The sequence below is a fragment of the Photobacterium rosenbergii genome (genome assembly GCF_003026455.1).
In the GTDB taxonomy this organism is placed as follows: domain Bacteria; phylum Pseudomonadota; class Gammaproteobacteria; order Enterobacterales; family Vibrionaceae; genus Photobacterium; species Photobacterium rosenbergii.
Genome location: NZ_PYMB01000031.1, coordinates 1 through 44,232 on the forward strand (window position 1 = coordinate 1; position 44,232 = coordinate 44,232).

40 protein-coding genes and 1 tRNA gene are annotated in these 44,232 nt (G+C 46.2%); 19 read left to right on the forward strand and 22 right to left on the reverse strand.

Annotated elements, in window-relative coordinates; all coding sequences use genetic code 11:
- Positions 1–302: 302 nt before the first annotated feature.
- A tRNA-Ser gene (locus tag C9J01_RS26585) sits at positions 303–393 on the reverse strand.
- A 390-nt stretch (positions 394–783) separates the two neighbouring features.
- Here C9J01_RS26585 and C9J01_RS26590 point away from each other — a divergent pair.
- Together C9J01_RS26590 and trxC are read left to right on the forward strand one after the other, a co-directional pair.
- Positions 784–981 (forward strand): hypothetical protein, encoded by a 198-nt coding sequence (locus C9J01_RS26590; RefSeq protein WP_107301102.1) that lies wholly within the window; start codon positions 784–786, stop codon positions 979–981.
- 165 nt (positions 982–1,146) lie between these two features.
- Positions 1,147–1,581 (forward strand): thioredoxin TrxC, encoded by a 435-nt coding sequence (gene trxC, locus C9J01_RS26595; protein ID WP_107301103.1) that lies wholly within the window; start codon positions 1,147–1,149, stop codon positions 1,579–1,581.
- Positions 1,582–1,658: 77 nt separating this feature from the next.
- Here the strand turns inward: trxC and C9J01_RS26600 are convergent, their stop codons facing one another.
- On the reverse strand, positions 1,659–3,275 hold the full coding sequence (locus tag C9J01_RS26600; RefSeq protein WP_107301104.1) for a methyl-accepting chemotaxis protein: 1,617 nt from the start codon (positions 3,273–3,275) through the stop codon (positions 1,659–1,661).
- Positions 3,276–3,549: 274 nt separating this feature from the next.
- Between C9J01_RS26600 and C9J01_RS26605 the strand changes: the two genes are divergently transcribed.
- Positions 3,550–5,379 carry a hybrid-cluster NAD(P)-dependent oxidoreductase gene (locus C9J01_RS26605; RefSeq protein WP_107301105.1) on the forward strand — a complete coding sequence of 610 codons (1,830 nt, stop codon included), beginning with the start codon at positions 3,550–3,552 and terminating at the stop codon, positions 5,377–5,379.
- Between the two features lie 51 nt (positions 5,380–5,430).
- On the opposite strand, the gene C9J01_RS26610 is transcribed toward C9J01_RS26605, so the two are convergent.
- The 3 genes from C9J01_RS26610 to C9J01_RS26620 form a co-directional block, all read right to left on the reverse strand.
- Positions 5,431–5,997 carry a copper resistance protein NlpE gene (locus tag C9J01_RS26610; protein ID WP_107301106.1) on the reverse strand — a complete coding sequence of 189 codons (567 nt, stop codon included), beginning with the start codon at positions 5,995–5,997 and terminating at the stop codon, positions 5,431–5,433.
- A gap of 161 nt (positions 5,998–6,158) precedes the next feature.
- Positions 6,159–7,562, reverse strand: a complete 1,404-nt coding sequence (locus tag C9J01_RS26615; RefSeq protein ID WP_107301107.1) for a tryptophanase — start codon at positions 7,560–7,562, stop codon at positions 6,159–6,161.
- A 371-nt stretch (positions 7,563–7,933) separates the two neighbouring features.
- Positions 7,934–8,407, reverse strand: coding sequence for a YHS domain-containing (seleno)protein (locus C9J01_RS26620; RefSeq protein ID WP_107301108.1), 474 nt, complete (start codon positions 8,405–8,407; stop codon positions 7,934–7,936).
- A 136-nt stretch (positions 8,408–8,543) separates the two neighbouring features.
- On the opposite strand from C9J01_RS26620, the gene C9J01_RS26625 reads away from it, so the two are divergent.
- The 3 genes from C9J01_RS26625 to C9J01_RS26635 all read left to right on the forward strand — a co-directional run bounded on the left by C9J01_RS26625 (position 8,544) and on the right by C9J01_RS26635 (position 11,095).
- A complete protein-coding gene (locus C9J01_RS26625; RefSeq protein WP_107301109.1) occupies positions 8,544–9,404 on the forward strand; it encodes a helix-turn-helix transcriptional regulator in 861 nt (286 codons plus the stop codon).
- Between the two features lie 137 nt (positions 9,405–9,541).
- Complete coding sequence (locus C9J01_RS26630; protein ID WP_107301110.1) at positions 9,542–10,468, forward strand: LysR family transcriptional regulator; 927 nt, start codon at positions 9,542–9,544, stop codon at positions 10,466–10,468.
- A 207-nt stretch (positions 10,469–10,675) separates the two neighbouring features.
- Positions 10,676–11,095: a universal stress protein gene (locus tag C9J01_RS26635; RefSeq protein WP_107301111.1), complete on the forward strand. Its 420-nt coding sequence runs from the start codon at positions 10,676–10,678 to the stop codon at positions 11,093–11,095.
- An 84-nt stretch (positions 11,096–11,179) separates the two neighbouring features.
- Here C9J01_RS26635 and C9J01_RS26640 read toward each other — a convergent pair whose 3' ends face one another.
- The gene (locus C9J01_RS26640) at positions 11,180–11,455 is read right to left on the reverse strand and encodes a nitrogenase-stabilizing/protective protein NifW (RefSeq protein ID WP_107301112.1); all 276 of its coding nucleotides are present in this window, start codon (positions 11,453–11,455) and stop codon (positions 11,180–11,182) included.
- Between the two features lie 301 nt (positions 11,456–11,756).
- On the opposite strand from C9J01_RS26640, the gene C9J01_RS26645 reads away from it, so the two are divergent.
- The 5 genes from C9J01_RS26645 to C9J01_RS26665 all read left to right on the forward strand — a co-directional run bounded on the left by C9J01_RS26645 (position 11,757) and on the right by C9J01_RS26665 (position 19,982).
- Positions 11,757–12,608, forward strand: coding sequence for an enoyl-CoA hydratase/isomerase family protein (locus tag C9J01_RS26645; protein WP_107301113.1), 852 nt, complete (start codon positions 11,757–11,759; stop codon positions 12,606–12,608).
- 601 nt (positions 12,609–13,209) lie between these two features.
- Positions 13,210–14,301 (forward strand): efflux RND transporter periplasmic adaptor subunit, encoded by a 1,092-nt coding sequence (locus C9J01_RS26650; RefSeq protein WP_107301114.1) that lies wholly within the window; start codon positions 13,210–13,212, stop codon positions 14,299–14,301.
- Positions 14,301–17,354 carry an efflux RND transporter permease subunit gene (locus C9J01_RS26655; RefSeq protein ID WP_107301115.1) on the forward strand — a complete coding sequence of 1,018 codons (3,054 nt, stop codon included), beginning with the start codon at positions 14,301–14,303 and terminating at the stop codon, positions 17,352–17,354. The genes C9J01_RS26650 and C9J01_RS26655 overlap by 1 nt, the downstream gene beginning before the upstream one ends.
- Positions 17,355–17,648: 294 nt before the next feature.
- Positions 17,649–18,944, forward strand: coding sequence for a MipA/OmpV family protein (locus C9J01_RS26660; RefSeq protein ID WP_107301116.1), 1,296 nt, complete (start codon positions 17,649–17,651; stop codon positions 18,942–18,944).
- Positions 18,945–19,142: 198 nt separating this feature from the next.
- Complete coding sequence (locus tag C9J01_RS26665) at positions 19,143–19,982, forward strand: class I SAM-dependent methyltransferase (protein ID WP_107301117.1); 840 nt, start codon at positions 19,143–19,145, stop codon at positions 19,980–19,982.
- Between the two features lie 71 nt (positions 19,983–20,053).
- On the opposite strand, the gene C9J01_RS26670 is transcribed toward C9J01_RS26665, so the two are convergent.
- From C9J01_RS26670 to gltS, 4 genes are all read right to left on the reverse strand, one after another.
- Positions 20,054–20,443: a VOC family protein gene (locus C9J01_RS26670; RefSeq protein WP_107301118.1), complete on the reverse strand. Its 390-nt coding sequence runs from the start codon at positions 20,441–20,443 to the stop codon at positions 20,054–20,056.
- A gap of 76 nt (positions 20,444–20,519) precedes the next feature.
- Positions 20,520–20,921, reverse strand: a complete 402-nt coding sequence (locus C9J01_RS29970; RefSeq protein ID WP_107301119.1) for a helix-turn-helix transcriptional regulator — start codon at positions 20,919–20,921, stop codon at positions 20,520–20,522.
- A gap of 166 nt (positions 20,922–21,087) precedes the next feature.
- On the reverse strand, positions 21,088–22,239 hold the full coding sequence (locus C9J01_RS26680; RefSeq protein WP_107301120.1) for a dipeptidase: 1,152 nt from the start codon (positions 22,237–22,239) through the stop codon (positions 21,088–21,090).
- Between the two features lie 210 nt (positions 22,240–22,449).
- A complete protein-coding gene (gene gltS, locus C9J01_RS26685) occupies positions 22,450–23,649 on the reverse strand; it encodes a sodium/glutamate symporter (protein ID WP_107301121.1) in 1,200 nt (399 codons plus the stop codon).
- 203 nt (positions 23,650–23,852) lie between these two features.
- Between gltS and C9J01_RS26690 the strand changes: the two genes are divergently transcribed.
- Positions 23,853–24,791, forward strand: a complete 939-nt coding sequence (locus C9J01_RS26690; protein WP_107301122.1) for a LysR family transcriptional regulator — start codon at positions 23,853–23,855, stop codon at positions 24,789–24,791.
- Between the two features lie 65 nt (positions 24,792–24,856).
- On the opposite strand, the gene C9J01_RS26695 is transcribed toward C9J01_RS26690, so the two are convergent.
- Positions 24,857–25,813, reverse strand: coding sequence for a DUF2860 domain-containing protein (locus tag C9J01_RS26695; protein ID WP_107301123.1), 957 nt, complete (start codon positions 25,811–25,813; stop codon positions 24,857–24,859).
- Between the two features lie 238 nt (positions 25,814–26,051).
- On the opposite strand from C9J01_RS26695, the gene C9J01_RS26700 reads away from it, so the two are divergent.
- Together C9J01_RS26700 and C9J01_RS26705 are read left to right on the forward strand one after the other, a co-directional pair.
- The gene (locus C9J01_RS26700; protein WP_107301124.1) at positions 26,052–26,438 is read left to right on the forward strand and encodes a hypothetical protein; all 387 of its coding nucleotides are present in this window, start codon (positions 26,052–26,054) and stop codon (positions 26,436–26,438) included.
- Positions 26,439–26,744: 306 nt separating this feature from the next.
- Positions 26,745–27,317: a DUF2913 family protein gene (locus C9J01_RS26705; protein WP_107301125.1), complete on the forward strand. Its 573-nt coding sequence runs from the start codon at positions 26,745–26,747 to the stop codon at positions 27,315–27,317.
- Positions 27,318–27,391: 74 nt separating this feature from the next.
- Here the strand turns inward: C9J01_RS26705 and C9J01_RS26710 are convergent, their stop codons facing one another.
- The 5 genes from C9J01_RS26710 to C9J01_RS30110 all read right to left on the reverse strand — a co-directional run bounded on the left by C9J01_RS26710 (position 27,392) and on the right by C9J01_RS30110 (position 33,526).
- A complete protein-coding gene (locus C9J01_RS26710; RefSeq protein WP_107301126.1) occupies positions 27,392–28,867 on the reverse strand; it encodes a glutathione synthase in 1,476 nt (491 codons plus the stop codon).
- 92 nt (positions 28,868–28,959) lie between these two features.
- Positions 28,960–30,753, reverse strand: coding sequence for an ABC transporter ATP-binding protein (locus tag C9J01_RS26715; RefSeq protein WP_107301127.1), 1,794 nt, complete (start codon positions 30,751–30,753; stop codon positions 28,960–28,962).
- A complete protein-coding gene (locus C9J01_RS26720) occupies positions 30,746–32,581 on the reverse strand; it encodes an ABC transporter ATP-binding protein (RefSeq protein ID WP_107301128.1) in 1,836 nt (611 codons plus the stop codon). The genes C9J01_RS26715 and C9J01_RS26720 overlap by 8 nt, the downstream gene beginning before the upstream one ends.
- A gap of 292 nt (positions 32,582–32,873) precedes the next feature.
- Positions 32,874–33,215 carry a hypothetical protein gene (locus C9J01_RS26725; RefSeq protein WP_107301129.1) on the reverse strand — a complete coding sequence of 114 codons (342 nt, stop codon included), beginning with the start codon at positions 33,213–33,215 and terminating at the stop codon, positions 32,874–32,876.
- A 176-nt stretch (positions 33,216–33,391) separates the two neighbouring features.
- Positions 33,392–33,526 (reverse strand): hypothetical protein, encoded by a 135-nt coding sequence (locus C9J01_RS30110; RefSeq protein ID WP_255526787.1) that lies wholly within the window; start codon positions 33,524–33,526, stop codon positions 33,392–33,394.
- Between the two features lie 235 nt (positions 33,527–33,761).
- Here C9J01_RS30110 and C9J01_RS26730 point away from each other — a divergent pair, with 235 nt between their 5' ends.
- The 3 genes from C9J01_RS26730 (at position 33,762) to C9J01_RS26740 (ending at position 36,803) form a co-directional block, all read left to right on the forward strand.
- On the forward strand, positions 33,762–34,298 hold the full coding sequence (locus tag C9J01_RS26730; protein WP_107301130.1) for a GNAT family N-acetyltransferase: 537 nt from the start codon (positions 33,762–33,764) through the stop codon (positions 34,296–34,298).
- A 505-nt stretch (positions 34,299–34,803) separates the two neighbouring features.
- The gene (locus tag C9J01_RS26735) at positions 34,804–35,004 is read left to right on the forward strand and encodes a hypothetical protein (RefSeq protein ID WP_107301131.1); all 201 of its coding nucleotides are present in this window, start codon (positions 34,804–34,806) and stop codon (positions 35,002–35,004) included.
- Between the two features lie 485 nt (positions 35,005–35,489).
- Positions 35,490–36,803: a peptidoglycan DD-metalloendopeptidase family protein gene (locus C9J01_RS26740; protein WP_107301132.1), complete on the forward strand. Its 1,314-nt coding sequence runs from the start codon at positions 35,490–35,492 to the stop codon at positions 36,801–36,803.
- Positions 36,804–36,885: 82 nt separating this feature from the next.
- Here C9J01_RS26740 and C9J01_RS26745 read toward each other — a convergent pair whose 3' ends face one another.
- The 3 genes from C9J01_RS26745 to C9J01_RS26755 all read right to left on the reverse strand — a co-directional run bounded on the left by C9J01_RS26745 (position 36,886) and on the right by C9J01_RS26755 (position 40,216).
- Positions 36,886–37,377, reverse strand: a complete 492-nt coding sequence (locus tag C9J01_RS26745) for a GreA/GreB family elongation factor (RefSeq protein WP_107301140.1) — start codon at positions 37,375–37,377, stop codon at positions 36,886–36,888.
- 99 nt (positions 37,378–37,476) lie between these two features.
- Positions 37,477–38,430, reverse strand: a complete 954-nt coding sequence (gene melR, locus C9J01_RS26750) for a transcriptional regulator MelR (RefSeq protein ID WP_107301133.1) — start codon at positions 38,428–38,430, stop codon at positions 37,477–37,479.
- A 370-nt stretch (positions 38,431–38,800) separates the two neighbouring features.
- Positions 38,801–40,216 carry a DUF3943 domain-containing protein gene (locus tag C9J01_RS26755; RefSeq protein WP_107301134.1) on the reverse strand — a complete coding sequence of 472 codons (1,416 nt, stop codon included), beginning with the start codon at positions 40,214–40,216 and terminating at the stop codon, positions 38,801–38,803.
- A 294-nt stretch (positions 40,217–40,510) separates the two neighbouring features.
- Between C9J01_RS26755 and C9J01_RS26760 the strand changes: the two genes are divergently transcribed.
- Together C9J01_RS26760 and trpS are read left to right on the forward strand one after the other, a co-directional pair.
- Positions 40,511–41,251, forward strand: a complete 741-nt coding sequence (locus C9J01_RS26760) for a hypothetical protein (RefSeq protein ID WP_170114939.1) — start codon at positions 40,511–40,513, stop codon at positions 41,249–41,251.
- 381 nt (positions 41,252–41,632) lie between these two features.
- Positions 41,633–42,700, forward strand: a complete 1,068-nt coding sequence (gene trpS / locus C9J01_RS26765) for a tryptophan--tRNA ligase (RefSeq protein ID WP_107301136.1) — start codon at positions 41,633–41,635, stop codon at positions 42,698–42,700.
- 56 nt (positions 42,701–42,756) lie between these two features.
- On the opposite strand, the gene C9J01_RS26770 is transcribed toward trpS, so the two are convergent.
- The 3 genes from C9J01_RS26770 to C9J01_RS26780 all read right to left on the reverse strand — a co-directional run bounded on the left by C9J01_RS26770 (position 42,757) and on the right by C9J01_RS26780 (position 44,071).
- The gene (locus C9J01_RS26770; protein ID WP_107301137.1) at positions 42,757–42,975 is read right to left on the reverse strand and encodes a hypothetical protein; all 219 of its coding nucleotides are present in this window, start codon (positions 42,973–42,975) and stop codon (positions 42,757–42,759) included.
- Between the two features lie 165 nt (positions 42,976–43,140).
- Entirely contained in the window at positions 43,141–43,743 is a 603-nt protein-coding gene (locus tag C9J01_RS26775; RefSeq protein WP_107301138.1) for a 2OG-Fe(II) oxygenase, read from the reverse strand.
- A gap of 112 nt (positions 43,744–43,855) precedes the next feature.
- Positions 43,856–44,071, reverse strand: coding sequence for a TIGR02450 family Trp-rich protein (locus tag C9J01_RS26780; protein WP_107301139.1), 216 nt, complete (start codon positions 44,069–44,071; stop codon positions 43,856–43,858).
- Between the last annotated feature and the right edge of the window lie 161 nt (positions 44,072–44,232).

The window sequence follows — 44,232 nt, forward strand, 5'->3', positions numbered from 1 at the left end:
CATAATCAGCAAAGAGCGATGTAAAACAGGTAAGACCGACCAGTAAAAGCTAGAGAGGGCCTAAGGTGCTTAGATACCGCTTCCTAGAGTTAGCTTACTGGTGCGACTACATTTTAGGGCGGGGTAGTTCCCCAAAAAAGCCCGTATATAAGTGCGCATCTATACCTTGTTTTAGTTTTGTTTCTTTGTTGATTTCCCAAGGGAGTCCATATAAGGCCCTCGTTCCCTCTTTTCCCAGAACCTCGCGTTTTCCGAAGGCCAAAACGCGAAAAGGGCTCGCAAAAATGCGAGCCCTTCGAATGTGGCGGAGAGATAGGGATTTGAACCCTAGATACGCTATTAACGTATGCCGGTTTTCAAGACCGGTGCTTTCAACCACTCAGCCATCTCTCCGTAAGTGCGGTGAATATTATGGGATATTCCGACCGCTGTAAACCCTTGGTAAAACCAATTGACCAAGTTATCAACGATTCATGCAATCTATCGACAAAGCTAATAATAAACAACCACTTGAGTGATTAATTATCACTCTGCCAATAGGCATAAAATTGCTGTGTCAAAGAGGGAATATTAGGTCTGTGAAAAAGTGATCTGACAACGTGATTTTTCACTAGGGTGGAACCTTCAACATTACCCCTGTTTGGGTGTGGAGAAAAGCAAGTTTTCATAGTTTTTGCACAATTTTGGGATGTGTCACAAAGTCGATTTTAACGTCTTAACGTCAGCAAAATCGTTTGATAAAGATAAGTTGATTTCGACGCAGGGGTTCTTTAGGAGGTTAATGTGTCTATCAATTCTATCGATCACAATGAAATTTCTGATGTGTCTTCAAAGTGGGATTTCAAAGACGAAACGGCTTCACACATCTCCCAAAACAAACGCCAACAGGCAGAAGCGCGCCGTCGCATTGAGATGCTTCGAGATATTCGTGCCAGCGGCCTAACTATCGAGGAAGCAAAAGAACTTGGGCTAATCCACTAGGGGATATACCCATTGATTAATAACCGATAACGATAATCGACCATCAAATTAGAGGTAAACCTAATCGATAGATTATTTCTATCAATAGAATCTGTTAATCCGGCTTTGCTATTACTTGGGTAGTCGTTAAATTAGTAAGAAATAATACTTACTGGAACCCAAATCATGACAACAATGACTACCCGCTGTCCTCACTGCAAAGCGATGAACCGTATTCCTACGGAGCGAGTGAACGAGATCGCAACCTGCGGTGCCTGTAAAGATCGCTTGCTAGACGGTATGCCAATTGAAGGTACTGCTGACAATTTCCTCTCTCTTATCCAAAGTGATAAGCCTGTTGTCGTCGACTTCTGGGCCCCGTGGTGTAACCCTTGTATTGGTTTCGCACCTATTTTCGAAGATGTTGCCAAAGAAAGAAATGGCGAAGTTCGCTTTGTCAAAATTGATACTGAAGCCCAGCAGGCATTAGCAGGCCAATACCGTATCCGCAGTATCCCAACAGTGATGGTATTCAAAAATGGCCAGATGGTCGATACCATCAATGGTGCCTTACCAAAAGGCCAGTTTGATCAGTGGTTAAATCAAGCCTTAACCAAGTAACTCCGACCTGCCGTTCAAAAAAAACCACAAGCTAAGCTTGTGGTTTTATGTTTGAAGCCATTTCGAACCTGAGAAATTTACACTTTAAACTGCTTAAGCTGATCCCCCAGTGTCGCAGCAGCTTCACTTAATGACTGGCTTTCAGAAGCCAAGTGCTGGGCAGCCTTGTTGATATCATCGGTCGCGGTATGGATCAGGTTAACCGTATTGTTCACCTCTTCAGTTACCGTGCCTTGTTGCTCTGCAGCGGTAGCAACCTGCATGATCATGTCATTAGCGCTTGTCACCAAGCCGGCAATGCGATTAAGTTCATTTTGAACTTGCTCGGTATGCTGAACACTGTATTGTGTTTGCTCGGTGCTTTCCGCCATGGATTGCACGGTATTAAGTGTACTTTCGGTCAGCTTATCAATGGTTTCCTGGATCTCGATGGTTGACTGCTGGGTTCGGCTGGCAAGGTTGCGCACCTCATCAGCTACAACAGCGAAACCACGCCCCTGCTCACCGGCTCTAGCCGCTTCAATCGCCGCATTGAGCGCCAGCAGGTTTGTTTGCTCTGAGACGCCTTGGATAACTTGGGTGACATTGCCAATCTCTTCCACACCGTGCTTCAGTTCGCCCACACGCAGATCGGAATTTGCGATACCCTCGGAAACATTGTGAATCGCTGACATTGCCTGCAGCATACGCTGGTTGCTCGCTTCAACTTGGGAATTAATTTCCGCGGTAGAGCTCGATACTGTTTCAGCATTCTGTGCAACATCACTGATCGTGGCGCTCATCTCTTCCATTGCAGTCGCCAACTGGGCAAGTTGCTGATTCTGCTCTGTAATTGATTGAGCACACTGCTCACTTGCAGCGGCAATCGTGCCAGCCATACTCACTGATTGCTGGGCATTGTGGCTAGCGGCTTGCAATGTAGTACGCATAGAGGACGAAGCCTGATGCAAGGCATCGGCAATCTGACCGATTTCATCCTGGCGATCCATGGAGAAATTTTGAGTGAGATCCCCCTGCTCCAGTTTGCGAACCCGTTCTGTCAATAGCTGGATCGGCTGACTGATGTCAGTACTTATCCAAAAGCCTAACCCAATCAAAAGTGCAATGAACACCACACTTACCCCTAACTGGAAAACAATCCCGTCAAAGAAACGCTCTTCGATATCCAGCAGGTGCACGCCCGTGCCAACAACCCAACCCCACTTGGCAAAGTTCTCGACATAGGAAATTTTTTCAGAAACCTCACCGCTCGGTGCTATCCAAGCATAATCCAAAAAGCCAGCACCAGAGCGACGAGCAATAGTCGTCATTTCCAGCCAATGCTGTTTACCCGATGCATCCGTTACGGCTTGCATCGATTGCCCCTCTTGCTGTCGACGAAGCGGGTGCATCACGAGAGAATTATCGGTCGCAATTACCCAAAAATAGTTATCGCCATCAAAACGCATCGCGGACAACGCCGACTTGGCTTCCTGTTGTGCTAATTCCTGATCTAATGGGTATTTATCCGAATAATATTGCACTAAGGAAATAGCGGCTTTCACTTGTTCCTGCATTGACGCTTTGCGGTCTGCAATATCGCTCTGAAAGCTTTCATTAGCCTGAAAAACAGTATTAAAAAGCATTAATATGGCTGCAATGGCAATTAATGCCAATAATTTGGCTCTTACCCCATAATGCCGAAGTAGGTTCATAGCTCCCTCTTTGGTTAGATTATTATTTTCCAGATATTATGAACGACCAAACATGTCTATTTCTTACAAATATTCATAAAGTTCATAATCTTAGTCATCAATATTGTAAAAAAGTATAAATTTACAAAGCAGTATTTTGAGGTAAGCCGATCTTTTCAACATTATCACTCAGATATTATAGGAATGACCGTTAACGAATTTTGCACCGTGACAAAAAACTATTTGGTAGAATGAAGGCATCCATAGAACTAATAACGATACAAGGATGAAAATAGTGAGCAAACCAGCCAAAAATCCGACGTTGAGCCAAATCAACGTATTTCCCGTTAAGTCAATTGCAGGTATTAGCCAATCGCATGCCTGGGTTGAGCAACAAGGCTTGAGTTTTGACCGACGCTTCATGGTCGCAAGACCTGATGGCAGCATGATCACGGCACGGAAACACCCCCAGTTGGTCAAAGTGTCGGCAGCACTATTACCCCATGGCTTGGTGCTTAACTATCCTGAGCAGTCATCATTGAAACTTCAATACAGCGACTTTGCGATGACGGAGTCAGAAGCGACCGTATGGAGCGACACTTTCAATGCTTACCTCACCACCGAAGAAGCGAATAAGTGGTTCAGCCAAATTATCGGAGAACCCGTACATCTTCTGTTTACTGGCGAGCAATCTCAACGCCTGAGAGCCAAGATCAGCCAAAATGTCAGCTTTGCCGACGGCTACCCAATGCTCATCATCAGTGAGGCGTCATTGGATGCACTCAATGAAAGAAGCTCACAACGCCACACTATGGATCAGTTCCGCACCAACCTCGTGGTATCAGGCACCGAACCCTTTGCGGAAGATGGCTGGAAACGGATTCGAATTGGAGAAGTAGAGTTTGAATCCGTGAAGCCTTGCTCCCGCTGTATTCTGACGACGGTTGATCCTAACACAGGCGAGTTCAGCCAGTTGAAAGAGCCACTCAATACGCTGTCTTCTTTCCGTTCAGACGGCAGTGGCGAGGTGTACTTCGGCCAGAATCTCGTTGCCCTTAATGAAGGCCTGATCAGAGCCGGAGATAAAGTCGAAGTGCTCGAAACCAAACCCAAAGAGATTTACCCTGATAGCGGCACTCAGTCCCTTACCTTGACTTGTGTCGAGCGTGAAGAGATTGCCCGAGACTTCTCTACGTTTTGGTTAGAACCCGCAAAACAGCAAGCATTGCCAACTTACCAACCGGGACAACACCTTCCTATTCAGGTAGAAATCAACGGTGAATATGTTGCCCGTCGCTATACCCTATCCTCTAGTCCTTCTCGTCCCGGCCGATTTGGGATCTCGGTAAAGCGGGTTGACGACGGTCGGATTTCCAATTGGCTACATGACCATTTCCAAGTTGGTGACACCTTAGTGGCCCAACAGCCAGATGGTAGCTTCCATTTAGGCCACCACACCGACAAGCTATTGTTGCTTTCTGCCGGAAGTGGTGTCACGCCAATGATTTCGATGTTGCGCTACCTTGCCGACCATGATCTGGTGCGGGATATCATTTTCTATCACCAATGCCGTACCCAAGCTGATATTCCTTATCTTGAGGAATTGAAGACGTTAGAGAAGCAATTCCCTCAACTTAAAGTAATGATTGCCCTTAGCCGACCTGACAAAAAATGGAAAGGCTTATCTGGCCGTCTTGAAGCATCGCATCTTGAAAAGCTTGAAGCATTGGGCGAACGTCAGGTCTTTGTCTGCGGGCCAAACCGCTTCATGGATGATGCCAAAACATTGTTGTTGAATGCCGGTCTTGATGCAGCGCAGTACCACCAAGAGGCGTTTGGACCACTGACTCGCGAGGTCAATAAGACCAAAGAGGTTACTATCAGCATCAACGGTAACTTATTCAGTGGCGATAACCAAAAGACGTTGCTTGAACAAGCTGAAGCTGCTGGGCTCAATGTCTCCAACAGTTGCCGGGCCGGATTCTGCGGGGCGTGCAAAATGACGTTGGAGTCTGGTGAGGTGGATCAACCTGATGTACCAGCCCTGCTTCCGGGCGAGAAGGAATCAGGTAAGGTGCTGGCCTGTTGCTGTGTGCCAAAAACAGATGTAGAGCTTGTCGACTAGGCTTTCAATACGTACAAAACAGCCACCTTTCGGTGGCTGTTTTTCTATCAATTACTGCTTACGCAATACGTAGTGGCTCGCCAGATCACCCTCTACGCGGTTGCCTTCTTTGTCGAGGCGGAACAACTGGTTCTCACCAACGAAGTATTGAACAACATCAGCGCCAGCACCCGGTAGGGCGATAGTGTTACCTGCGTTGTTCCAGTTGAAGGAACCTTCATATTCAAAGGTGCCGTCTTCCTTGCCCAGATACACCTCGGTCAGGTTAAAGGTGCCATCTTTTTTGACCACCAGCTCAGTCTTGATACCTTCACAGTCAGCACAAGGCAGGATACCGGTGTACGTTCCATTCCAATCAAGCGCATTGCGGGCGCTGTGGGCCGAGTCAGCAATAGGCTGTGTGATTTCTGGCAGTTGTGTAGGGACCGCTCCCGATTGTTCAACCTCTGGCAAAGTCACCGGTGTCTCTGTGGTTGAAGCGCCACCAGTTTCGGTTGGGTTTTCAACAACCACTGCAGCTTCAGTCTCTGTTTGAGATGGGGATTCCGGTGTGGCTTTTTGATCACATCCCGCCAGTACGAAGCCAGCCACAACCAGTGCAAGTAAGGTCTTTTTCATCTTGATTTCCTTAGTTAGCATTCTCACTTAACTTGGTAGCTATTGTAGTGCGCGGATTGTGGGCGCAACGTCATCGCTAGGTTAGAGATACGTCAAAACCACCGTAAGCCAATGACTCACGGTGGTTATCACACCTAATTGATGCTTTTTTAGTTGTTTATTTAGTCGGATACAGGCTTGAGCCTTGCGGTAAAGTGGCGCAGTACCGGCGGCTCATACTCGAATTCCAACCCACGAATTTCACTTGCCCGCTGGTAAACGGCAATAAGCGCATCAGCGACATAATCCATGTGATCATTGGTATAAACCCGGCGTGGGATCGTCAGCCTCATCAGCTCCAATGCAGTCTCTTTCTGTTTACCCGTTTGCGGATCACGTCCCATTAGCAGCGAGCCGATTTCCACAGCTCGAACACCAGACTCTAAATAAAGCTCATTACACAAAGCATGAGCCGGGAATTGATGAGGGGGAATATGAGGTAGCATTTTCTTGGCATCGACAAACACTGCATGCCCACCGGTTGGGTATTGGATAGGCACTCCCCCCTCACGCAACCTATCGCCCAAGTATTTCACTTGGCTAATACGGTAATGGAGGAAGTCTTCATCTGCCGCCTCATAGAGACCTCGCGCCAAGGCTTCCATATCCCGCCCAGCCATACCACCGTAGGTAACAAAGCCTTCCATCGGCACACAGCGGGTTCTAACTGCTTGGAACAAGTCCTCATGATCTTTGATACAGCAAAGCCCCCCAATATTAACCATGGGATCTTTTTTCGCAGACATCGTCAGGATATCGCCGTACTGATACATCTCGCGGATGATCTCGAGAATAGATTTATCCGCATAGCCTGCTTCGCGCTGTTTGATGAAATATGCATTTTCACAGTAGCGGGCGGAATCAATCACCACCGGAATATCATTCTTCTGCGCCAACTCATACACCGCCCGCATGTTTTCCATTGCAACAGGCTGACCTCCCGAACTATTGCAAGTCACCGTAGTGATGATGGCGGCAATGTTTGTCGAACCGTATTTTTCAATCGCAGCTTCCAGCTTTTCAAGGTCAAAGTTACCTTTCCAATCATCGTACGTAGAGGTATGGAAGGCACTTTCAGCCAGCAAGTTAATGGCTTTCCCACCGCTCATTTCAATATGGCCTGCCGTCGTATCGAAGTGGAAGTTGGACAAGAAAATCGCCTCTGATCCCCCCCTTATGCTGCGCATTCTTTCAATCAGGCAAGGGAATAGTATTTGCTCGGCACCCCTCCCCTGGTGGGCTGGCACGGTAAGTTCGTAACGGAAGAAATGCTTAACCGCCTGACAGAGGTTGTAATAGTTGCGGCTTCCGGCGTAAGACTCGTCCCCCATCATTAGCCCAGCCCACTGGTTGTCACTCATCGCCCCAGTGCCCGAGTCAGTTAACAGGTCAATATAGACATCTTCGCTGCGCAACATAAAGGGGTTATAACCCGCTTCGATTAAAGCCTGACGACGGTCTTCTTCATCCGTCATTCGAATACGTTCTACCATCTTGATACGGAATGGTTCAGGGATCCTTTTCATCTCTTTACTCCAAATTACCACCAACATTCGGCTGTCAGCGGCGAAATACAAATAACTCAACGGTGTGGAAGCCACACTGATGTCATCGGTTTACATGGATTAAATGGCCCGGTATGCCGAGCAAAGAGACTACACAGGGAAGTCGTTAGAGAGGCGGAAGTCTTGGTTAAACCATGCCGACATCATCAAGGTGATGTCAGGCGTCACCACAGCAGATTGGCAGGTCATATTTGCTTTCCTTCACAAATAAACAAGGGTAAGTATTGCCTATAACTCTACTTGATTATAGACAATACCTAGCTTACCTAAACTCTTGCTACTGATGCTGTGACAGAGGTAATAATTAATAAAAATCACAGGTTATAAGTTCGCTATAACTTATCAGCTTCAACCAGCTTGATATTGGTCCAGTTACTATCTGCACTGGCAATATAACCTGCAGTATCTTCTAGCCAGCGCTTTTGAACCGATTTATCCAAATTGAGATACAACTTGCCATCTACCACTTTCCAGGCTTCAGGATCGGTATCAAACTTCTTGTTCATAGCCACACCGAAAGCACAGTAGCCACCGTATTGAGGGGCGTATTCCGTAGGATTGGCTTCGAAGCGCTCCTGGTTATCTTTACTCGCGAAATGATAGGTCGCCCCTTTGTAAGTCGCACTGTAATCACTCTTTCCGAGCTTGGCCTGCTGCTCGGTGAAATAAGCCACGGGATCATAGCCTTTAATTGCCAGATCATTCTCATCAGCATTGATATCGATATCGGCTGCCAACGCTGTCATCGAAAAACTCAGCAATGCAACGGCTGAAAGGCTTCGTAGTGTTGAGGTATATGTTGTCATGGTAACTCTCCGCATGATTTGAGGACGTAAGGTAAATCTAGCGGGAACTACCGACCTACAGGGGTACATTAGTCCTATACTTAATACCAATAGTACGGATTATAGTTTTAACCCAGCGCGTAAATAAGGAAATACCATGGATCACCTCTCCCAACTGATGCAGCACTTCTCGGTAAAAGCAGGGGTTTTCTACACGGGTACGCTTTGCGGTATTTCACGCTTTGATGACCCAGCCATCTCTACGGGCCACCTCCACCTACTAAAACGCGGGGGGCTAACGATAATCGACGCCCACAACACGCATCACCAGTTCGACAAACCGATCCTAGTCTTCATCCCTCGGCCATCGGCACATTCGCTCCATCCATATGGTCTCCCTGCAAGCAAACTTCCTGCAACTCTCCCCGGTGAAGCAATCAGCACTGAGCTCGTGTGTGCCACGGTAGATTACGGCGCAGGGACGGATAACCTATTTACTACAGCCCTCCCCTCATTGATGGCAGTCTCACTGGATCAAGCCAGCCCCCTATCCGCGATTGTTGAACAGCTTTTCTCTGAGGCATTTTCCCAAAGCGCGGGTAAAAAACTGATTATCGACAGGTTGTGTGAAATATTGCTGATCCTGCTCATCCGCCAAAGTATCGAACAAAAGACGCTTGATGAGGGCATGCTTGCTGGCTTATCCCACCCCAAATTGGCAAAAGTACTCGAGTTAATCCATAACGAGCCTGAAAAGACATACTCAATGACACAACTTGCCAGTGAAGCTGCCATGTCGCGCACCGTTTTTATGGCGTCTTTCAAATCTATTGTCGGTACTACACCAGGTGACTACCAAATGCGATGGCGAGTGGAGTTGGCACAGAGCTTACTCAAAAAAGGGAAAAACCTAGCTTATGTCGCCGAAGCGGTGGGATACAGTAACCGCTCAGGCTTTGCCCGTGCTTTTCGCAAAGTGACAGGCGTGTCACCCACCAGTTGGCTCGCAGAGCAATAAGCCTTAGCTTGGGTTGAGTGGATATTAGAACTGATAACATCTACTCCAACAGAACCGCCTAAACTCAACAGAAAAGTGCCTATCATCAGGTACTTTTCTATTGAGGCTATTTGTGACTTTTTACTTTGCGAGGGTGTATGGATATTGAAGGTATTCGGTTGTTTGTCCTTGCTGCCGACATACTCAATATCAGTGCAGCGGGAAGGCAACTCGGCCTCGCTCCAGCCGTCGCTTCGGCAAAGTTGGCAAAACTCGAACACCAAATCGGAGCCGATCTTTTACACCGCTCTACTCGCAAAGTAGCTCTCTCGGCTGAAGGGGCTAAGTTCCTGCCTTTTGCCAGGGAAATCATTGCACAAGAAGATGCAGCCCGAGCCATACTGAGCAACAGTACCAAGGAGATATCAGGTACATTGCGCTTTGCTGCCACCAGCACATTTAGCCAACTGTATATCGCCCCGATTTTGCCTGAGTTTCTTGCCCGCTATCCTGGTATCAACCTTGAGTTAAAAATGTCGGATACTAAAGTCAATCTAATTGAAGGAGGGTTCGATCTCGCTTTGCGTAACTATGCCATCGAAGACAGTAACCTCAAGGCCAGAAAACTGGCTGATGATAGACGGATACTGTGCGCCTCACCGGAGTATCTTGCCCAATTCGGCACACCTCAAACTCCCGATGATCTCACCAAGCATCAGTTATTAGTGTTTATGCGTGACAGTGCAAGGGAACTAACGGCCACAGAGTTGTCGACCACAGAACTCGAACACTCCTCGTGTTCATTCCCTCCCAAGCAAGCCAAGAGCCGGGTCATTTGCGACGATGGTTCCACCATGCGGGTAGCAACCATGGCAGGCGTAGGCATTTCCATGAATGCCTATTGGAGCGTCCACAATGAGCTGAAAGACGGTACATTAGTCCATGTCCTGCCCAATTATGAAGTAACAGACCAATCAGCTATTTGGTTGGTTTATCCAAAATCGAATGTGTTACCAGCAAAAGTACGGGTCTTTATTGACTACATACTGGAAAAAATAGGTGATCCGCCTATTTGGGAAAGGTAGGAAAGTCTGTCAAATTAGTCATTTATACAGAACACTTATCGCACATCACAAGGCAGCATTATTGTATTACATATCAATAAATTATATGCCTTTTAGCTATTCTGAGACATCTTCGACAATATTTTTTTCTGTCTCGAACTATGCTGGGTTTATAGCCAATGACCTTGAAGTGAATTGGGTATTTCTATTCAGCAGGAGGGCGTCGTGATGAAATACAAACATATCCTAGTGGCACTGGAACTATCCGAAGAAACCAATGTGCTAATTGATAGAGCTGTTTTTCTAGCCAAACTGCTCAATGCAGAGGTCTCTTTTGTCCACATTGACGGTACTCATGGGGAAATCTACCCAGAGCTGATTGATATCAAAAAATCCCCAGGCGAAACACCTCTGGGTGAGCCTAAAATGGAACAACTCAGGGCCTTTGATACCAATACCGATTATCCAATCAAGCACTTCCTGATCGGTACCGGTGACTTGAGTAGTAAGCTACAAGATATTATCCAAGAGAATGGTGTAGAGCTCATCATCTGCGGTCACCACCATGACTTCTGGAGTAAAATCATCTCCTACTCCAAACACCTAATTAATAAATCCCCTGTTGATATCCTTGTCGTGCCAATCTAAATCTGGCAACAGGGTATTAATCACCCAGAGCCGGATCAGTATTCCCCTGCTGATTCGGCTTTTTCACACCTTGAGCGCCTAAGGTTACCGCCGCTGGCAAGAGGTACAGCCTCGACAAGCAGACCGGGTATGCGGATCCAGCCGCCCCCTTTGCACCTTACAGTAGGCGTTTTTCAATGCCCGGCGGGCAGAGAACCAATCATCCGGCTTTGAAATCAATAAGTAGCCGTTGAATCGCTTGACCAATTGGGTGCGGTACTCATTGATAAACTTACTGTCGAAGTCAATTTCAAAGTACTCCAACGCCTGTTCAATCGACGTGAAGGTGGCTATTTTTTGCAGGATATCGTTCTGGCTCATCAATAATTACGGCTATGGGCTATGGGCTATGGGCCAAAGAAAAAGTCAGTGTACGTTAACAGCAACCAATATTTATTGATACAACACGGCGTTTGCCTGCATTAGCCTGTGTTGTTGCGGTTGATTATATAGAAAACCAATATTCTCTTTTCCATTATCTCTAATTTACTGAGAGTCATTCCTCTCCTAATTTTTAATTTGTGCAGGAAACTTCTTTCAACACACTTGGCTGCACGATTCTGATATTCATTCGATTCAAACACTTACTGCAACATTGGATGCTGAGATGAGGAGTAACACGATGGAATATAAGAATTTCACGACGTTTACCGTCAACGTCGAGGAAGGTATCGCTTGGGTAACCATAGATTTTCCGCCTGTTAATGTTCAGGGGCAGGAAATGCTCGCTGACCTTAACAGCCTGGCATTGCGGCTAGAACGTGACCGAGAAGTCAAAGTCGTTGTGTTCCAATCCGCCCATCCTGAAATCTGGGTTTGCCACTACGATACCAACCTTCTACGTGATATGTCGAAAGATGCTGTCGCCCGTAACGACGCCAAACTCCTCGATTTGCAATCCGTGTTGGAGCGCATAAGCAAACTGCCTCAAGCAACTATCGCCAAGCTTGAAGGTTTTGCCCGAGGTGGCGGCCATGAGTTTGCACTGGCCTGCGATATGCGCTTTGCCGCTCGCGGTAAATACAAATTTATGCAAATGGAAGTGGCTATGGGTATCTTGCCTTGCGGTGGCGGTGCCTCACGTATGGCGCGACAGGCGGGATTAGGCCGGGCTCTGGAAATTATCCTCAGTGCCCGTGACTTCGATGCCGATGAAGCTGAAGCCTACGGCACTATCAACAAAGCCCTCGAGCCTGATGAAATCGGCGAATATGTTGAAAACCTCGCCAAGCGTATCGCCAAGTTCCCGGCTGAATCTATCAATGCCTGTAAACAAACCGTCTATGAGTCTATCGACAGGCCGATAGATGATGCACTTAAAGCCGAAGCCTACTGGTTGTATCAAGCCACCAGCAAAACCGCTGCTATTAAGCGCTTCACCTGGGCCGATGAACAAGGCGCCCAGTTTGATATTGAAAACCAGCGCAACTGGGAGAAGTTGGTGATTGATATTCAGGATATTAATGAGGATTAACAATCTCTAGTTCGCTTTTTGGCTGCGGGCATTTATTTTTTGCTGCGCAGCCATTACTTCTCTGAGTAATACCCAAACCTCAAAACATCATCAAATATGAATAACTCATATCCATAGTTGTTGCTTATTATTTCAAATATACTCTTCTCTAAAATGACCAATATACATTCATTGAAACAAAAACAACCCGCAATATTAGTTAAACATCTCTGCTAGATAATGCCGCTCTGATGTTAAGTCTTGAAATAAGGGAGTATTCAGCATGGCTAAGCTAACTTTCATCTTTGAATTTCTTTTCTGGGCCTTGCTCATCATAACCCTCTACAAAATCGATTTAAGCTCTTACCTTCTCAACTTACTGATCAATCTATAGTAACTACTCGCCCATACCACAATGGTAAATCTTGGCATACCAAGGCTGCCATACAAAGCCTAATTTAATCAATAGCATACAACCCTTCAAAAATGAATATCTCTTAAACATAGTTTTATCACAAGGTGCTATTTACCATAAGCCCCATCAAAACAGTCGTATTTCACACGCAGCGGCTAAAAGAAAACAACCTCTATATAAATAAAGTTAATTCCGGAGACAGCAGCAATGAAGTTAACACTTCCAACCTTGCCCAATTACAAACTATTGAAAGTCGCGATTAGCCTAACGCTATCCGTCGTAATTTTAACAGGTTGTAACGCAGAGCCAGAATCTGAAATAAAGGCAACTGTTGTCCGCCCGGCAATGACAGAAATTGTCACCTTTTCCAATACTTCAGAATTGAGCTTAAGCGGCACGGTTCAATCTGCGCAACGAGCTGACCTTTCTTTTCGTTCATCAGGCCGCTTGGTCGAGATATTGGTTAAAGAAGGCGATGAGGTTAAAAAAGGCGATCTACTGGCTAAATTGGATCCCAAAGACGCTGAAACCAACCTAAACTCAGCTCGTGTTGAAATGCGCAACACCCAAACCGAATACCAGCGTGCCAAATCAATTTTTGAATCTAGCCAAGCTATCTCGAAAAGCCAACTTGAAGAAATCGAGGTCCGTTTCCGTTTAGCAAACCACCGTCTAGATGAAGCTGAGCGTAGGTTGGAAGAAACGCGTCTGCTTGCACCGTTCGACGGCATGATCAGCCGTAAGCACCGCAACACCCATGTGTTGGTACAGGCAAATGAAGCGGTTTTGTCTCTCCATAACCTATCCAATATGGAGGTGGTCATCGATGTCCCAGAAAGGCTGATGCTTAACGGCGATCAGCAGCAAACCAACGTAATGGCACAAGTGCCAGCATTATCGGGCAAGCAGTTTGAACTGGCTTTAAAAACCTACTCAACCAAGCCAGATCCTGTTACCCAAACCTACGAGGTAACAATGGGTTTTGTTGATCTAAAAGACACGACGGTTCTGCCTGGCATGACGGTTCGAGTTATCCCGGGTGAAAGCAATCAAACACTATCGTCTTCTATTTCGGTCCCACTATCAGCCGTGATCCCTGATAACCAAGGCCAACAATATTTATGGGTAGTAAACAGTGATAACCAACTAGAAAAGCGCTTCATTACAACAGGTACGCTGAAAGGAAGCCGAGTAGAAGTCACTGCCAACTTACAAGTTGGTGAGCAAATTGTAGTGGCAGGCACAGCAAATCTATCTGAAAACATGACGGTAAGACCCACTCTGATGGAGGCTAAATAATGAATATCGCTCGCTACACATTAGCGAAACGCACCAGTGTTTGGGTCTTGATTGCCCTGACCTTGATCGGGGGCTACCTCAGCTACCTCAAGCTTGGCCGCTTTGAAGACCCTGAGTTTGTGATCAGGCAAGCCGTCATCGTGACGCCGTACGCAGGTGCCACTGCACAAGAAGTCGCAGATGAAGTCACTGATGTTATAGAGGGAGCAGTACAGTCATTACAGGAATTGGATGAAGTGACATCGGTCTCCAAGCAAGGTATGTCCGAAGTCACTGTTGAAATCAAACGCAGCTTCTCTAAAACCGATGCCGAGTTGCAGCAAGTTTGGGATAAGCTGCGCAGGAAAATCAATGATGCCCAGCGTTCACTGCCACCGGGAGCCGGACCATCTATCGTCAACGATGATTTTGCTGATGTTTTTGCCCAGTTCTATGCGGTAACCGGTGAAGGCTACTCCGACAAGCAATTGCAGGACTATGTTGATGAGCTAAGGCGAGAGCTGGTACTGGTGCCAGGGGTATCGAAAACCACCACTATGGCAGAAAAGCAGGAAGCGATTTTTGTCGAAATCGCCAGTGCGCGCCTAGAGCAGTTTGGCCTCTCTGCTGAGCAGGTCTATCAGGTGCTGCAAAAGCAAAATATGGTCACAGTGGCAGGTACGCTGGAAACTGAATCTATGCGCGTTGCTGTTGTGCCGACCTCAAGCGTGCGTACCTTTGATGATCTGAAAAACCTACAGATCGGTATCGGTGAAAACAACACCATTATGCGCCTTGGTGATATTGCAACGGTTACCCGTGGCTACCAAGAGCCAACATCCGTGCTGATGCGTTACAACGGTATGCGAGCCATTGGCCTTGGGATCTCAAATGTTGCTGGCGGTAATGTGGTCGAAATGGGTGATGCAGTTACTGCTCGTATTGCCGAACTGGAAAGCCAACGACCTGTGGGCATTGAACTGCATGATGTGTCGATTCAGTCTGAATCGGTAAAAGCATCTGTCGCCGATTTCATCAATAACCTGATTGCTGCAGTTGTCATTGTCTTTGTTGTCTTACTGCTCTTTATGGGTGTGCGCACCGGTATTATCATCGGCTTTGTTTTGGTACTGACAGTGGCTGGCACACTGATCGTCATGCTGATTGATGACATCGCTATGCAGCGCATTTCGCTGGGCGCTTTGATCATCGCCTTGGGTATGTTGGTTGATAATGCCATCGTAGTGACCGACGGCATTCTGACTCGCTTGCAGAAAAACCCAAATGCGAATCGCGAGGAGATTTCAGCCGAAATCGTTGAGGAAACCAAGTGGCCGCTACTCGGTGGTACCATCGTGGGGATCTGTGCCTTCAGTGCTATTGGCTTGTCGCCTTCAAACATGGGAGAGTACGCAGGTTCACTGTTCTGGGTGATCCTCTACTCGATGTTCTTGAGTTGGGTGTTGGCCATTACCGTTACCCCGTTACTGTGCCATGACTTTATCAAGGTCAATGCAAAGAAGAGCAATGCCAAGCCGGGACGAGTCAGTAAGCTTTACCATCAGGTACTGGTTAAAGTACTCAACAACCAGAAAACCAGCATCATGGTGGTGATTGCGGTTTTCGTTATGGGTGTAAAAGCATTCGGCTATGTCCCTCCTGGTTTTATGCCAGAGTCACAGCGGGCACAGTTTGCGATTGATGTCTTCCTGCCGCAAGGCTCAGATATCTCGCGCACCGAAAGCATCCTGCTAAACATTGAAAAAGATGTAAGGGCCAAAGATGGCGTCACAAACACCATCAGCTTTATCGGCTCTGGCGGCCTACGCTTTATGCTGACCTACTCAGCCGAGCCTGAGAACCCGAGTTATGGCCAACTGTTGGTTGATGTCGATGACCACAACATTATCGAAGCACTTGTAGCCGACCTACAGGTTGAACTTGGGGAACGCTACCAAGATGCCTCGATCAATGTGTGGAAGTTCATGTTGGGCCCAGGTGGCGGCAAGAAAATTGAAGCGGCATTCAAAGGCCCTGATAGTGAAGTGCTTCGCCAGTTGGCTGAGCAGGCAAAAACCTTGATGAACGACAACCCAAACCTAATTGCTGTACAAGATGACTGGCGACAGCAAGTGCCAGTGTTGAGCCCAGTGTTTTCAGCAGAAAAAACGCAGCAGTTCGGTTTAACGACTCAGGAGCTGAACAGCGCAATTGAACAGACCTTATCGGGCAGGCAGGTCGGTGTCTACCGCGAAGGCAACGACTTGGTACCCATTGTTGTACGTGCGCCAAAAGATGAGCGCAACCATGAGCGTGCGATTGAAAATACGCAGGTCTTTAGTTCAAATGCTGGTAGCTTCATCCACTTAAGCCAACTGATCGAATCAAACGATCTAGTATGGCAAGATGCCATGCTAAGACGTGTGGACCGCATTCCGACTATTATGGCGCAGGCTGATCCTGCTCCAGGTGTGCTGACAGCAACTGCGTTCGAGTCAATCAAGGCAGAAATTGAAAACATGCCATTACCGGTAGGCTACCAGCTTGAATGGCACGGAGAATACAAAGAGGCTAAAGAAGCTGATGAAGGCCTGATGATTTCGGCACCTTACGGTTTCGCGGCGATGGTGTTAGCAGTGGTATTCATGTTTAACGGTATCCGTCAGGCACTGGTCATCTGGTTGACAGTCCCGTTAGCGGTCGTTGGCGTAGCCGTTGGCTTGATCATCTTCCAGACGCCGTTTGAATTCATGGCCACATTAGGCTTCCTGAGCTTGGTCGGTATGATGGTGAAAAATGCGATTGTACTGGTTGATCAGGCTGACAATGAAGTACGTGCGGGTAAGGCGCCTTACAATGCCATCATTGATGCAGCGATGAGCCGAGCTAGGCCGGTGATCTTGGGTGCGACCACCACCATTCTTGGTGTTGCGCCATTGCTAATTGACCCGTTCTTCAAGAGCATGGCAGTGACTATAATGTTTGGCCTGCTGTTTGCGACGGTTCTGACCTTGGTTGTTATTCCGTTGAACTATGCGCTGTTCTTCAAGATTAAGCCAATGACAGCAGAGTAAACTTCTAACGAGAAAAGATGAAATATAAAGCCTGAGCAGTGCTCAGGCTTTTTTATTTATCCGATTAGCACCACTAACCTTAATTTAATGAATCCAGCTAAAAAGTGAATATCTGATAGTCATTCACTTAATTAACCCTCTCTATAAAATACCAAGTAAGGCAACCCCCAATATAAAATACCTTTAATTAGGGGTTACGAAGGCAATGGATATGTCCCCAAAAATAAATAATGAGTGTTAATCCATATTAACGCTCGGATTACCTATCTATTCATATATGCGCGAGCGTTAACGATGAAATATTATTATTTACTTCCATTGTTATTTACTTCAATGGCTATAGCCACTTCTCATCCTCCTTCAGTCCCGTACTCCGACAAGGAAAACTGGGGGGTGGGTATGGGCATGCGCAGCGCAAACATTATCTTCGATACCAGCGACAATGTGGTTCACGATGTCATGCCGTTGCTATTTTACCAAGGCGACAACTTCTACCTTGATGGCGCTTCCGGCGGATATCGGTTTTACCAAAGCGATAATGTCTCTGTCGGAGCACTTGGCAGGATCCGTTTTTTTGATATCCCCAAGCGCTACCAGAATGATGTACAAGGCACCCAGTTTGATCTTGGCGGTAATATCACTTGGCACTACTCCCCGCAGCTTGATTTCAGCGCGGAGGTACTGAGTGATAAAGATGGTCGGGTCTATTCCAACTTCACTGGCGAATATACCTTTGACCACCCTTCTTGGCGTATCAGTCCTTACGCTACCGTAACGGGTAAAACCTCGAGATTCAATAATACCTACTATGGTCTCAATACCGAGGACATTGGCAGCGGGTTCAGCTATAGCGCCGGTGTCAGAGGTCGCTACCAGCTCTATGAAAACCTTTATGCAGTCGGCCAAACTAGCGCCACTTTACTGGATAACAAGACCTACAACAGCGATCTCGTCAACTCTAGGGCACAATGGGAAACCTACCTTGGCCTAGCGCTATTCAATACCCCAGGGCAAAGGACGCACTCACAACTCCCGACCAACTCGTACCTGCGGGTTGCCAGCGGTGTCGCCACTACCTCCGGCGTGTCAGACCTTTTGATACTCGACAATAAAACCGACCCATACCGCAACACCATGACCTCGGTATTTTATGGTCACCCGATTGCTGACACCGTGTTTGGCTGGCCATTGGACTTCTACCTCACACCGGGTTTTGTCCAACACCATAAATCCGACGTACAGGGCAGTTTTGGCGAATATGTCATGGCTATAAAGGCTTACTATACCTTCAATTGGCCCACAACATGGCGCTTCGGCTTTGCAGAGGGGATCTCATACAGCACCCAAATCAGCCATATAGAAAGGGAGCGGTTGGCCGAGAAAGGATACAAACCCAGCAAGCTGATGAACTACTTGGATTTCTCTTTTGATGTCAATGTTGGGGATATGCTCAACAACAAATCACTGTCGAACATGTGGTTAGGCTATAGCCTGCATCACCGTTCGGGGATCTTCACCCAGACTTCAGCTTTTGGCAGGATCAAAGGAGGCAGTGATTACAATAGTCTTTATATACAATGGGACTTTTAATACCTGTAACATGCGTTGCCAATCTCCTTATTTACTGATAAATTCCGCACGTTTTTTATCAATTTCAGCAAGGAGGTTTCCGATGATTATTTCTCAACAAACTCAATGTAACGAGCGTCCTTACGTCATTTTAGGCTGATTGAAACTCCTAAAGAATATGTAAGGACGACAAACAAATTTATTGTCGGAATTACAAACATGTACAACAAACTCAATGAAACAACAGCCAAGCCAGTTGTTTGGTCTGCATACACCGCCGATGTCCTGTGGGCAGATAGCCATATCGCCAAACATATGTTGGCCTACCACCTTAACCCAGAGATCGAGGCGGCGTCCCGTTCGTTTGATTTTATCGATGAGTCGGTAAACTGGTTGGTTTCAACCTTCGACCTAGGTCAATCATCCAAAACCATCGATTTTGGCTGTGGTCCGGGCTTGTATACCCAGCGCCTGAAGAAACAGGGAATAGGGACCGTCATAGGGCTCGATTTCTCGCAAAACTCCCTCGCTTACGCAACGGAGCAAGCCAAACTATCGAACTTAGAAATCGAGTACCATCTGGGGAATTACCTGGATTACCGTGATTCGCGCCGGTTTGACATGATCACCATGGTGATGTGCGACTTGTGTGCACTAAGCCCAACGCAGCGAGCGGTCTTACTCGGCAAGTTCAAGTCCATGCTGGCTCCAAACGGGGTGATTGCCTTGGATGTCTATACCGCGACGAGGTTTGAGAAACAAACCGAATCTCAGACCCTTGCCAAAAACGCAATGGGTGGGTTTTGGAGTGCCGAAGACTACTGGTGTATCCAGTCCTCCTTCACTTACGATGATGACCTTGTCACACTGGACAAATATGTCATTAGTGAAGCGCAAAGAGAGTGGACGGTTTACAACTGGCTGCAGCACTTCACGCTCGACATGCTAAAAGCAGAGCTTGAACCTCATGGGTTGGAAGTTAAGTCCACCTACAGTGACTTGTGCGGCAAGCCTTTCGCCAAGAGCGATGAGATGGCAGTGATTATCGGCCACAAGTAACTACGATATAAACAGATTAGGGGCGATTGCATCGCCCCTTTTTCGCATTTTTAACTCACAATTGCTTGGCTTTATAGCTCCTGCATCAACTGGATATAGTTTCCGCAGGTATCGTCTAACACCGCAATCATGACTGGCCCCGCTTCTCTTGGAGAAATCGAGAATTGAACGCCTAGCCCTGTCAGCCGTTCGTATTCTTTGTTGATGTCGTCGACAGCGAAGGATGTCCAAGGGATCCCTGCTTCTTTCAAGGAACTTTGGTATTGCCTGGCTGGCTCAAAGGCCATGGGCTCAAGCAATAACTCTACCCCAGATTGCTCTTGTGGAGAGACAACGGTTAACCACTTGTGCTCGCCTAGGGGGACTTCTGCTTTCTTAATAAACCCTAAAATATTGGTATAGAAGTTCAATGCTTTGTCTTGATCTTCAACCGGAACGCTAGTGAGGCAGATTTTGATCACTGATATTCGCCTTTGCTGATTTGGAATACCTCAAAGATAGCCAAACCATCGCCCAAAAACTTATTCCAGATTGCTTTTATCCCACTTTTGTCTGTCGTTTTTGAAACTCTCTTGGCGAATACCCCGTGCACTTTTTAAAGACTGAGGAGAAAGTCGTTAAGCTTTCATAGCCCACGTCATAGCAAGTTTGGGTTATGGGATTTCCTTTCCTTAACAGTGCCTTGGCTTTTGAAATACGCATATCTCGCAGGTAGTTTCTCGGCGTGACCCCATACATCTGCTTGAAGATTCGCACATAGTGGAAGCGAGACATAAAAGCAGCTTCAGCTAAGTCGTTTAACTCAACCCTTTCCGAGTGGTGCTTCTCCATAAACGCTTTGGACTGCCTAATAAGGGCGTTCTGTTTTGGCCGTAGTGGTATCTCGCTGTATAAGCGATCAATCTCTTGCTCATAGTATGTCTTAGGGGGAGATGGCATCTGGCTTCTGCTGTTATGAAGAGGTATGGTTTATTTTAACATGTTTAAATCCAACAATGGCTTCTCCATCATCGCATGAAGGTGAGTAACTACTTTTACTTTCAAGCGTTATGTTATACGACACATAATGAGTATTTTGAGTTACCGTAGAACAATGGATTTAACTTTAATCAGGCAGGTTTAGTTTCAATACCCTAAGGACATTTCCGCCCAACACTTTTTGGGTATCTTCCTGAGATAAACCTTGAGCTAGAAGTGCTGCTGTAATCATGGGTACCCCGGTTGTATCAAACGGGGTGATAACATTACCATCAAAGTCAGAACCTAACCCCACGTGATCAATCCCGGCCACTTCGATGGTATACAGGATAGCTTTAACTATCCCTTCTATGCTGGTGTCACAAACTGCACTTTTCCAGTAACCGATCCCAATAACACCACCGTTTTGAGCAACCGCATGAATTTGTTCATCAGTAAGATTACGCTTTCCCGGACAGGTGCCTTGCACGCCACCATGAGACACAACAACAGGTTTTGTTGCCAATTCGAGTGTTTCTTTAAAGGCTAACGGGGATGCATGAGCCAGATCGATGGTAATTCCGAGAGACTCCAGTTGTGGAATTAAATCCTGACCCAATGTAGTGAGGCCGCCTTTTTCTATTCCATGCGCTGAGCCAGCAAATTGGTTATCAAAATGGTGAGTTAACCCCATCATCCTGTATCCAGCTAGATAAAACTCATTCAGAGCATCACTTCCCCCCTGCAACGCGTGCATACCTTCCAGTGAAAGCAAACCTTTTACACCACCAACAGACAAGTCTTTTTTCCTAAGTACTAACGTCAGCTCCGACTGTTTCGCCAGTTGGTTCAACTCAGCAGCCTGAACTAAGGCACGCTGCTTCGGGCTAAACCAAGTGATAGGAGAACGCCATGAACTAATAAACAGCAGAGGCAAGATATCTGAATCATTGCGTGTTGAGGAATAATTTCGAACCTTAGGTACCTTAGTCACAACCCCAAACACCTGAAGATCAATCCCTCCCTCAATTAGACGAGGTATATCAATATGCCCAAGCTTGTTCTTTTTCCTAAGATCTCTGCCCCAAAGCAACGGATCCGCATGTAGATCAGCAACGAAAGCTTGCAGGTGGAATCGGCGATTTTCATCAGACACCGAATAGGGAGGAGACTCAAGTACATTGTTATTCTTGCCATCCACACTCTTTAAGATGATAAACCGAAGCACCAAAAGTACGATTACAACCAGTGCAATCAAACTAATGGAAGCAGTAGTCAATAAATGGCGTTTCATCTGCATCTACTTTGGCCTTCAATCGTTAAGTGGATATTCACATAGGTTGCTCGCCATAAATAGTCACCAATGCTGTTCTGAAATACTGCTATTTGTTGTCTTAAATAACTTTTTGCTCAGCAAATTGCCTGAGACGACAACTTTTTGGCAGATATTATTTGTATAGTTCAACTACGGCCAATCATCCCTTATAAGTTGGTTCTTATAAAGAAACACTCAGAAGAAACTATTAACAAAACCATTAATAATCAGCGCATTGGCAATATCAATAAAGAATCCGCACACCAACGGGACAATGATGAAAGCCTTGTGCGCAGCGCCATGCTGCTGGGTTACCGCGGTCATGTTCACAATCGCCGTGGCCGTTGAACCCAAAGTGATCCCGCCAAAGCCCGAACTGATCACTGCGGCCTCGTAATTCTTACCCATCGCACGGAATACCACCAATAGGGTGAACCCAACAGATAGAATCACCTGACTGATTATCACAACGCTCAAGAACAAGAGTGAACTCTGCAATTGCCATAACTGAAGCCCCATCAGGGCCATAGTCAAAAACATTCCCAGGCAAATGTCTGAAATCAGTGTTTGTCCCAACTGGGCATTCTGGCTGGTCTTTTTCTTAAGCACCACCGATTGGAAATTACCGATAATGATCCCCGCCAATAGACAGGCTACGAACATAGGCAACTGAAGGCCCAGCGACGCCATCGCGATATCGACAAAGTAGCCGAGCATCAAACTCAAATTGAGCATCAACCACGCATAAAGATAGCCAAAGTGATCCAACTTAACGGTTTCATTATGGCAAACACCAATATCCAACTGATGGTCAGTGTTAGCTTCTAACCGGTACTTTTTAATCAGGTAGTTAGCGATAGGCCCGCCCACTAGACACGCCGAGATAAGCCCGAGGGTATTGCTGGCAATGCCAATCTCAGCAGCGCCTTCTAACCCCATCTCCGCAAAGGATGGCGACCATGCCATGGTTGTCCCAACACCACCAATCAAGGAAATAGAGCCCGCCATTAAGCCCAATAAAGGCTCGAAACCAAATATAGAGGCAACACTTACACCGACAATATTCTGCAAGCCGATATAAATCACAGCGAGTAGTGTTAGTACCAACAGCGGCTTACCACCAGATAAGAGTGTTTTGATATTGGCACTTAGTCCAATACCGGCAAAGAAGTACAGTAATAAGGCATCCCTTGCCTCGAGTTCAAATTCAATCGTGGTATTAAAGAAGTAATAAATAACAGCAACAGCAATGGCACAAGTAAAGCCACCGATGACTGGCTCAGGAATACTGTATTTTCTTAGTAACTCAAAGCGCATGGTGGCAAACTTACCAATGAATAACAGGCAAATTGCGAGCGTAAAAGAAACAAAACCATCAATCACAATAGTCTGCATAATTTCCTAACCTAAATAATTTTCTAACCAAAATATTTTTCTTACCAAAACAGTTTTCTAACTTAAATTAATAAGCGAGATTGAATGCCCCGCTCTAGGTAATATTCACTAACACGTTGAATACTCATCTTTTAAATCAATCAGGTTGTGCTATGTTAGTAACAGATTCATATTGGAAAATGGCCATGGAGTAGACAGCGCAGATGAAAACCAATCTTGAGGATCTTGACCTTAATCTCCTAAAGCTACTTCGCGTGGTGGTAGAAACTCGCAACACATCGATTGCTGCAGAAAAACTCGGTATTTCTCAAACCAGTGTCAGCCGAGGATTGGCAAAACTACGTGAAACATTCGGAGACCAGTTATTTATTCGCAAGGCCCATGGTGTCGAACCCTCAGAACTGGCCGAGCGACTCGCAGAAGCCGCAGAGAACATGCTGACTCCCTTCGCCAATGTGCTTGACTCCTACCAAAGCTTTAATCCGCTTGAATATAGTGGCAAAGTCGTTATTGCCCTCGAGTTAAGTCTCCTCGAGACGTTTGGCCAAGGTATTTACCGGGCACTCAATGACGCGCTACCCAATGCGAGCCTCGAGCTCATTTATTGGCAAGAAGGCTCACTGCAAGACATTCTCGATCGAAAAATCGATTATATGGTCCACTATTCACCTTATCCTCTGCCTCAAGACCTTTATGCCCATCATCTCAGTAGCCTGAAAATCAGCTTGGTTGCAAGGAAGGATCATTCTATCCTCAGTCAAACCAGCGACCTAGAATCTATCGCTCATCTTCCGGTAGTAAAGCTCGTTTCCGATGCTGTTAACGTAAAGCGTGACGCCTTTGATGAACTTTATTTAGAAAAAGGGTTTACGCCGAAAATTGCACTCAGAACGCACAGTATTCCTGTTGCTATCACAAAACTTGAGAGTTCCGATGCCATCAAGTTCAGTAGCAGTTACCTCATGAACCTGAGCGATAAGTTAGCCTGCTATCCATTACCTAAAATGCCAGCGCATTTGACGGAGTTCAGCATTTCAGGCAGCTATCTTCAGTCCAAACGAGGTTACCCACTCAACCAGCACCTGCACCAAACCATGCAAACCTTCTTCGATAGCGTGGTGCAGCCAGATATGACCCAATAACTTCTCATTCAGCAGGTAACCAGCGTTATTGAGTAGTTACCTGCTTTTTAATAGAGCCTCAATGTTCAAAATTGATAGCTCATACCCACTGTCATCAGGTATTCCTCACTCTCATAGAAATCAATGTTTGAGGTGTTGAAATTTGCCCCAGCCAATGAAACCAAACTCCAGTTTTCCCAGCCGGCAAAATCAGCATACTCATAGGCTAAAAAGACTTTGTAGCGGTTGTCCGTGCGTTCTTTGTTGAAAATAGGGTTGTTACCCTCGTAATCTCGATACGCATAACCGCCCGTTAGCGCTAAGCTGTGTGCATCGACAGACGTAAAATACGTCACCTCTGCTTTGTATTGATCAAATGTCTCCGCTTTACCCTTGGCATCGCGGTGGGTATACGACACGGAAGAGACTAAGCCTGAGCGGTTACTGAGCATCGTTTTGTGTGAGCCTTTGATATAGTAAGTATCATGGTCACGGCGTAACGCCTGTTCTGTCACTTGCTCGTCATCCACCTCTGCGGTGGCATACGCCATATCGAGCGACATACCCGAGTTATTAATATTATTAAGCTTCACACGAAACGCATGGCCTTCAATATCTGTTTTTTGTCGATTACTTCCTGTTTGATATGGGTTAGCCCACACCTCACCCGAGACGACCGTTGGCAAGAAGGCTGCATCCAGTTGGGTTCCATTGGCAAAATCGTATTGGTAGCCGACCTCAAAAGCCAAGTCACCCACCGCTAGGTCATCCCTTGAGGTACCCAGGTAAACTCGCTGGTTATTATCATCACCCAATCGATAAGTCAGGCTTCCGAGGGGAGCGGCAATAAAATCATCGGTATGGGAACCTTTGCTATTCAAGTCATTTAAACGAGCATTACCATCAGTACTCAAGTTCGAGTTCGTCGACATATACCCCGAAGTCACTATAATTTCACCACTCAACCGAGAAGGCTCATTAGCAAAAGTCATTGCCGAGAAACCTGTAAGCGCACCTGCTGTATATAGAAGGTAATTTTTCATCATCATCTCTATTTATATTAATTTTCAATAGACGGAAATAATTTCTGGTGGCAATATTAAGCAACCAGCATGAGATGACTACGTTTAACAGATATTCATTTCTGGTCACTACATAAAAAAGCCAGATAAGAACTGTCATTTACATCGATAACAATTTTGAATTTCTCTTATTCATGGTAGATGTATACAGGTAATGCTAGCTTTATTTCAACAACATACTGACAGTAGAGAATAAAAAATGTCATTCTATGGTTCACTTGAAAAAGATAACAGCATTAACATTTACATCAACGACCGCCTTTATAATATTGATGATAAAGGCCAAGGTAAGTGTGAAATAATATTGGTTGACAAGTCCCACTCAAAATTCCAACAAACTAATGATGAGATTTCATCGAAGAGAATCATTACAATGGATATTACGCCAGCTTGGGGAATGAATATAAATGACTTATCCATTTCCAGTTTATTTGAGCTTGCCAAAGATATACACCTCCTCGCAGATATTTATTGGATTGATAAACTTAAAATTAATGACTTGAGTAATAACGTTCAATTGAGTGAAATTTTGGAGTCAATTTTTCACAAACGACTACAAGATGAATTAGCGCTTGATTACTATTAATCAATCTAACGTATTCACTCCTCGCAACTCTTTCCCCTTAATGCCAACTTACCCTCATTCGTTACGTTGGCATTATCCTCGCGAAATCTTCCCCAAACACGGCTTCTCCCCAAGCTAAATTGCTTAATTATTGTACATTATTAGCGACGTAGCGCAGGGGATACCTTTTCATGGAGCCATTCAATCAAGCTCTAAAAAGTCCCTTATTCCTTTAAGGACTATTTTATCTGAGAAAATGTAAAAAAATTTTTTCAAAGTTCGATATAATGGTACCGATAATCTTGTAGAGATTTGGATAGTACGTTAATGAACCAAACCCAGCAGTTGCTAGATGTTAGTACCAACGCTTTATTGCACCTCGAATTTCAGAAACTGGACAAGCACCTTACCTTAGCTGAAAGAAATAATATTTTAGTTAAGTACTTCAAACGTATAGCTAAATCCAATAGATACCGAGCAATCAAAAAAACAGCTAAACAGTGGATCAATGTTGGCCGACACCCTGAAGGTGATTTGGAAACCACACTGAGTAACGAAGTAGAGCAACTCACCCAAACTTGCTCCACCGACTTGTACCGCTTTGTCGGTTTGGTTGATGACATTGAATCTCAGCTGAAAACCAAAGTGCAGTATTCACAAGCGCACAAAATTGACCTGAATGCCCGCTATGGGAAGGTATTGGTCTGCGTGGTGGATGAAGATTTGAAGGCCAGTTTCGACGAAGAAGGCTTGATGACTAAATCGACCCAGATTCTGTTCATTGGTAGTACTGATGACAAAGACACTTTCTCGGCTGTTATCGATAAGTGTGATGACTTCCAATCAGTTATTGCTTACGAAGACGAAAGCCACCTTCGCGTTGAACTGTTCAGACTTTAGTGCTTTGCCCTAGATACGCAAAAAGGAGGCATGACTGCCTCCCCGTTTATTGCTTTGAATAATCACCAAGAGTTTTATTCAACCAGAGTTAGTGAATCGAGGATCCCCTTACCGCTATGGATCCCCCCTTCATTTTCACTGGCCGGTTTGCTACGAATTAAATACCCCGCATAACCATCAAGCTGAGTCGCCGGCTCACCATTAAAATAAGCGGTGAATAAACCGATTTCACTGACCAAATCCTCAACCAGCGTTTGTTCTGCATCACGCACAGCAATAGTAGGTACTTCGCGTTCATGCGGGTACAAACGTTGCATCAGCGCCCAAGCATCATACTCCTGCGGGTTTATCTGACTGAATTTGTCGGTGATGTCTTCACCAAAGACACAGTGGCCACCTCCTTCACCTTGGTTTTTGAGCACCCACTCATGTTTAGTGGCTTGGGTCTTAAACCACTCGATCGTTGCGCTATTGATTGGCTTCATCTCAGCCAGCACGCTCTTGACCAACTGCGCTTCTTCAAGGCTCAGCCCCCACCGTGCATAATCCTCTGCAGGCATCATAGTCAGTAGCATCTGCATCGATTTACTGGTTGCTAATTGCTGGCTAATCGTGGCATTGACCGCAACATGGTGCTGTTCGATGAACAGTCGTGTCTGGCTCAAAGTATGGCAGCAGATAGGTTCATTAAGCTCAGGTGCACAGTAGTCTGAATACTGATAGCCAGCCCGAAGATAAACCACATCCACAGCACCAACTCCATCAAGCATCAGGCGCTGACCATCGCCTGTGGAAAGTTGGTTACTCAGTTGCTCAAAGGTACGACGAACAGTGCGCAGTCCCAACTTCTGTAGTGCAACTTCAAGTAAATGCTGATCATAGACATTGTCTTCGTTCTTCTGCACCACCATCAAAAAGGTCGGCTTTCCTTGTTCATCAAAGTCAGCCCGGATCTTTTTCGCAGATGTGGCAATAGCAAAGGCCAACTGCTCAAGCCCTTGGTTTTGTGCTGGAACGGCATTGCTGTCTTCTAGCCAATTTTGGTAAGTCTCTGGCCACTGGCTTTGCATATAAGCATGGAACTCTGTAGCCCTCTGGCCAAATGGCCCCATTCCAGCAGCGATACCGTTGAATTCGATTACTTTCGCCCCATGTTGGCGATCATCCATAAAATCGGTTCGCATCAATAAGAGCGGTTGGCGGGCAGGATAGCGCCTGTCACTAATATCACCATGGGCCTGTTGATGCAGCGACATCAATCGGCCGAAGAAAGGATCCGCTTTGGCCATGTCACCCAGTGATCGCTGCAAGAAGTCATGATCTTCAGAAACCTGACTGATTAGCTTGGTGATCAACGGGGTCACTTTCAGCAAGTGTACATAGACATCACGCTCCATTGTCATCGGCGCAATACTGAAAGGACAATGCCTTGCGGTATTATCTGCCTGCCTGAAGGCCACACCATGCATGATTGCCCACTCACAGGCATCTTCGATGATTTGCTGAGAAAGGAAACTGTTCTTCGCGAGAACCGGCTTTGCGTTCGTCATACTTTTTCTACTCTTACACTCAATGATTGAGACGCTGCAACAGCGGCCTCTCAACCTTTATATGCACAATTAACTGCTATTTTTTCAGCCTATTAAGCGGCCGACGCTTCAGTCATTTGATTTTGGGTCAAACCTAATGAACTGCTCAGGTGTTCGCTTTCTTCCTGCGCCTTTTGGGCAAGGTATAAGTCGCGGTAATCCCCCTCTTGGCCAATCAGCTCATCGTGGTTGCCACTTTGCACTACGCGCCCTTTGTTCATCACCAAAATTTGGTCGGCATTCTGAATGGTCGACAAACGGTGGGCAACGGTGATCACAGTGCGGCCATCCTGAATATTCTCCAGCGCTTCTTTGACCGCTTCTTCGGTATCACTGTCAATATTGGCCGTCGCCTCATCAAGCAAGAAAATGTTCGGGTCATGAGAGATCGCCCTTGCCAAGGCCAGCAACTGTTTTTCTCCGACGGATAGCGAAGCACCACCGTGACTAGGTTTATGCTCATAACCACCCGCAAGCTGTTTGATAAAGGAATGTGCCTTGACTTGCTTGGCTGCAAATGTGGCTTTATCGATATCCAACGCGTCGTGTGATAAGTCAATATTCTCCAGCACCGAACCACTAAATATGGTCGGGTCTTGAGATACCAAGCCAAACATCTGACGGAGCTGCGCGTCTGGTAGAGAGCCAATGGGCTGACCACCCACCAAAATCTCCCCTTTCTGATGCTTATAGAAACGCATTAGCAAATTGATCACCGAGCTCTTGCCGCTGCCAGTGTGCCCAACAATAGCGGTAAACTTTCCACCTTTGGCTGTAAAGCTCACATCAGACAGTACTGGATTATCCTTTTCATAGCCGAAGTCTACATTGCGGAACTCGATATCATATGGCTCAGTCACGTCAACAAAGGCTTTCGAGTGATGCTCCCGCTCGGACTCATCATCCAATAACTCAAACACCCGCTTGGAAGCGACCGTTGCAACCTGCAATTTACGCAGTTCCATCGAAAGCTGCCTGAAAGGGTCAAAGAAACGCTCAATATAATTGAGGAATGCGTATAGCGTCCCGACTTCAACAACGGTTGTCAGCGAGCCATTAGCAAACCAGGCAACAATACCCGCCGCAGTCAGGGTGGAAACCAAGCGTGTAAGCGGCAGTAGCATCAGGCTGTCAATGGCAATGGACCGGGTTCTAAACTGGAACCAGCGCTGGTTTTCCTGCTCGAACTTCTCGGCAAACGCTCTTTCCTGCCGGAAAGCCTGGAGCAGGGCCATCCCCTGCAGTGACTCGTTGATCTTGCCATTGATATTACTGATTTGGGTACGGATACCGTCGAATACCGGCATCGAGATCTTGCGATATAAATGAATGGTCAACAACAGCACCGGGATCAATACAAGGCTTAGCAACATCAAACGCCAGTCCAGTATGGCGATGGCAATAAAGATGGCGCCAATACGCAAGCCGCCCTGAATAATAGTCGGGATAGTCGATACAAACATGTCACGCATCGACTCGGTATCATTGGTTATATAAGAAACCAACTTCCCCGCCGGTAGCTTGTCAAAGTTTCTAATCGGGAAATTCAGGACATGGCTGAACAGCTCTTTTCTGACATCCTTTACCACCAATAAAGCACTGTGCCGAAATGTCACCGCTTGCAAATAGGTAAAGAGCGCTGATATGACATAAAACAGCATCACCAAGCCGGTTAACCATGCCAAGTGCTGCCATTCAAACTGCTGCGGAACAATGACATCATCCAGGATGATTTTTGCCAGCCATGGAATGGCCATTTCAGCACTCACCGCAATTGCCAGCATCACAAATGCCGTAAGAAAGCGGAGTTTATGAGGCAGCGAATACGCCAACAATCGCTTAAGCATGGAATTCTCCTACTGATTGACCTTCGGCGATTTCTGCCGCTTTTGTATCGCTCTCTAATTGAGAGCGATCACCTTGCTGGTACTCTTGCTGGTATTGGCTTAACTGACTCTGGCGCTGATAAACCGTGGAATACCAGCCTTGCTTAGCAACCAGTTCATGGTGCGTACCCCGCTCTTCAACCTGACCGTCATTGAGCACTAATACATGGTCCGCTTCTATCAGGTTGGTCAAACGCTGGGTAACCAATAAAACGGTTTTGTGCGCGTAATGTGCTTTCAAGTTCTGACGAACAATGACCTCCGTTTTCATATCCAACGCACTAAAAGGATCATCAAGCAAAAGAATATCGGCATCCGACAGCAGAGCCCTTGAGAGAGTCAGGCGCTGGCGCTGTCCGCCAGATAGATTGCTTCCCCCCTCTCGCAATTGGGTATCAAACCCATCAGGCATCGCCTCTATTTCCGCTTTGATCCCTGCCATCTCGGCCACGAACGCTATCTCGGCCTTCGTCGCATTGGGTTTAGCTAACGCAATATTTTCGGCAATAGTGCCAGAGAACAAAAATGGCTTTTGGGGCACCCAAGCTACCTTGCTCCGCAATGATTCAAAGGTCAGGCTATCAACTGGGTGGCCATCTATGCTGATAGTCGATGAAGCTGACAACGGGAACTGCCGTAACACCAACTGCAACAAGGTACTTTTGCCGCTCCCCGTTGGGCCTGTGATTCCAACTAATCCACCGTTTGCCACATCAAGCTGAATATCTTCCAATGCTCGGCGGTTTGCACCCTGATAGGAAAATGAGTTTATGCTAATTGCCAAGTTGAACTTGGCACCATTAGGCAGAACTGTCTCCCCTTCAATAACATCTTCTTGTTCAGAGAACAGCGCCTCCAAACGCTGCCATGACGTACTGCCACGCTGAAAGACATTGAACTGCCAACCAAACTGTAGAAATGGCCCCAGCAATTGACCCAAGTAGAGTGTAAAGGTGGTAAACAAGCCGACAGAGATACTGCCTTGGTTTATCAACCAAGCGCCGTAACCCAAAGAAATCACAAAGGACAAGCCATAAACCAACTGGATTGTCGGCCCGAATGCCGCATCCACTTTGGCTACCGCTAAATTCGCATCCAAAGTTTCATCAAGAGTCTGCCCAAAACGTTTTTCTTGGCGTCGACCGATACCATGAGAGCGAACCGCCCTGATCCCCGATACTGTCTCGCGAGTTTCTTCATTGAGATGCGAAAAAGCTTCCTGAGCACGACCAAAGGCTTTATGCAGCTTGGTGCCATATCGGCTAGTGACAAGGACCAGTAAAGGAAACGGTAACAATGCCACGGCAGTCAATTCGCCGCTGACCACAAAAATCATACCGAAGATAACGGTGAAGCCAGCAATTACTGAATCCACCAAAGTCATGATCCCCATACCTGTTGCTTCTTCAACCGCGTTGAGATCGTTTGTCGCATGCGCCATCAAATCGCCGGTACTGCGACGGGAATAAAACGACGGTGACAATGTCGAAAACTTCTGGAATAAATCTCGGCGCAACACCTTAGTGATCCCAATTGCAGCACCATAAAGTTGGCTCTGCCAGACATAACGCAGGCCGTACATGGCGATAGCGGCAGCGACAATACCGCCAAGGTGCACCATCAATACTGACAACGTCAGATCACCTAAGCTGATACGATCTACAATTCGGCCGATGAGCCATGAAGGCACCAAATTCAACAATGCCACAACTTGCAACACCACTATGGCAATTAAGTACTGGCGGGCAAACATTTTTATGTAGCCCCGCAACTTCCAAAGAATATTCATGTGCTATTTCACTAAGACCTCTAGCTTGCATACATTCGCCTATAAACGGCTTAAATGCCTTACGGCGTGTTTTCTACGTCTGACACTTTCATGTCGCGCAATAATTTCCAATTATCCAGAAATATCGATTTAAAACAAATATTGTCAGTGTTGGGTACAACGACAAAACCAAATGCACCTTAAGAAGACGAATGAGGAAAGAAAAAGACGAAATAAAATGAAGAAAAGTGAGCCAGTACTAAATCAGATTTGTCATCAGCTTGAAAAACAGTGGGATATGAAGAAAGTGAAATTAAGCAGACTGAGTTACGGGAGCTTTATCAGCCAACAGACGATCAAGTTCTGCACTGGCATGCCAGTCATTAACTTGAGTTGCTCCGTGTTTCACGGTATGTAAATCGGTATTGGGAAAGACATAAACATTATGGTGAACACCAGGTTTTACCGTAATCACTTCACTCTCTGACACCTCTTTGATAAGAGATTTCCCATCCTTGAGCTCAGCGAAGAGGATTCTGCCTGATTGAACAATGTACGTCTCGTAAGTCGAGATATGATAGTGGCTATTCTGCCAAGCACCATCAGCATTAGGGTAACGAGTACGGATATAACCGGATCCATCGCTGGCTTTCATTCTGTGGCGCGACTCCCCGTTAGCCATCACTTCACTGTTAGTATGTAAAGTATCAAATGAACCTGAAAGTGAAGGGGCTTTTATCATAGGGGGTGGAGAGGGTGTTATGTACCGCGATTCAAGAACCGCGGTACGAAAAATAGATAGGCTATAGGGAAATTAGTCTGTGGTTAGGGCTAATAATCTAGCCAGTCATTGAAGTCTACCCAAGATAAACCTAGGCTTTTCATCTGCTCGACGTAAAGTTCATACTCGGCACATTGCGCATCTCGTTCAGGATTGCGCCAGTTCTTGTCTTCTTTCAAACTCATAAATCCATCCTTGAATCCAAATGAAGGTTGAAACACCTACTGTCAATTCACCCTAACACTAAATATCAATGTTGCAAACAAAAAACATAGGATGCCTAAAAAACTGAATAACTCGCTGCAAATCAACCACTCAGAACATATTGACTGAATTTATGCCATTTAATAGCGCTTAGTATTGACCTGTCTATAACTTCACAGTTTATGCTGCTACCATCAATTTTGAGGAGAGATAAAAATGTACTACGGCATCTATGAGAAAGGCCAGTCCAAAGCCATTATCGAATTATTTACCCAAACCTTCTCAGATTCAGAAGGGCAAAATGAAGGCAAAGTGATTGGCCAGTTAGTCAGCGAATTGCTGGAATCGACCAAGGGCGAGGATATCTTCACCTTTGTCGCCAAAGACGAAACCGAGATCCTTGGCAGTATCTTGTTTACCCGCCTGACATTCGAGTCAGACAAAACGGCTTTTTTACTCGCTCCTGTTGCCGTTAGCACACAGAGCCAAGGTAAGGGAATTGGACAGGCGCTAATCAAAGCGGGGTTGGAAGCCCTCAAGCACCATGGGGTAGATCTTGTTTTTACCTACGGCGATCCGAGCTTCTACACCAAAATCGGCTTTGAGCGTATTACCGAGCAAGAGTTCAAAGCACCACTTCCCCTGTCTTACCCGCATGGATGGATGGCGCAATCACTGACGGAACGACCACTTGAAGCAATAGCAGGTAGCTCATCCTGTGTTGAGGCTTTTAACAAGCCAGAGATGTGGTAACAAGTACACGCTCAGCAAGAGTTTTGGCCGAGTCATTGGGCTAAAACTCTTACATTTACCGCTTACTCAGCCTATAAACACCCACACGCACACTCTAAGATCACATTTTTTTGCAATTAAATGTATTTACAAGCTCGTCATTTAGCGTTAGTTTGACATGGTCTGCTACTCAGACCGATGATGATTTTCGAAGTATACACCTCACTTCTCGCCAAAGTCAGATGCACCCCTAGAAGATTATTCCTATTACCATGCCACTGCCGTGCTAAGTTGCGAGCACTCTGCAGTGATGAGTCAGTGAGCTAGGTGACCTCCTGACGAAAACACCAATAGAAAGGTCAATGAGTAAACCGGGTCAGTACACGCTGATAGCCGGCAGGACAAGCGCTGTTTTCAGCATTTGTACTCAATTTGATAGCCACAAGCTCAACGCAAGTTCCCGCATAAGCAATAAAGAGAATGCTTGCCGGGACAGAATGCAGAGTTTGGGCCGAAAGGAAAAATTATGATTTCACATACAGGCATTATCCGCAGCTACAACCCAATCAACCGTACCGGTCTAATCACTTGTGATCTTGGCGGTGACATCCGTTTCTGTGGCGCCAACATCACTAGCCAAGGTAAACCAGCATCAGGTAGCTTGGTCGAGTTCATCATGGATGACTCAAGTAAAAACCTACAAGCAGTAAAAATTAAATTTATTTAATTTTGGCTAAACAATATACAGCGCCCTTTTAAGGGCGCTGTTTTATTATCTACTCCCCACCAGCAAAGTCGCTCACCTATTAACCAGTTGTAAACCACTCTTTCCGCTATTTTTCTTGTCACCCAAATGCGTTGCGATGCATTATTAACCATCAATACCAAACAACACACATATACTCTGTCAGAGCAATGTTAAGAATCACTTTTTTCTGCTTTCATCAAATGAAGCTTAGCTAAGCCTTAAAAAATCAAACATACTTCACAAAACGAATATCTTTTACGCAAGAAAACTGATTTTTTTGGGATCGAGGAACCTTTTTAACACATGCAATGTCTCTTTATGGCAGACTAGCGCTTCTTTAGGGATGCATAGTTATAGTCATTCAAAAAATATTCATGGTTATGGGCCATACCAACAAGGCGCCATAACCCGAGATAAAGAACCTTTATCAAGAAAAATCAGCAAAAACGACGAGTTCTTTTACCATGTCTACGCAAAACTCGACGCTTTCTCGAAAGTGGATGTCGACCAAATTACTGGGGATCGCTGGCTTCTCGCTACTGACGATTGCAGCGCTCCTGACACAAACCAGCACTAATCAGCGCACGGTTCCACTAAACCTTGCGATTAACTCAACCCCTTGGTCGCCAAGCGATCAAGCCGATCAACCTGTTTATGAGCCGCCTCGCTACGCCTACACCATCCAGAAAGGTGATACGCTTAGCCAGATTTTCTCCCGACTAAATATTCCTCTACAGTCGATTCAAGAGCTTCAGGAAGCCGACCTCAACCATTTGAAGATTGATACGCTGCAACCGGGCAATACCTTGCGTTTTTGGGTAAATACAGCCGAACGTAAGCTCAACCGCCTGGAACTGACATTTAGCCTTGCACAAAAAGTCGCCTACCAGCGACTGGATGACAACAGCTTTGAAGTTGAGGAAATCACCATTCCTGGCAACTGGGATGACGTAGTAGCCAGTGGCGAGATCCACGGCAGTTTCTCTGTTTCGGCACAAAAAGCAGGACTGAACTCTACCGAAATCTATGAAATCACCAACCTGCTACGTGAAAAGCTGAATTTCTCTCGCGATCTGCGCGCTGGCGACAACTTCGAAGTCGTTGTTTCCCGCCAGTCAGTTGATGGCGAAATGACAGGCCAGCATGAACTGCGTGCAATCCGTATTCATAGCAGAGGCAGGGCAACCACCGCTTACCTACACAGCGATGGTAACTTCTATGATTCCAAAGGCGAGAGCCTGCAGCGTGCGTTCTTGCGCTACCCATATGAGCGAAACCGTACTTACCGCGTTAGCTCCAATTTCAACCCTCGCCGACTTCACCCAGTCACGGGCCGTGTTTCACCACATAACGGGGTAGACTTTGCCACCCCAACTGGAACCCCTGTTATCTCAACCGGTGACGGTGTCGTAACCCAGGTAGTTAACCACCCATATGCGGGTAAATATGTCGTTATCCAGCACGGTACTAACTACAAAACTCGCTACCTACATAACAGCCGGATCCTTGTTCGCAAGGGGCAGAAAGTATCTCGGGGTCAACGTATTGCCCTTGCTGGAGCGACTGGACGGGTAACCGGGCCACATATCCACTATGAGTTCCATATTCGTAACCGCCCTGTGAACCCAATGACAGCCAATATCCCTATGGCTTCATCGGTGCCAAGCAAAGAAAAAGGGCAGTTTAAGGAAACCGTAGCGCTGTATGACGAGATGATGGATAACCCAAATCGCTCGATGTTCAGTATGGCCGATACCGATCCTGATCCTAAGGCTTAATCAGAGCCTGACCACAAACGAACAAAGGGGGAAGCATGCTTCCCCCTTTGTTTATGAGCTCTTTGAAAGTTAGTGCCTACTATCAGTAAATAGCTTCCACTTCATAGAAAACCACTCTACCGCCAATATGTACTTCTGCCTCTTCCCCTAGCGTTAAGCCCAGCAAGGCTTCACCTATTGGCGAAGACGGAGTAACAACAACCACCTCGTGATTATTTAGCTTCAGCTTGATGCCTCCCGCTGCAGGGCCAAAGAATATCCACTTTTCCATATCGTCTTCATCAAGAAGATGGACTAGGCATCCCAACACGATTTCATCTAATGACTTTGGGAGTGTAGCTTTGAGTTGATCGTAAGCATTAATATCTGCCAGACACTCGGCAACACGCTGTGATTGTCCATGGGCTAAATATGCCGCCTCGATAGCCAAAGTATCATATTGGGTCTCCGCCACACTCTGATCATCGGTTGCCGCACTGTGAGCCTGATCAGCGGCATGCATCGCCCCTTTAAAGGCTTGCTGTAAATCGTCAAGAATAAGATCAATGATCTGAGGTTTATGGCTGGAATTCATGTTGTCGATGTATTTATTGAAACTAGATGGAAGTGAAAGTGTAACTTGGATCACTGCTTAGTTATATATAAACCTTAACGCAAAGATGGTGCTCCTTCATCACTTCGGAATACCTTGGAAATCCAAATTACTGTCATACTGAGCCAGTTTGTTGCTCTTACGACTGAGCTTACGAAACTCCGTCGGCGTCATTTTCATATAACGCTGGAAGGTTTCATAGAAGCGACTGTTCGAATTGAAACCGACCGTCAATGCGATATCAAGAATAGTCCGATTGGTATCAGCCAATAATGCACGGGCGTGGTTAATGCGCATCGAGGTAACGTATTCCTTGATTGTCATCTTCATCACGCTTTGGAACAAATTCATCGCATAATTGGTATGCAAACCAACATGCTCGGCGATATTCTTTACGGTGAGCGGCGTGTCATGATTACAAGCGATATATTCCAAGATTTTCTGAACATGGAACTGCGAGTGTTTGGAGAGTCCTTTCATACTCCCTTTGTTTTCCATGGTGTGGGTCAGCTTCTCCCAACCCGTTAAGCACACCCTTTTTAGCATCAGGGACATTTCATCGGCAGCTAACTGACGAAAACCTATGTCTTTGCTTTTGCTTTCTTCCATCCAAAACGCAATCTGCTGCTCGGTCACCAAGTTTGGCAACGCAGACTGAACAACCGTGCCATGGGTGATCTGATTGAGCAGGCTTTCATCTAACGGCCAAGCCAAAAAGTAATGGATCGGAATATTCAAGATCCCCATGTTACTCGACTTCCCTGGCTCGATTAGCTGGTGCGGTGTAGTGGCCCAGAAAATCCCAATATGACCATTATTGATGGTAAACGGGTGATCATTGATGACATAGTCGACATCATCACCAAATGGGATGTTCACTTCAATTTGCCCATGCCAATGATAACAGGGCATATGATGCGGTTTACGGAGTTCTATATGAATAGACTCATAGGAAGAAAATAGGCTTAGCGGCCCAATAGCATCGGCATCAGAACTATCTTGCGGGTTCTCATTCTGGGCAATTGATTTAACCATGATTCCTCTGTATGCCGGTCGGTAAAACAGAAGCGAATATACGATACTCCAGATATCCCTGCCGAGAATAAATCCACAAACTGTGAAGCCTAGCCCAAAGCTAATCGAGAACCGATAAAGGATACCATCATAAAAAAAGGCCATCAGAAGGTGTGATGGCCAAAAGTGCTAAATTGATACGATACCCAGTTACCTAGCGTGGTTGGGTATAGATATGTCTTTGGAAGAACAGAGCAATTTATACCTGTTGCCTACACCGAGGTAAAACAAGCTTTTTTAATCCGTATCTTTGTTATTTTTCATCGATGTAGTTACCGGAGGCCAGCAGCCTCAAAACGATATTCACGTTATCGCTTAATTGACACCCCAATCACCACCTTTCACCGCGACCAAAACGGTAAACCAACTGGCCTGAAAATAAATCATCGTTGGTTGACAGTTTCCCACTATAGAAGTGTACCCAATCGGCTTGCAACGCCCAGTTACTGTTTAGCTGGTAGTGCAAACCTAACCCGCCGTTGACCTGGAAGGTCGTGGTGTCCCTGTCTTTTTCCAACAGGGTTTCGCCTATCCCTGCATTGATATAAGGGCGTAAATCATCATCAGCAAGGAAATAATATTGGAAATCAAAACTGTAATTTTCATAGGTGATGCTCTCACCCGTTGTCTTGCTGTCGGTATCAATGCGGGTATATTGCAGGCGAGACGACAAAGATGGCGTGTAATACACACCCAAGGTAATCATCGGTGCCCAACTATTTTCGATCCCCCACTCATCATCCAAATCCAGATAACGGCCACCAACCGATATACCGACAATTCCGTAATCTACCGGGTCATGAGTGGTTACATTGCGAACCCGGGTATAGCTGCGACGCATTGCAGGACTGGTCTCCCCCTCACCGAATTGGAAGTTCATATTAACGTTGAACTGGCTATCGGTCTGGCCATTAGGGAGAGCAACATCTTGAAAGCCGATATACCCTGTGCCGGCCTTCACCACATCACGCCCCATCAAATGGTTTACTCCTCGGCCAAGGGTATCTACAGGATCAAGCAGGAACAGCGCCGTGTTACCCATCCACTCGGAATCCCAAACTTTTCCCCCTCCTTGGATAATTTCACGCTCTTTGTTGAAGGCCCACTCACCATATACCCAGCCAAGCACTGGAGTAACGACCAAGTCCTGCACCGCCGGCACCTCGGCAAACGCCTCTACGCCATACTCCCAATAGAAAGTCGACATCATAAAGGAATAGACAAATGCATCCCACTGCCGGTACCCAGACTTTCTCGCGATTTGATAATACACCCCACCAAAATATGGATGACCTATGTAGTTGATGTACCATACATCCCTATCCCAGACCGGCCCTTCCCTGACGTTGTCCCACCACTTCTCCAGCAAGCGGTCATCACTGGTATCCCAATTCGAAATGTCTTCCGGCAATAAGGCAATAAACCCCGCGACACCGACGCCATACCAAAAGATCGATTTAGTCTGCGACCAGAGGCGATCGATATCTTCACCGTTTTCACCTGAGAACAAGGCAACGTTATAGGGTGAGTCATAAACAGAGACCTGACGCGGTACTTGCTCCCAGGTCGTATTGGTATAGGGTGATTTAGAATATTTTGATGAATGGATTGGCTGCTCTAGAGCATTATCTGAGAGAAAAAGAGGCTGTTGCGTTTCAGTTTGGGCTTGCCCGACATCATCATTCCCACTTTCAGCCAATGCTATTGATGATGCCAATGCTAACCCAACTGCCACTGCTAATCGCATTTTAACCTCCGTCCAAAGTAACCTTGGTCATAAGATCGAAACAAGCCTATGTATTGGCTATTAATTTCAGACACTTAAAACCTGCACATTTGAGTATAGTTAACACAATTAAAAGAAATTAAATGCTTACAATAGATTATCAATTCTCAGATCTGTCGCACAAAATTACGGATCCAATACCATTTTCCCCACCCCAAATATCGCTACATCTGTCGCCAACTTTCAATGCTACTTTTCAATTCATGCTAGCCTTTAACAGGGTGTTTTAGCCCTCACAAAATGGAAGGAATTGATATGAAACTCATCGCCAAATCGGCTGTACTCATTATTTCAGCCATTGCTTTAGCCTCTCCATCAGTCATAGCGGCGCAACTCTCTGATGCCGAATTACAAGCCGCAATGGAAGCCAAGCTGACCGAACAATTAAAAGATCAAAAAGTGGCGGCGCATACTGCTGAGTTCATCATGAACAACTTGCTTACCTGGCAGGGTGAACCGCTTCCACTCGATCAAGCCGATAGCATTATTGCCTATGCCTTCGGTAACCGAATTGCCGAGAACGGCAACCAATCACCGGGCCCGATGAACAAAGCCTTGGCTGATACCGTGGTGGAAATCTATGAAAAAACAGGTAAACCCATCTATGCCCAATGGGAAATTGCCCAAGAGATTGGCGATCGCGTTGATGCCAAAGATCTCACCGCGATATACCCTAAAATTGGTTCTGATGGCACCATCATTTACTTGAGTACCATTGGCGTTGCCGAAGAGATTGTTAAATTGGCCGGAGGCACCGAGAAGCTAGGCAAAGCCGTTGTGGTCGGCTTCTATGAACACAGCCTGCGTACCATCAACACCACCAAGGATGCAGGTATAGAAGCCTATGCGCCGGAGGGTATCGAATTGCCCCATGACTATGATAAAGAATCAGGGCAACCTTGGACGCGCGATGCACTGATTTTTGTGATGCATGAAATCCGCAACAGGGGAACCAACGAACGGACTAGGCTGATTGAGCAAGCCTATCAAGATTAATACGTCGCGTATGTCACTCACGCACTCAACGGTAAAGGGTCGTGCCTAGCATAAGCCACTAAACAAAAGCACTAACGTGCTAGGACACCCTTGATTTACATTGTAAAACCAGAATGCGAATTCCCTAAGCCAATCCGTTCAATCATCTAATTTTGCATCCACTGACAGTTATTGACGAGTATCGAAAAACAGTGATAGGTTAATGGCATGCAAATGATTATTTCCAAGCCTTCTATCAACCTTTCTTGGTGGCACTCTCTTTTCTAGGAGCGGTGCGGAATAATCATATTTGTTCAAAGCCGCCGGATGGCAGGCTACGAACAAATAATCCTCTTGTCTCCGGCGTTTATTTATCAACTCGCTTTATACCGGAGACACGCAATGCACAATACCCCAAACGATCCAGCGACGACAGCACCCTTAGCGGCAACAAGTGGTAGCAACGCCACCACAGAACAAAAGATCCTGACAGGCGATCGCGCGACAGGACAACTCCATATCGGCCACTATGTTGGGTCTTTAAAACAACGGGTTGAACTGCAGCACCTCAACCAGCAAACCATTCTGGTTGCTGATATGCAGGGCCTTACCGACAATGGTAACAACCCAAGCAAGGTCGCAGACAATATTCTCAATGTAGTGGCAGACTACCTCGCTGTCGGGATTGATCCCTCTAAAACCACCATCTGCTTGCAATCTGGTATTCCAGCCCTTGCTGAGCTGACCATGTACTACAGCAATCTGGTCTCTATTGCCCGCCTAGAGCGCAACCCAACGGTAAAAAATGAAATACAGGACAAGAATTTTGGCCGTGTTATTCCCGCAGGCTTCCTCACCTATCCAATCAGCCAAGCGGCAGATATCACTTCATTCCAAGCTCAGTTGGTACCTGTAGGTGATGATCAGTTACCTATGCTCGAGCAGACCAACGAAATCGTCAGGAAGATCAACTCACTGGCCAATAGCCAGATACTGCAGGAATGCCAGCCTTTACTGAGCAATATCAGCCGGTTGCCAAGCCCCGATGGCAAAAGCAAAATGTCCAAATCCTTGGGCAATGTGATCGCACTTGATGCATCGGATAAGACCATCAGCCAAGCAGTAAAAGCCATGTATACCGACCCGAATCACCTCACTATCGACCAACCGGGGCAGGTCGAGGGCAATGTAGTGTTCACTTATTTAGATGCCTTCCATCCAGACGCAGAGTATGTCGCTCAATTAAAAGAACACTATCAACGTGGCGGTTTGGGCGATGGTAAAACCAAACAGATCCTTGCCGACTGCCTGCAAACGCTAATTGCGCCGATACGTGCCCGCCGTCAGGCTCTCATTGCGGATAAAGGATATTTGATTGAGGTACTGAAGAAGGGGACAGGGCAAGCGAGGGAAGAATCGCAACACACTCTCGATAAAGTAAAAGCGGCATTTGGACTGAATTTGATATGAAATAAATAGCCATACTCTGATTACTCAGAGTATGGCTACATACCATGATTAGAAGATCAACTTTCTAGATACTGAAGCAGTTCAGCAGGCTGACACAGTTTTAATGCAATCCTTCTCAAGTATTCGGCGGTCGTTGCATCCCCACCAAGACAACGCTGAATTAACGCAAGGATAGACTCTACCTCAACACCATCATGGCTTAACGATGCGATCCACTGATACTCAACGGCATCGATATCTGAGATTGTGTCCCTTCCAATAGATAATTTACCCATCACTCACCCTCAGACATAAGTATTTTCAAATCCAGCTCAAAGAAGCCGGATGGTACAATGAGTAAAATATCAAAAAAGTATGAACGCAATTAGCAAACTTACAAAAAATTACAATATATCAATCATTTGAGAGCAAAAAGCTGTAGCCAAAGTGATTGATTGCGACTATTGAGCAATGTCCAGCAGGTTGTTTTTCACGCCATTGGTCCGGAACCAACCAGCAATACTAAAGCGTTCCATATTGGTTGGCAGTACTTCATGGGGAAATTGCTCAGATAAGAATACGAATAATCGACCAGACTTCGGAGCAAGCTTCATCAGCTCCCTATCTTCCAAATCGTAAACCACCAGCTCACCGCCATCTTGCTGTTCCCAAGTGTCATTCATATAAAAGACCGTGGTTAGACGGCGGTTTTCATTTCCGCGGAAACAATCGAGATGCTTTTGGTAAAAATCCCCTTTCTCATACTTGGCAAAATGGGCCTCATACTCAAACAGGCCGAGATAAAAATGCTTGTTAACTTCACGGCGAATAACTTCCATCCGCTCGAGAAAATCTTGCACCGCAATGCCTTGTTCGGCAGCCAGCCAATGGATTTTGTCACTACGAATAGAAGACTCACGGGCCACTTCATCATTGCGGCCAATTCGAGCCTTGGTCCATGTTTCAGGTAAGCAAGATTTCAGGTCATTCACTTGCTTTTGAGAGAGGAAGTCATCCCAGACGAAGTAGCCTTGGGTCGCCAGCGCATCAATTAACTTCTGCATCACGTTTTCACATTATTAGAAAAGGATGCGGGTTATATCGCCGATAACACTTAGCGACAATTCAGCTTATTAATGCTAACGATAAAAATAACTGAAGGTTATACGATGGGCGTTATTTCCAACCCATCTTCCAGCGGTTACTGTCCTTGAGCTCACGCCAGTCGAGCTCATACATGCGATGGTTGATCACCGCCTGAATAAGGCAGTAAACCACCTTTTGGTTGTCATCGTACTCGACGTCAATCACCATAAAATGCTTCTCACGCCCTTCAACCTCCACCTTGGTCCACTTGCTACCATACAGTGATTTGGGGTGTACCCTGTTCATGGCAATCTCCAATAAATCTGTTTTACCTCGATACGTAATTTAAGGGAGAGCGGATTAATTCTCAAGGGGAAGGCGGGTCCTGGGTCCTGGGTCCTGGGTCCTGGGTCCTGGGTCCTGGGTCCTGGGTCCTGGGTCCTGGGTCCTGGGTCCTGGGTCCTGGG

Coding starts and splice junctions, on each gene's coding strand:
- trxC (WP_107301103.1), top strand. CDS start 1,147: ATGACAACAATGACTACCCGCTGTCCTCACTGCAAAGCGATGAACCGT.
- C9J01_RS26600 (WP_107301104.1), bottom strand. CDS start 3,275: ATGAACCTACTTCGGCATTATGGGGTAAGAGCCAAATTATTGGCATTA.
- C9J01_RS26610 (WP_107301106.1), bottom strand. CDS start 5,997: ATGAAAAAGACCTTACTTGCACTGGTTGTGGCTGGCTTCGTACTGGCG.
- C9J01_RS26615 (WP_107301107.1), bottom strand. CDS start 7,562: ATGAAAAGGATCCCTGAACCATTCCGTATCAAGATGGTAGAACGTATT.
- C9J01_RS26620 (WP_107301108.1), bottom strand. CDS start 8,407: ATGACAACATATACCTCAACACTACGAAGCCTTTCAGCCGTTGCATTG.
- C9J01_RS26625 (WP_107301109.1), top strand. CDS start 8,544: ATGGATCACCTCTCCCAACTGATGCAGCACTTCTCGGTAAAAGCAGGG.
- C9J01_RS26630 (WP_107301110.1), top strand. CDS start 9,542: ATGGATATTGAAGGTATTCGGTTGTTTGTCCTTGCTGCCGACATACTC.
- C9J01_RS26635 (WP_107301111.1), top strand. CDS start 10,676: ATGAAATACAAACATATCCTAGTGGCACTGGAACTATCCGAAGAAACC.
- C9J01_RS26640 (WP_107301112.1), bottom strand. CDS start 11,455: ATGAGCCAGAACGATATCCTGCAAAAAATAGCCACCTTCACGTCGATT.
- C9J01_RS26645 (WP_107301113.1), top strand. CDS start 11,757: ATGGAATATAAGAATTTCACGACGTTTACCGTCAACGTCGAGGAAGGT.
- C9J01_RS26650 (WP_107301114.1), top strand. CDS start 13,210: ATGAAGTTAACACTTCCAACCTTGCCCAATTACAAACTATTGAAAGTC.
- C9J01_RS26655 (WP_107301115.1), top strand. CDS start 14,301: ATGAATATCGCTCGCTACACATTAGCGAAACGCACCAGTGTTTGGGTC.
- C9J01_RS26660 (WP_107301116.1), top strand. CDS start 17,649: ATGAAATATTATTATTTACTTCCATTGTTATTTACTTCAATGGCTATA.
- C9J01_RS26665 (WP_107301117.1), top strand. CDS start 19,143: ATGTACAACAAACTCAATGAAACAACAGCCAAGCCAGTTGTTTGGTCT.
- C9J01_RS29970 (WP_107301119.1), bottom strand. CDS start 20,921: ATGCCATCTCCCCCTAAGACATACTATGAGCAAGAGATTGATCGCTTA.
- C9J01_RS26680 (WP_107301120.1), bottom strand. CDS start 22,239: ATGCAGATGAAACGCCATTTATTGACTACTGCTTCCATTAGTTTGATT.
- gltS (WP_107301121.1), bottom strand. CDS start 23,649: ATGCAGACTATTGTGATTGATGGTTTTGTTTCTTTTACGCTCGCAATT.
- C9J01_RS26690 (WP_107301122.1), top strand. CDS start 23,853: ATGAAAACCAATCTTGAGGATCTTGACCTTAATCTCCTAAAGCTACTT.
- C9J01_RS26695 (WP_107301123.1), bottom strand. CDS start 25,813: ATGAAAAATTACCTTCTATATACAGCAGGTGCGCTTACAGGTTTCTCG.
- C9J01_RS26700 (WP_107301124.1), top strand. CDS start 26,052: ATGTCATTCTATGGTTCACTTGAAAAAGATAACAGCATTAACATTTAC.
- C9J01_RS26705 (WP_107301125.1), top strand. CDS start 26,745: ATGAACCAAACCCAGCAGTTGCTAGATGTTAGTACCAACGCTTTATTG.
- C9J01_RS26710 (WP_107301126.1), bottom strand. CDS start 28,867: ATGACGAACGCAAAGCCGGTTCTCGCGAAGAACAGTTTCCTTTCTCAG.
- C9J01_RS26715 (WP_107301127.1), bottom strand. CDS start 30,753: ATGCTTAAGCGATTGTTGGCGTATTCGCTGCCTCATAAACTCCGCTTT.
- C9J01_RS26720 (WP_107301128.1), bottom strand. CDS start 32,581: ATGAATATTCTTTGGAAGTTGCGGGGCTACATAAAAATGTTTGCCCGC.
- C9J01_RS26725 (WP_107301129.1), bottom strand. CDS start 33,215: ATGAAAGCCAGCGATGGATCCGGTTATATCCGTACTCGTTACCCTAAT.
- C9J01_RS30110 (WP_255526787.1), bottom strand. CDS start 33,526: ATGAGTTTGAAAGAAGACAAGAACTGGCGCAATCCTGAACGAGATGCG.
- C9J01_RS26730 (WP_107301130.1), top strand. CDS start 33,762: ATGTACTACGGCATCTATGAGAAAGGCCAGTCCAAAGCCATTATCGAA.
- C9J01_RS26735 (WP_107301131.1), top strand. CDS start 34,804: ATGATTTCACATACAGGCATTATCCGCAGCTACAACCCAATCAACCGT.
- C9J01_RS26740 (WP_107301132.1), top strand. CDS start 35,490: ATGTCTACGCAAAACTCGACGCTTTCTCGAAAGTGGATGTCGACCAAA.
- C9J01_RS26745 (WP_107301140.1), bottom strand. CDS start 37,377: ATGAATTCCAGCCATAAACCTCAGATCATTGATCTTATTCTTGACGAT.
- melR (WP_107301133.1), bottom strand. CDS start 38,430: ATGGTTAAATCAATTGCCCAGAATGAGAACCCGCAAGATAGTTCTGAT.
- C9J01_RS26755 (WP_107301134.1), bottom strand. CDS start 40,216: ATGCGATTAGCAGTGGCAGTTGGGTTAGCATTGGCATCATCAATAGCA.
- C9J01_RS26760 (WP_170114939.1), top strand. CDS start 40,511: ATGAAACTCATCGCCAAATCGGCTGTACTCATTATTTCAGCCATTGCT.
- trpS (WP_107301136.1), top strand. CDS start 41,633: ATGCACAATACCCCAAACGATCCAGCGACGACAGCACCCTTAGCGGCA.
- C9J01_RS26770 (WP_107301137.1), bottom strand. CDS start 42,975: ATGGGTAAATTATCTATTGGAAGGGACACAATCTCAGATATCGATGCC.
- C9J01_RS26775 (WP_107301138.1), bottom strand. CDS start 43,743: ATGCAGAAGTTAATTGATGCGCTGGCGACCCAAGGCTACTTCGTCTGG.
- C9J01_RS26780 (WP_107301139.1), bottom strand. CDS start 44,071: ATGAACAGGGTACACCCCAAATCACTGTATGGTAGCAAGTGGACCAAG.